This is a genomic window from Ekhidna sp. (assembly GCF_965227465.1).
GTDB lineage: Bacteria > Bacteroidota > Bacteroidia > Cytophagales > Cyclobacteriaceae > Ekhidna.
The window spans coordinates 403513-461183 of record NZ_OZ245746.1 but is presented as its reverse complement, the minus strand read 5'-3'; the positions used below and the strand labels follow the sequence as shown (position 1 = coordinate 461183).

Sequence of the window (57671 nt, the reverse complement as noted above, 5' to 3'; positions counted from 1 at the left end):
GCCTCAGTCATGTTACCTTCATATAAATACACTCTGGCAAGAAGTAATCTCGCTGCATCAGCATTAGCAAAAATTGCTTCGCTAGATCCAGGAGTTGCTGTAGGCAGCATTGGAATTGCTTCCATTAGGTCTGCCTTAATTTGCGTGTATACCTCTGTATTTGTAGCTCTTGGAACATCTTCAATGTCAGAAAGACCAAACGTAGGGTTTGTCTTTAAGATCACTGAAAGATTGAATCCATTCACTTCCTGACCAGGCTCATAACCATACACTCTCGCAAGGTCATGGTAGAATAAAGCCCGAAGGAAAAGTGCCTGAGCATAAAGTGCATCTTTCTCTTCAGTAGTTCCTTCTACGGTTTCGTCATAGACCGAACCAATGATTACGTTACACTCATTAATCGCGTTGTATCTACCGAACCAGATACCGATACCAGAGTTTACTGCATTCACATACTCTAATTCGTATCTTCCGGTCAATTGCACCAGGTTCATGTTGTCAGCTAAAATTTCTGGTCCTATCATCATTGTTTGACCATAGTAACCAAAGTCATTTACAGACTCATAAGCAGCTGTCAAGAAAGCGTTATAACCATCAACACTTCCTAGAACTTGCTCTTGTGGAAGGGCTCTAGGGTTGACTGTTTCAAGATCCGTACAATTCGTTAGTAAGGACCCTGCTAATAGGATATATATTATTCTTTTCATAAAATTCTATTTTATAGTCCAATACTTAAACCAGCTGAAAACTGTCGTCCAAGTGGATAAGCACCAAATGAAGACGCTCCTGTAGTGTTGTTATTCGTAACAACTTCAGGATCAATTCCGTCAAAGTTTGACCAAGTTGCAAGGTTCACACCTTGTACAAACACATTCACACTTTTCATCCCAATATTATTCAATAGGGATTGAGGTAAGTTATACGAAAGTGTTATCGTCTTCAGTCTTATGTATGATGCATCAGACATGTATTGCGTAGTACCAATAAATCCGAATTGCTGATCAATACCTTCGATGGTACCATTGTTGGTAAGCATAGGGATATTAGTCATATCGCCCGGCTGTTGCCATCTGTTAAGGATATCAGTTCTTCTGTTATCGTTACCACCTGTACCTAGTAAGTTGTAAAGGTCACCGTTGAACGCTTCAGAACCTAACTGGAACTGGAAGAATACGTCTAATGTCAGACCTTTGTAGGAGAACGTGTTTGTCCATCCACCAAAGCTTGAAGGTATCGCAGAACCTCTCACAGAACCGTCAGCAAATCCAGGGTTATACGTAAGTGTTCCATCAGCTCCTCTTACCATTGCACGACCATTTGCCGGGTTAACACCCGCATAGTCTAACAGGTAGAAGAAATCTACTGGCTGACCAACTATAAGAGTTGGAATGTTACCACCGATAGTATCTCCATCAACCAATTCAGTTACTTCGTTTTCTAACCAAGACATGTTGAACCTGGTATCCCAACGGAAACCATCAGAATCCATTATTATACCACCTAGTTCCAAGTCGATTCCCTGATTTCTCACAGAACCTACGTTAGAAGTTACGCTGTTATTATTGATACCGCCATATCCAGTAAATGGCACGTTGAATAGTAGATCATTGTTGTTTGTTCTCCAAACATCCACGTTACCGTAAATTCTATTGCTTAATACAGAGAAGTCGATTCCCACGTTGAAAGACTCTTCTTCCTCCCATGTGATCAAGTCGTTTCCGATTTGAGTAATGGTTAAAGGGGAAGCGCCAGCGTACTGACCTGAAGAAGCACCAAACTGCGTTTGAGATTGATAATCACCGATTTCAGCGTTACCTAAGATACCGTAACTCGCTCTAAGCTTCAAGTCATCTATGATGCTAACAGAAGAAAGGAATGACTCTTCAGAAACTCTCCATCCTAATGATCCCGCATAGAAAGTACCATACTTCGTATTTGTTCCGAATCTTGAGTGACCGTCTCTTCTAACTGTCGCACTCGCAAGGTATTTATCATCGTAAGAGTAATCTGCCTTACCGAAGATACCCAGTCTCTTATACTCCACATCAAAACCGCCTACTCTAAATGGCTGACCATCAGCAGGAACTCTGAAAAATGCATCCGGGAAAGTGTTAGCAGTCAAATCAGAAGCTTCTCTTCTTTCTCTTTTATACTCATATCCAACAAGCGCCTTAATGGTATGAACATCGTTAAATGTCTTGTTGAAGTTCATGTTTACGTTTCCGTTCCAGTTGATCGATCTTCTGTTTCTGTGGAATACAGAACCACCAGAAGCTGCAAATACCGGAATTGTTTGAGGTCTCTCGTTGATGTCTTTGTTCATGGACATGTCAACACCAATCAAACCTGAAATAGATAACTCAGGAATAATCTGGTAAGTAGCAGATGCACTAGAAACAGTTTGAAGTGTTCTACCTAATCTAACTTCTTCATTAACCCCCTGGAAAATGTTATATCCAAAAAGGTGACTAAGACCGTTTGTAGGATATGGATTGTACTCACCTTCGTCATCGACTGCTAGTGAAGTAGGGATGGAAGCAAATGTTGCTACGAAAGGACCATTTACGAAGTTACCATTCGCTATTGTTCCAAACTGCTTAATATGAGCTACACTCAGTTTCGCATTTACTGTTAATTTATCAGTAGGTCTGTGAGTTAAGTTCAAACGTCCAGTATATCTCTCGAAATCAGATTTGATGATTTGAGCTTCCTGGTAGTTGTAAGATCCACCAAAGAAGAAGCTTGTTTTATCATCTCCTCCATTCATAGAGAAATCTACTGTTCTGAATCGTGCATCCTGGAACATTAAATCAACCCAATCTTGATTTTCGATTGTAGATGGATCATCCGGGTTTCCGAAAAGCTCATAAGCTCCACCAGCTCTTGCTGGATCTAAACCACTGTTGATTTCCTGCTCTGCTCTAATTGTTGCATACTGATTACCGTTAAGTACATCGTACAGATTAATAGGCTGTACAATACCTTCCTGAACGGAAATGTTGATGTTGGAAGTACCTCCAGAACCACCAGACTTGGTAGTTACAACAATTACACCATTTGCAGCTTGCGCTCCGTAGATTGCAGCAGCAGATGCGTCCTTAAGAATATCAATTGATTCGATATCATTCGGGTTAATTGATGCAAGTGGGTTTGAGTTTGCTTGAGTAGATCCTCCAGCAGACGCAACTTGTACCCCATCAATAATGATCAATGGATCATTTCCTGAGTTAATTGAACCAATACCTCTAATTCTAATATTTAGATTTCCTCCAGGCTGACCAGAAGCTGCCGCAATTTGCGTACCCGCTGCTCGACCCTGAATAGCTCTATCAAAAGATTGCATTGGAAGGTTTTCAATTTCCTCAGCCTTAACTGATGCAATTGAACCCGTAACCTCTCTTTTAAGCTGGTTTTGGTATCCTGTTACAACAACCTCTTGAAGCTCAGTAGCTCCACCTAGTGTAACATCGATTGTTGTTCTAGCCCCTACCTGAATTTCTTGTGTTTCAAAACCAACATAAGAAAAAATCAAAGTAGCGCCATCATCTACTGAAAGACGGTAATTTCCATCTAAATCAGTAGTAACACCAGTTGTTGTGCCTTTAATCACAACATTCACTCCTGGTAGAGATTCACCTGTATCATCGGTGACCTTACCAGAAACCGTCCTTTGCGCCATTGCACTGAATGCAACAACAGTTAAGAACGCAAAACTTAGTAGTAAAATCCTCTTCATACTAACTAGTTAATCGTTAAACATTAATTATTTGAAACCCGCAAGATATGCCATTTTAAGAATATTTAACAAAATAAAATCCTTTGCTAATGTTAATAGAAAGCAGTTTTTTCTTTCAAATACTGAAAAATGATCAAAAAATTGGCATTAATGATTTTAACCAAATTTTTCACTTCATCTTAAAGTAATGGTTTAACAAAATTTTGAATAATAAAATGTTAAAATTTGTCTTTTACGCAACACTTTTAGCGCTTCCCACGTAGGACACGGAATTCTATCCTGCGGTTGGATTTACGGCCTTCTGGGGTATCATTGGGCTCTATTGGTTGGAAATCTGAGTATCCTTTAAAGCTTAATCTTTCCTTTTTTATACCTCTATTGACTAATTGGATGTAGACTTGCCTGGCCCTATTTTCAGATAGTTCCTCGTTAAATGCGGCAGCTCCCGTATTATCAGTATGACCTGCTATCTCAACGCTGATGGCAGGATTTTCCTTTAGCAGCTGAAAAGCATTTTGCAGCTCTGAATCAGATTTTTGACTTAATTCAAATGAATTTGTTTCAAAATATATATTCTTCAATACCAAAACTTGCCCAAATTCAACTCTTTGGAGACTAATATTAATGGTGTCTGGCTCCACAGCAACATTGGATTCCGTGGAAAAATGAAAGTCAGAGTAGATATATCCTCTTTTTTTTACATAGCCAGCTAAATCTAATCCTACAGGTAAAACCATGAAGTAATTTCCTTTTAAGGAATCAGATTTGTTTTCATATATAATTTCATTTGTTTCCAAGTTAACGACCTGAATGTCTGCAGAAAGTGGTTGACTTGTCTTTTCATCGGTAATTGTACCTATTATATAAGATGCCGACTTGACCTTAAGTCTCTCCTTAAGTTTGATTGTTACGATTTTACTATCTAGTATTTCATAATTCTTTTGTTCTTCCTTAGCAAAGTAGGCCTGTGAGCCATCGCCTGTTATTACGATTGAAACTTCGTCCTTAAATGTATTAATGGGATAGCCCAGGTTTTTGGGTGATGACCAGACGGTATCTAATTTTTCTGAATAATATAAATCATAGCCTCCCATGCCCGGGAATCCATTTGCAGAAAAATACAGTGAGCTTCCATTCGGGTGAATAAAAGGAGTTGTCTCATCTTGGCGGGTATTGATTGGTTGTCCCAGATTTTCTGGCTTGGTCCAGCTACCTCCTTCATTTTTTGTCACCCAAATATCCCGACCTCCAAAACCTCCTCTTCTATTGGATGAAAAGTAAAGTGTTTTACCATCTGCTGATAAAGATGGCTGTGACTCCCAATACATGGTATTGACAGGCTTTCCAAGATTTTTGGGATATGACCACAAATCACCGACTCTCTTTGAAATGTATAAATCACAACTTCCAAGTGAATTTCTTCCATCACAAGAGGTAAATATCATCGTTTTACCATCAGCAGAGACCGCACACGCCCCTTCATTTAAAGGAGAGTTTATTCTATTGGATACTGATTTAGCTGGCGTCCACTCTCCATCTCTAAAGTCACTAACAACGATATCTTCGTCACCATTTACACGATCTCTTTTCGTGTAGAAGATCGATGCATTATCAATTGTTAGTGATGGTAAGTATTGTAACTTGAAACGATTTACATTAAGCGGTAATTCTTCGACTTTTATTAAGTCTGAAGAGGTTGCTAATTGATTTTCTGCGAATCTTAAGCTTTTTTGGAGTAAGCCAATTTCGTAGCTGCTTGCCCGCTCAGGCACTTTCTTGATAAACAGGTCGAGGTATTTTTGTGATTGAAGGTATTCTCCTCTATCAAAAGACAGAAAAGCCATTCGCTCCAAAACAGAAGCAATTGGATCCGGAGCAGATTCTATATACGAGCGGAACTTTGAATAAACAGAGTCTTCAAGTCCTATCGCCTTATATAAGCTGCCCATACGGATATATGCCTCAAAAAAGGTGGGATCTTCGAGAGCTGCTTCTTCCAAATAATCTATAGCTGTGTAAAAATCTCGTTCCTTGTATTTTTTATCAGCTTTTTCGTAAAGCTTCTGTGCTTTTCTGCTTTCGGTAGAAAGAGATTGTGAGAATACAAAAGGAGCAATAGATAATAAGGTAAGTGTAAACGCAATCCTCATTAAGGGACGTCCATGTATTTGTGTGTCTGGAGTGAAATCTTCCATTTTGGGTTTTGCTTCACAAAATCAACGATCAAAGGTGTCATTTCTTTTTCTTTTGACCACTCCGGCTGAAGAAATAGTTGAGCTTCAGGATTCATTTTCTCTGCATGTCCTTCTGCCCATTTAAAATCACTCTTATTGTAGCCAATTACCTTCAGTTCCTGAGATTCGCTGTAGAATTCATTCAAAGGCTCTTTAAACTTCTTTGGCGAAAAGCAAATCCAATCCCATTTGCCGGACAGAGGGTACGCACCTGAAGTTTCAATGTTGGTTTGCAGGCCCAATGCCTTCAACGAAGTTGTTAATTCAGCAAGGTCATACATTAGCGGTTCCCCTCCAGTTACAACCACAAGGTTTGCACCTGAATCTTTCGCTTCTTGTGCAATCTCTTTGACATTGACCCATTCAAATTGAGAAGCATCCCAGGATTCTTTAACGTCGCACCAAACACACCCAACATCACAGCCTCCAAGTCTAATAAAGTAAGCTGGAGTGCCTGAGAAGGAGCCTTCTCCCTGTATAGTGTAGAAAGACTCCATCACCGGTAAAAATTCCGGATCAGTAATTGAGCTCATAAGCTTTCAGTGTATTTAAAAGCAATGAAGCGATTGTCATCGGGCCAACTCCGCCTGGAACTGGAGTGATGAAACTTGAAATCGGTGCAACTTCATCATAAACCACATCCCCTGATAATCTAAACCCGGACTTCTTGGTGCTATCCTCCACGCGGGTAGTTCCCACGTCTACTACAACTGCTCCCTCTTTCACCATGTCTTTGGTAATTAATCCAGGCTTACCTACAGCGACAATTAAAATATCCGCCTCTTTTGTATGGCTTTTAAGGTCTTTAGTGAGCTTGTGACATACGGTAACTGTTGCTCCCCCATCCTGTAACATCATTAAGCTAAGTGGAGCTCCTGCAATCCGCGAAGCACCGACGATTACACAATGTTTTCCTTCAGTTGGAATGTTGTACCTATTAATCAGCTCCATGACTCCAAAAGGTGTAGCTGGTAATAAAAGTTGATGATGTGACATAATACTACCGAAATTTTGGTTAGTAAATCCATCAACATCTTTTCGAGGGGCAATTCTTTCGGTTATATGCTCAACGGAAATGTGATCCGGCAGAGGGATTTGCACAATAAAGCCATCAATATCATCATCTTCATTGAGTTGCTGAATGTGCTTAATTAGTTTTTCTTCAGAAATTGTAGTTGCAAAATGCATCAGCGTAAAATCAAATCCTACTGCCTTGCATGCATTGATCTTTCCGTTTACATATGTATGGCTGGCTCCATCATCACCAACGATTATTATCGCCAGATGCGGAACCCTTTTTCCATCAGCTTTTAATTGATCTACCTTTTGAGTGATCTCATTTTTTATGTCCTTGGAGGTTTTTCTTCCGTCGATGATTACTGGAGATGACATTTTAATCAAGTTTAAGTACGGCCATGAATGCTTCCTGAGGAATTTCTACATTTCCAACTTGTCGCATTCGCTTTTTACCTTTTTTCTGTTTTTCAAGCAATTTTCTTTTTCTGGAAATATCTCCACCATAGCATTTTGCTAAAACGTTTTTACGCATGGCTTTTACAGATTCTCTAGCAATAATTTTTGTCCCGATTGCTGCTTGAACTGCAATCTCAAACATTTGCCTTGGAATTAGCTCTTTAAGCTTTTCACAAAGTCTTTTACCCCACTCATATGCCTTGTCCCTGTGGACAATTGCAGAAAGGGCATCTACTTTATCCCCATTTAGCATGATATCCAATTTTACCATGTCGGATTTCCGGTAACCTATCAATTCATAATCCAGCGAAGCATACCCTCTGGAAATCGTTTTTAGTTTGTCAAAAAAGTCGAAAACAATCTCTGCCAAAGGAATTTCGAAAGTCAACTCTACTCGATTGGACGTCAAGTAAACCTGATTCTTAATCTCACCCCTCTTATCCATGCATAGCGCAATAATAGGCCCTATGAATTCTGCTTTTGATATGATTTGTGCACGAATGAACGGTTCTTCAATGTGGCTGATAACATTCGATTCAGGTAACTCAGAAGGCGCACTTACTTTTAGGATATTTCCATCATTTTCAATCGCGTGGAATCGAACGGAGGGGACGGTGGTAATTACCGTCATATCAAACTCCCGCTCCAGTCTTTCCTGGACAATTTCCATGTGAAGCATCCCTAGGAAACCACACCTAAATCCAAACCCGAGCGCGGCAGAGGTTTCGGGTTCCCAAATCAACGAAGCGTCATTTAACTGTAGCTTTTCCATCGAAGCTCTAAGCTCTTCAAACTCGCTTGTTTCTACCGGATAAATTCCAGCAAAAACCATCGGTTTAACATCCTCAAATCCCTTTACCTGTCTTTGCGTTGGTTTGTCGACATGGGTGATTGTATCTCCTACCTTAACCTCTTTTGCTACTTTGATTCCTGAAATAAGGTAGCCAACATTACCGGCTGAAATAGATTTCTTCGGCTCATGCTCTAACCTCAGAACTCCAATTTCATCTGCTTCATAGGTCTTGCCAGTATTGACAAACTTCACCTTATCTCCTTTATTCAATGTACCGTTAAATACACGAAAAAATACTTCGATCCCTCGATATGGATTGAACACTGAATCAAAAATCATCGCCTGCAGTGGCTCTTCCGGATCTCCCTCGGGAGCAGGAACGATATTGACAATCGCTTCCAGAATATCCGTAATTCCTATTCCTTCTTTTGCACTTGCGTGAATAATGGATTCTTTCTCGCATCCAATTAAATCGATAATCTGATCTGATACTTCATCCGGCATTGCGCCCGGAAGATCAATTTTATTCAACACGGGAATAATCTCAAGATCATGTTCGAGTGCCAGATACAAGTTTGATATGGTTTGGGCCTCAATGCCTTGCGCCGCGTCTACAACTAACAATGCGCCTTCACATGCTGCGATCGACCTGGAAACTTCATATGAAAAATCGACGTGTCCCGGAGTATCGATTAGGTTGAGAACATACTTCTGACCATTGAGCTCATAGTCCATCTGGATCGCATGGCTTTTGATAGTGATTCCACGCTCTCTTTCCAGATCCATGTTATCCAACAGCTGAGCCTGCATGTCGCGATCACTTACCGTCTGCGTAAACTCTAATAAGCGATCAGCCAAGGTACTTTTACCATGATCGATGTGAGCAATGATGCAGAAATTTCTAATATTTTTCATATGTATCAGTCCGCGGATTGCGACTTCCTTCTCCTCAATCCTTTGAAAATTAGGCGCAAAGGTAACATCCCCCTATTCGGCTACAAAGGGCGGATATATAAATTGATTAAAAAAGAATTACTCTTTGTTTTTAGTGTCAACAAAAATGGTAACAGGGCCATCATTTATAAGCGACACCTTCATGTCCGCTCCAAATTCGCCTGTTTTCACTTCTGTGGTAAGGACTGATTGGATTTCCTTTATAAAAGCTTCGTATAGTGGGATTGCTATTTCAGGCTTTGCTGCTTTGATATATGAGGGGCGATTTCCTTTTTTGGTGCTTGCATGCAAAGTGAATTGACTTACAATCAATACTTCTCCATCTACATCTAATAAGCTTTTGTTCATGACACCATTATCGTCCGGGAAGATTCGCATATTGACGATCTTTCGACTCAACCACTCAATGTCTGATTCATCATCCGCCTCTTCAATGCCAAGCAGGATGAGAATTCCTGTCTGAATCTCAGATTTTAGATGGGAATCTATAGTGACAGAAGCTGAAGAAACACGCTGAATTAAGGCTCTCATGCGTAGGCAATATCAATCATTTGCCCTGGCTTAAATCTTTGAAACCCAGGTTCGTCTTTATGCGCTACTTCGATCATGGCTTTTGCTACCTCAACGTCTCGGATAGCTCCCACTTTCTTTTTGGACCCAATGGTGAAAAATGAAGCAATCGCGCTAATTACTTTGGCAACCTCCTCGAAAAATCGATATTCCTTACGATCTCCTAATAAAAGTGATGGTTGAAATATTTTCAAAGCCTTTAAGTTCATTTCTTGCAACTTATCTTCCAGCTGACCTTTAGCGCTATTGTAGAAGAGTGGAGATGAACTATTTGCGCCTACAGCGGATACAACTAATAACTGCTCAAAGCCTGTCTGAGATTGAGCTATTCTGGCAAATTCCTGCGGATACTCTACATCTACTTTAAGGAAGACTTCTTTTGACCCTGCCTTGCTTCTGGTTGTTCCTAAAGCGCAGTAAAAGTCATTACCATTCATTTTTGAAGCAATTTTTTTGAGATCTTTAAAATCTTCAACAATAACTTCTATTAACTTGGGATCCTTAATCTCATGTGGTCGACGAGTAACAACGACAATTGAATCATATTTTTCGTCCTTGACCATAAGTCTGATTAGCTGCTTCCCCACAAGTCCCGTAGCTCCAATTACAATCGCCTTTTTAGCCATACTTCCTTCATTCAATTGATAACGTAGTACAATTAAATTAGTCAGCTTGTTCCCACTGTTCTTCCTCCCATCGATGAAACTTCTTAATATCTCGATTAAGCTTTTTCACTATAAGAAAAACAACAGACGCATCATCAGTAAATCCTACGGCAGGAATGAAATCAGGAATTAGATCTGTAGGCGTGATAAAATACACCAGGGCAAACACAATTAAAATGATTGTAGAAATAGGGAATGCTCGATATTCGCGTGAAAGGTGTGCTTGAAACATTCTCATTAATATCTCAAGTTTGGATTTAAACTCTTGAAGCTCATTCGAATTTTTTGCGAGGCTTTTAAGCTTATTGCCGGCATTTGACAAAGTGGCCTTCATTGCATCCCTGTCTGTTGCTGTTTTTTTAGCCTTCTCCCATATTTTCTTGGTTTTTTCCATGCTTTAAAAAACGTCCTGAATCTCTTCTTTAATATATTTTATGGCTTGTTTAGGTGTATCCATTTCCTCTCCAGCAGTATTTTCTAAAATTGCTCTAGCCAAATCAAACCCTTTCGCCTTATCCGCTAACGTATTGGTTGATGAATTGATTACAGAAATTGTCTGTTCAACTGCTGTGGTTACATAGGTCCACGCACTGTCAGACATGTATACTTGCTGTGAAAGGTTATGATTAAATTCATTTCTTATCTCATGAATGAGTATTTGTTGAAATTCTTCAGCGGTATAGTCCGAACTGCTTAGGCGAGAGATTAGATTTGATGGAGTAATCCGTTCGAGCAATAACACAATACGCTCATATGCTTGCAGACGAATGGGAACTACAATCTCCTGATTTTTTTGTCTTACACTAAATGCGATTTCGTCAAGCTGTTTTTGTAGAAAAGAACGCACCAGTAAATATGCTAAGTAAAGTACGAGACCGGCTGGAATTGTAATTTTTAATAGGTCGTAAACCATTTCCATGTATTGGATTGTTTAGTGTTAGATAAACTTCAAAAATAATACTTTTACAAGGAGGTCACAGGCCTTTTTGATAAATGAATATATACGGTCATGATGCCCCCAGTGGAAATAACGGACAGAGCACTCGAAGAGGTAAAAAATATCTTAAAAAATAAAGGCATTCCTGAGGGGTATGGTCTTCGGATTGCTACAAAAGGCATGGGATGTGGGGTTGGATTTAAGCTGGGGTTTGATAAGAAAAAAGAATCTGATGACGAATATTTCATTGATGGGGTTCAGATCCTTGTAAGGAAAAGTGAGATGATGTTTCTAGTGGGTAAAAAGATTGAGTTTTATGATGAAGCAGATGCTAGGGGGTTTGTGTTTAGTTAGCCCTCTAACTCCACAGTTGCCTTCTTACACAACCCTTTGATAGGTGGGTTGTACTTACTAACCCTAACCTGTACGTGATTGATTTGAGAAAAATTTTCCTTTAACGATTTGATCATCTTTCCTGCTAAATGCTCCAGCAAATTAGCATCTATACTCATCACATCCTGAACGATCTCATAGACTTTCTCATAATTTACTGTTCCCTCCAGCTTGTCATCGAGAGCAGCTTCTGAAAAATCTAAATCAAGCGTTACGTCCACGCTATACTTGTTTCCGATGACACGCTCTTCTTCGTAGTATCCGTGACGTGCATAGAATTCCATTCCTTCCAGCGAGACCTTACCCATAATTAATCGGTATCGAGCTCGTCAAAGAAAGAAACTGTTTTAGATATGCGCGGGCCTTTTTTCTCCTCCTCTTCCTTTTTCCCAGCAGGCTCTTCTTTCTTGATGGATTCAGTTTTAGGCTCTTCCTTTACCGCATCAGGTTTCTTTATATCTAATTCTTCATGAGAATCTCCAAGAGGCTTCTCTTCTATCTTTGTCTGTGTCGGTTCCTCTTCTTTTTCAGGTTCTGGTTGGCGAGTGGTTTTTTGAATGATTCGTTCCTTTAGCTCCTCTGTTTTGGGAGGCTCTGAAGGGGATGAAACTTCATCTGTTTCTGTATTGAGTTCACGAGTTGATGCATCCTGCTTATGCATTTCAACCGGAGGGGTTTCTAATTTTTTTGCTTCTACCTGAACTTCCGTCTTTTCAGATTTTATACGCTCCTCACTTTCTCTCGCAAGTTTTTTGACACGCTTTACATAATCATCAAATTTGAATTCTTTGCTCTCTCCTGTGTTTCGCTCAACCTTTTCTATCAGTGTAACAGAGAGGTTCTTAAGCTCCTGAAGGGCATTTTGTCTGTGATTCTCAATGTCTCTGTGGTTTTGCTCAATGCTTTTAACCGCATCCTGAAGTTCCTCAATAATCTGGCGAGCTTCCATCTCTGCCTGCTCTATCATTGCGCGAGCTTTGTTTTTTGATTCGCTTAGGAGACCCTCCGCATTCATCTTGGTCTCCTTCATATGAAGTTCAGCAGCCTTATTCGCCTGTTCTATCACATTAGCCCCTGTATCTTCAGCTGTTTTAAGGGTTTTGTATAGGGAGCTTTCTACTTCACGAAGCTTCTCTACTTCTTTTTCTGCCTGTTTTAGCTTTAGTGTAAGCTCTTTATTCTCTTCAAGCATCCGCTCCCACTCATTTGAGAGTGATTGAAGGAAAGCATTGACTTCATCCTTATCGTAACCTCTAAGTTTCTTTTCAAAATCTTTCTGACGAATTTCCAGCGGTGTTATCTTCATTCTGCAAATTTAATTTCCCAAACAGAGATCGTACGATCATCGCTACAAGTTACTAACAAGTCACGATAATTCATCCATAGAAGCTTGTTAACGCTATTTCCATGGCCAGCGTGTCTATGTTTGTCTAATACTTTCAAAAGTTTAAAGTTGTGTGCATCCCACAGCTTAATCGATTTATCCATACTGGCTGTTACGAAGTACCTTCCACTAGCGTTGAATATGACGTCATTTATTGTATAGAGATGTGCTGCTATTGACTCTCTTAATACATAATCACTCTGGGTGTCCCAAACTTTTAAATGAGCATCTCTTCCAGCTGAAATTAAGTATTTTCCTGAAGGGTGGTACTTGGTTGCAAAAACTGAATTCTTGTGACCATTTAACTCATGCAGAACAGAACCATTTGATTTTTGGATTATTCTAATGAGATTATCACTACATCCAAGAGCGACTATTTCTTTGCTTTCATCAATACTGCGAATCCGGTCATCAGCATATTTCGTTTTTTTAATCAAAGATAAATCCAGTGATAGCTCTACGACCTCACCATTGGAAAGTCCGACCCATATTTTATCATCAACCAGCTCAATGGCGAATACTTGATGGTCTCCTAGGCTGATGGAGCTCACCTCCTTCTTGGTCCGGAGATCTATTTTATGAATCCCCTGATTGTTTTGACCCACATATAAACATCTATTGACTCGATCTACACACAAGGCGTAAACAGAGTTTTGTATCTTAACAACAACCTCGCCTTCATCAGGTGATTTCAAATCCCAGAGCACAATCATCCCATCACCTCCTGCAGAAATAAATCGATGATCATCCAGTGCAGCTAATGTGTAGATGCTGTCATTGTGACCTAGAAATGTATGAAGTTTTTTTACCTCGATCTTGCCCATTTGGTATGCAAAAGTATTACAATTGCTAATGCCTTTGCTACTAAATAAGCAGATTGATGAGCATTCAGCTTACGCCATTTGGAATATTCAAGAGACCTTTTTGGAACTTCCCTATTTGTCCCCCGAGCCTTTTCCCGCAGATTTAAATCCTGTAAGGCAAGCAGAGTGGATTGTCGGGCGGATGTTGGTAAAGACTTTATGCGAAAAATTCGAAATCCCTTATCAAGGGATTAAAAAACAAGACAAAGGGAAGCCATACTTAAATGGTAGTGATGCTAATATTTCTATTTCGCATTCCTTTCCAATAGCAGCAGCGATGATTCATCTCAAAAAACCTTGTGGGATAGATATGGAACGCCCTCGTGATAAGCACGAATACGTAAAAATGAAATATTTGCATGCGTCAGAAATGCAATTCAAGAATGATCTTGAAAAGCTGTGTACGATCTGGTGTGCTAAAGAAGTGATCTACAAAATTTTTGGAAGAAAATTTCTAAGCCTTAAGGACGAAATCAAAGTCTCATTTGAATCTAAAGAAATAATTAAAGGTGAAATTCTAAAAAAGGGGCATGAAGACACCCATTATATCCATCATGAGTGGGTAAAGGAGTATCTTCTTGCCTATGGCACCTAATTATTCATCTTTTAATGTTTTTACCGGGTTTACCCTTGCTGCCTGGTATGATTTAAAACTCACAGTGATTGCTCCAATTACGAAAGTAGATAATCCGGCCATCAGGAAGAGAAAGGGGTCAAGATTCGTCCTGAATTCAAACCCTTCCAACCATGAATTACCAAAGTAGTATCCAAACGGAATAGCCACTAAAAATGCGAAAACCATCAGTAATGAGTAATCTTTTGAAAGCAGTAAAACCAATTGCCTGACGCTGGCACCATGCACCTTCCGAACGCCAATTTCCTTAGACCTTTGTTCAGCCGTAAATGCGGACAAGCCAAACAGTCCGAGACAGGAAATTAATATGGAAATGCCCGCAAAAATTTTCACTAATGAGCTCACTGTCATTTCACTTTGATAACTTTCAGCATACACCTGATCAACAAATTCGTAATTAAATTCCTCATCGGGATCCAATTCCTGGTTTACCTGAGCAATTGATTCTAAAGCCTTATTAGCTTCACCCTGAATTCTCACCAGGGCAATGTTGGTTCTGGAGGGAGCTATGCAAGAAATAACAAGAGGTGCTATTGATTCATGAAGATTTCTCATGTGAAAGTTCTTAACAACCCCAACTACTTTTCCGTCGATCCCCCAGAACGATAAATCCTTATTGATAGGATCATCAAATCCCATGAGTTCAGCAAGCACCTCATTTATAAGAAAATTGGTAGAGTCGGTCAATTGCTCATTAAAATCTCTTCCATTTTTGATCTCCATTCCCATAGTTTTAATGAAATGCTCGTCGGTTAGCATAATATTTATTTCATAACCTTCTTCACTCATCCCCTCCCATCGCACTGAACTGGTGGACCTGCCATAGGAAATCGGGTTTCCAGATGATGCGGTTATTGCTTTCACCTCCGGTATTTTTTGAATTTCTGTCCGGTAGGTGTCCAGTCTTTCTCCAAAATCATCGCCCATCCATATAGCAACCAGATTGTCTTTATCCAATCCCAGGTTTTTATTTAGGACAAATTCTAGTTGGGAGTAAATAATGGCTGTTCCTACAATTAACAGAGTGGAGATTGAAAATTGAAAAACAACCAACCCCTTTCTGAAATATGCAGCACCAGAGGATTGCTTAACAGAGCCTTTGAGCGATCGGATGATATTAAATGTTGGTAATAATACAGCTGGATATAGCCCTGATAGAAATCCAACCCCCAATGTGATGCCTACTAAGAAATACCACGTAGAAGGTTGAGTGAAATCAACTCCCAGTTGCCTGTCAACCAGCTGGTTGAATAAAGGCAGTAACAACAAAACCAATACAATTGACAACATCATTGCTACGAACGAGAGCGAAATAGATTCGATGAAAAACTGTTTGCTGATCGAAGATTTATAAGCACCCATCACCTTGCGTAAGCCAATCTCTTTTGACCTTCTTCCCGATCTTGCAGTAGCAAGGTTCATGAAATTTATGCAGGCAATGAGTAGAATGAAAATAGCCACTATTGTCATGATCTTCACATAGTCTATTCGACCACCATCGACAACCCCATTTTCAAAATTCGAATAGAGGTAATAGTCCTGAAATTTATGGGTAATTAGATACTCTTCTCCCGAGTTACTCTGACCAGCCGCATGAGTTATGATTTCATCATACATTCGTTCCGCTACCGCAGGCAGATCCGTATCGTCACGAAGTGTAAAGTAAATCCTGAAGCTTCCGTTCCCCCAATCGTCTACCCATTCATTCCTATTGAAAAAGTATTGGGCAGGTAAAAGCCAGTCAAACTGGAGACTGGAGTTAGTCCCAACATCTTCAAATACACCAGTAACAATCGCTTCCCTTCCATCATCGATAATTATTGCCGACCCAATTGCATTTTCTTTCCAATTTGATCCAAACTGTTTCTCGGCTATTGCTCGTGAGATTACGATTGATCCTAAATCATTCAGTGCCGTTTTAACGTCTCCTTCCAGAAATTCAAAGGAGAATAAGGTCAGAAAATTAGGTGTTGCAAAGTATCCTTCTTCTTCTGCGCGCTCATCGTCTTTAATGAACTCCATATCAATTAGCCAACTAAGCTGTGCCACCTCTTCCACTTCCGGATATTCTTGTTTCATAAGATCAGCAGCAGGTTTTGGAATGGACCATGTAGTATTAACCATTCCTCCTGATTGCTTCATATTTCTGAATACCTGATAGATTCGATCTCCATTTTTATGGAATTTATCTACCTGAATTTCATCGTTGATCCATAAAAGAATAAGCATACTCGAAACAAGTCCAACGATTAATCCAAGTAAGTTTAGCATAGTAAATCCCTTATACCGTAAGGCATTTCTTAGTGCGATTTTCAAATAATTTTTAATCATGGCAGTATTAATTAGTCCGTTTTTGAGTTCGAAATTTTTGATGATTCCAGGCCTGAAAAGCAGCATTACATCCAAAAAATATTTGAGTCTTGCTTTTGCAGGGCTCTTTTTATGTCTTTCAGCGAATAGCTCTGACAAATCACCTTCTACATCTTCGATAAGAGTATCATTACAAAACCATCGCAATAGTCTGGTTGGGAACTTGGGTGGCGGTATCGAGTTCAAATCACTCATCCAAATTTGAAGTCAAAGGCCACTGATGGAATCGAGTCCCAAAGCTGCTTTCTGGTTTCCATTACTTGTTCTAAAACTTTTTTACCTAGTGGAGTTACTTTAAAGTATCGCTTTCTTTTCCCACCTCGAACTGCGGTAGCCTCACCAAAATGAGAATCGAGATAGCCTTTTTTTTCAAGTCTATTTAAGGCGGTTCTCATCGCCCCAACACTAACTTTTCGCTTAAGTCGGCTTTCAATTTCTTGCTTTATGGATATCCCATATGCGTTTTCATACAGCACAGCTACCGTCAGCATCACCACTTCTTCAAATTCCCCTATCGAATACTTATTCATAGATTTTGTATTTAAATCCTAAAAGTAATCAAAATATTTAAGTCTTAATTGTAGTCTTAATACTCCACTAAGAAATAAAGGTTACGTTAATGTTAATTTTCATTATAGTTTCTTGGATTCCAGGCGATCCTTTATTTTATCGCTTCTGAGTTCCCGAAGCGCATCTGCGGCGATCCAACTGGCTGCTTTCGTACCTTGACTTTTAATTCGCTCAGCAACTTTAATGGCTTCCTTGTTGAGCTCAAGGTTTCGTTTACCAAGTTGTCTTAAAGCCCAATTGACAGCCTTTTTTACGAAATTTCGATCATCCCAAGCTTCGCGTTCTATAATGGGAAAAAAGCTAGATAATTTTTCGTTTAATGCTTTTTTATCTCTTATGGTTAAGCCAACCATTGTGGCAAATGCCATCCGTTTTTCAAATTCCGGTTCGCGTGTACTCCACTCGTTCACTTTACGGTAGGCAAAATCTGTAAGTGGCACCAACTTCATTCCTATGCCATCAACCAAATCCCACGAATAGCATTCTGAAGTCCATTTTTCAGCAATTTCTTCAGTGAAAAGTTTTCCTTCAGTAAGTAGCATTGCCAGATGCTTACACTCGTGAATCGGCTGATCCCACAATTGGTTTGCAAGTATCTGATCTTTTCCCAGCTCCTTTGCGTAGGGTTTTAGAATGGCGTTTTTAATACCCAAAGCTTTTGGAGCCCCTTTTATGCCAAAGTGTTCCATTTTGGAAACGTACTCCGGATCTGCCATTTCATTGAGATCTTTTAGTATCAGATCTAAGCTTTTCATAAACTGAAGTATTGATCATCCATTTTCTGGAGAATCAGCTTAATCTCATCTGCTTTGTGATAGTCTCCGAGCTTCTCAAATGAGACAATCAGGTTTCTAAGCGCACGTAAAATGATATCCAGATTCGAACAGGGATCATAAAAGATATCTTGTTTTTCCAGCTGTAGGCTTTCCAGGTAATTGTCAATGTCATCACGGGTGAAAATAAGCCCTCGATTAAAAACATTGATGTAGAACGATTCTTCACCAACCAGATAAGTAAGGATAAAGAGATTTGGAAGATTAACCCCATGGATAGGCAAATCCATTTTTTGAGCAAGAAGTAGATAAACAGCACATAAGGAGATTGGATTTCCCTTTTTTGTTTCCAAAACTGCATTGATCATTGAATTGGCAGGAGAATGGAAATTTTTTGTATTTGCTCTAAACTTGAACTTGTTGAAGAATACTTCATTAAAGACTCTTACCCGATCATAAGGTGCCATATCATCTTCCATGTGACGCCATAATTCGTGGTATAATTGCTCTATTTCTTCATTTAGCTCTTCTATTTCAATATCTGGATATAGATAGGTTGCAACAATCCAAAGTCCTTCAAGTAGGTTTTCAGCACCGGAATCTTTCCAGTCCAGAAACCTTTCTTTTAATAATTCAAATTGTAGCTCGTGAACAAGATCTTCGATCTTTGCCTGTATAATTGGATTAAATGTACTTTCCCACTCTTGTTCAAGTAATGGGATCACACTTGTACCAATAGACATAATTTTTTCCTCAACATGGGTGACGACCTCATGATCTTCATCATCCAATAGGACAACTAAGGCTTTTATTTCAGATTCTTTGAGCAAGGAATAAATTTATCAAGTTTGAATGACTCCAACATTCATTCGCTCTTCAACAGGGGCATGATTTGCCATTTTAATTCCTGTTGAAATGACATTTCGAGTCTCTTTTGGGTCAATGATTCCATCTACCCAAAGCCTGGAGGCAGCATAGTATGGACTCAACTTTTCCTTATACGAATCCTCTATTTTCTTTAGTTGTGCCTCTTTTTCCTCCTCGGTAAGCTCTTTGCCTTTTGCTTTTGCGGACGCAATTTCGATTTGTAATAGCGTTTTTGCTGCCGAGCCCCCACTCATGACTGCAATCTCCGCTGTTGGCCAGGCATAAATAAGTCGCGGATCATATGCTTTCCCACACATTGCATAATTTCCTGCCCCATATGAGCTACCCATCACAATGCTAAACTTTGGTACCACTGAATTAGAAACGGCATTCACCATTTTTGCTCCATCTTTGATAATTCCCCCATGTTCAGAGCGTGAACCGACCATGAATCCATTCACATCATGAAGAAATACCAGTGGAATTTTTCGTTGATTGCAGTTCATGATGAATCGGGCGGCTTTATCAGCTGAATCAGAATAAATCACCCCTCCCATCTGCATTTCACCTTTTTTGGTCTTTACTACCTTCCGTTGATTAGCCACAATACCCACACTCCAGCCATCTATTCTTCCATATCCGCAAACAATTGACTTTCCATAGAGCTCTTTATACTGATCAAAATCTGAATCGTCCACAAGGCATTTAATTACCTCTACCATGTCATACTGAATGCCTCTGTTAGCAGGGAATTCTCCATAGATATCTTCAATTTTCTTTTTGGGAAGCTTACTTTTAGATCTATTGAAACCTGCATTTTGAGGATCACCAACTTTATCAAATATTTTCTTAATCGCGTCCAGTGCTTCTTTATCGTCAGCAAACTTGTTATCCGTCACACCTGATATTTCACAGTGTGTAGTAGCTCCACCTAATGTTTCGTTATCAATATCCTCTCCTACTGCAGATTTAACCAAATAGCTACCCGCAAGAAATACAGAACCAGTACCATCTACAATCAACGCCTCATCAGCCATGATAGGTAAATAAGCCCCGCCGGCCACACAACTCCCCATAATAGCAGCGATTTGAATAATGCCTTTAGAGGACATTATTGCATTGTTTCTGAACTGACGGCCAAAATGCTCTTTGTCTGGGAAAATTTCATCTTGCATCGGAAGAAAAACCCCTGCGCTATCTACCAAATAAATAATTGGAAGATTATTTTCTAAAGAAATCTCTTGTGCTCTCAAGTTTTTCTTGGCAGTCATAGGAAACCATGCCCCCGCTTTAACAGTAGCATCATTCGCTACCACCATACACTGTTTACCTGAAACCTTCCCTATACCGGTAACTACACCGGCTGAGGGACATCCACCAACTTCTTGATACATGCCATCAGCAGCAAAAGCACCTATCTCCAAAAAGTCGCTCGGATCATCTAACAAGTAATCAATTCTTTCTCTTGCAGTGAGTTTTCCTTTCTTATGATGTGATGCGATTTTTTTCTCACCTCCTCCTAAATGAATTTTTTTGAGGCGTTCCTTTAGTTTAAATACCAATTGCTTATTGGTATCTTCATTTTTGTTGAATTGAATATCCATGTAAGCTTAATCGCCTTGTTGTGGCTTTCCTTTTAGTTTTTTGGTCTTTCTTCCCAACGGACTCATGAAGTCTTTTGGATAGTTATTGAAATGAATAATTAACTCATCCATATCGACAAGAAGCTTGTTTAAATTGTTGTAGACAGAATCATTATTAAGCATCTTCCCAAGAGTACCTTCATCTGACTGAACAGCGAGTAATAGATTATTTACGTGATCTAGTGATTCATTTACTTTCGCGAGTGTCTCTGAAAGAGGGACAGCATTCAACGAGTCCAATAAATATTTAGAGCTCTCTAAAACTCCTTCGAGCTGATCGGAGCGCTCTTTAAATGAAATGAGAAGTTCGTTCGCATTTCGTACGGGAGATTCTATATCCAGTCTGTTGACTTTGTTTGTCAACGTGCCAATTGAGTACTTTAGCGTATCTACTGTTCCAGAAATATCTGTCTCGTTTAATTCATCAAGCAGATCATTCAGCTTTGTAATTGTGGTATTCAAGTTGTCAGCAACTGGTTCGAATTGAGACAACATCCCCTCATCCATATCAGAAGCCAGAGTATCTCCTGGTTCTAATGGAATCTCAGATTCGCCGACATTGAGAACGATCGCTTTTCCTCCAAAAAGTCCGTCATTAGCTAGTGTGGCAGAAGCGTCATCTCCGATCACTAGACCTTCATCTATATCTATGGACACAACGATGTATCCTTTTTCCTGAACAAGCTCAAATCCACTAACTCTACCTACCGGAAGTCCATTGAAATAAACCGGATTTGAAACATTCAGTCCGGAAACATTGGCATATGTGGCAAAGTATCTATTCGAGGGTGAAAAAAGATCTGATCCTCTTAGAAAATTGAACCCATAATAGAGTAGTGCACCTGCAATAATCGTTATTAAACCAATCTTAAATTCTTTTGACACAGTTCTTAATTTTTAGTTCTGAGCATCAAATGCTTCCTTATATTCTTTTATCGCTCTGTATATACCTGAGGCAATATAAGACTGCACTTCCGTGTTGTTCAATTCTTTTTCTTCTACCGGGTTGGAAAGGTAGCCAATTTCCACCAACACACTTGGCATTGCGGTGCTCCACATCACATACAAGCTAGATTGTTTTACGCCATAACTTCTTCTTCCTGCCCGATTTTTCAATTGATCGTCAATTAAACTGGCAAGTAATAAACTATTGTCCTGATAAGCAGATTGTGTCAGGTTAAAAAGGATGTAGGATTCCTCTGATTGTGGATCAAAGTCATAATTTTTTTCGTAATCTTCTTCTAAAAGAATTACAGAGTTTTCTCTTTGGGCAACTTCTAATGCTCGATCCGTATTCTGCACTCCCATTACATACACCTCAGAACCTCTTATAGATTTCTTTCTAGTAAGAGGTGTGGTTTTTGGTAAGGAGTTTGCATGAACAGAAACAAATAAATCTGCATCATGATTATTTGCAATTTCCGATCGCTTTTTAAGGTCAATAAACGTGTCGTCTTTTCTGGTGTAAATGATTTCTACATCTGGAATGTTTTTCTTGACATACTCACCCACTTTAAGTGCGACCTGAAGAGCGACATCTTTTTCTTTAGTGTAAGCTCCCAGCGTTCCAGGATCCTTCCCTCCATGGCCAGGGTCAATGACAATTTTAGTAACAGCAAAACTTTTCTTACCAACCGGATTAAATGAAGCTAAAACTAAAAATAAGGTCAAGCCTATGGGTAGTACCAGGTTTCTCACTTCTTAATATTGTCTAAAATGAAATACTTTTACGCAAAAGATACAAAATCAGGCAAAAACAGCAGTTTTCAAATGCAAATGTTATCAAAAAACCTGCCAACTATGCCATCATATAAACATCTCAAAGATAATTTGGTCATTGTTCATTTTCAAAAAAGCGCGAAGGATTGAGGGGTTTAATTATAATTTTCTTTTTGCTCTTATTTTTTCAGGGGAATTCTCAAGAAACTGATTCGCTTGAGCGTGTTTCGAATGAGGTTGAAGTTGGAGATACAATAATTGTTGATACTACTACCGTAAAGCCTACAAATGCATCTCGCAAAAGCGATATAGAAACAACAATCAATTACAATGCAAAAGATTCCCTTTTCTTCAATATAAATAGTAGAGAGCTTTTCCTATACGGCGAAACGCATATTGATTATGGAGAAATTGCGCTAGACGCAGAGCGAATGGATATTGATTGGAATAAGCGAACGCTTAAAGCTAAATACACAACAGACTCGACAGGCAGAAAAATTGGTAAACCCGTTTTTACGGATGGTCCAGATGCTTATGTAACTGATAATATTGTCTATAATTTTAAGACAGAACGTGCATTAATTAAGGGTGTGGTCACTGAACAACAAGGTGGCTTCATGCACGGCGAAGATGTCAAGAAGAATTCAGAAGACGAGTTATTCATTCGAGGAGCTGAGTACACCACCTGTAATCTTGAAGATCCTCATTTCTCTATACGGTCTACCAAATTAAAAGTAATACCGAACAACAAAGTAGTTTCAGGACCTTTCAATATGCGATTCAGGGATGTGCCCACTCCACTATTTTTTCCGTTTGGTATGTTTCCTCAACCAAAAGAAAAGTCTTCAGGAATAATCGTACCCTCCTATGGTGAAGAGCGTAGAAGGGGGTTCTTCTTAAGAAATGGGGGTTATTATTTTGCCATCAGTGACTATGTAGACCTAAGACTAACTGGAGACATTTATTCAAAAGGAGGGAATGGAATTACTGCTAATTCCAATTATTACAAACGATATTCTTTCCGAGGCACATTTAATTTTTCTTACAATAAGTCCGTTTCCGATGATGTTGAAAATCCATTGGAGACCAACGACTATTGGGTTCGATGGAATCACACCCCAGAGTCTAAGGGGAATTCATCAATTTCAGCTTCCGTCTCCGCTGGTACTTCCTCTTATAACAATAACAACAACCTAGTTAATCAGGATTTTACTCGAAGTATTAACTCACAATTCGCATCCAATATTAGTTACCGGAAGATATTTGCTGGAACTCCATTTAATATGTCATCTAATCTGAGGCATTCACAAAACATTCAGACAGGTATTGTTAACTTAACATTACCTGACATTACAGTAAATATGAACAGGATTTACCCATTTAAAGATGTAGTAAGTTCTAGCAAATCACCACTCGCAAAATTTAGCTTTAGTCACAATTTTGCAGCAAAAAATGAGTTAACCAACGATCAGGTTAGAGATCCATTTAGCTTCGACGTTCTCAACAGGAGTGCGAAATCTGACTCTGTCATTGCCTTTAATGAAAACAACTTAAACGAAATTTTCAGACGTTCACAACTTGGGGGGAAGCATACAATTCCTATATCCACATCTATGAATGTATTAAAGTACTTCACTTTAAACCCAACATTCAATTATCAAGAGTTATGGTACATCAAAGAATTAAGATATGAATATATCGCAGAAGAAAATGGTGTGCGTGTAGATACAGTTGATGGATTTAGCAGAGCAGGGAGTTGGTCAACGGGAGCTTCACTAAATACACGGCTTTATGGAACAGCATTCTTCAATGGGGGTAAAATCCAAGCTATTCGCCACGTCATGACACCAAGCGTATCATTTAGTTACAGTCCCGATTTTTCAGATACTAAATATGGCGTATATAGTGATGTTCAAATTGATTCACTAGGAAACACACAAAGGGTTAGTAAATATCAAGGATTTGCTTTTGGGTCACCCCCAGGAGGAGAAAGTAAAACAATAGGACTCTCTTTATCCAACAATATCGAGATGAAAGTTGCCAGCAAGAAGGATACAGTAACAGGTTTTAAGAAAGTGAAGCTTTTTGAAAACCTTGGGCTAAGCTCTGGATATAATTTAGCGGCCGACTCATTTAAACTTAGCAACATAAATATTAATGCGAGAACAAGTCTTTTTGATGGAAAGGTGTCACTAAACTTTACCGGGTCCATCGACCCTTATGAATATTTACTCATATCTGAAACTACTAATTCAAGTGGTGCCAAAGTAGTGAATCAAAGACGACTAAATCGATTTACCTGGAATAACGGTAATGGAATTGGTAAATTAAGTAGCATGACTACAGCTGTGAGCTTTAATTTATCCCCTAAGGGAAGTAAAAGAAATACCTCAGCACTTCCAAGCGATCCACTTAATGGTGACCAAGGTATAATTCCTCCTGAGGATCAAGTCGGATTTGATGGCTATAGCGATTTTGAAAGGCAGCAAGTTCAACATATCCAGAACAACCCTGAACAATATGTTGACTTTAATGTCCCATGGACCTTGAGAATGCAATACTCGATCAATCGAAATAAGAGAGGATTTCAGGAAGCATCAATCAGGCAGAGTTTCCAGTTCAGCGGAACATTGGGGCTTACAGATAAAACACAGATTACCTTTAATTCAGGATATGACTTTGAAGCGAAGGATTTTACGACCACTCGTGTTGGAGTAACCAGAGACCTTCATTGCTGGACGATGAATTTTGATTGGGTTCCATTTGGAAGGTACCAATCGTACTTTTTATCCATTCGAGTTAAGTCGTCTGTACTGCAAGATTTGAAGCTAGAAAAGCGTCGAAGCTTTTTTGATTTTTTTAATTAGTTGCCTCTTCTAAAAATTGTAAAATAGCCCTAATAACTCCTGAATCCCCTAAATCCCTTACGGTTTAGGGGATTCTTTTTTACAATTAAAAAGACTTTTTCAGAGCTACCCTTACAGGTTTAAATCATTTTTTAACAAACAAATCATGCTTATGAAAAAGTTTTTCTTTTCATTGATTGTGTGCCTCTTGGCAATGACGCAAGTCTATGCTCAGAGGACGGTATCCGGTAAAGTCACCGACGACCTTGGTGAGGGTTTACCCGGAGTGAATGTGGTGATTAAAGGCACCACTACAGGGACTACAACTGATATAGACGGAAATTATCGCCTTCAGGTTAATGATGGTGATATGTTGGTGTTCTCTTTTGTAGGTTTCGAAGCTCAGGAGATCAACGCCGGAACTCGTTCAGTCATTGATGTGACGATGGGTGGTGCAACAGAGCTCCAGGAAGTAATAGTGGTAGGTTATGGTGAGTCCACAACCAAAAAACTTACGGGATCAATTGATAAAGTTGATGCTAAAAAATTCGAACAAGTACCGCTACCAAGTTTCGATAATATTCTGCAGGGCAATGTTGCCGGGCTTAACGTTCAGGGAACCAGTGGAATGCCAGGAGGTGCAACCAACGTTAGGTTAAGGGGAATCGGGTCAATTAATGCCGGAAGTGCTCCATTATACGTTCTTGATGGTGTACCTATTAATGTAGGAGATTTATCAAGAGATCAGCAAACAGCTAATGCACTTGCATCGCTCAATCCAAATGATATTGAGAATGTAACAGTACTAAAAGATGCGTCAGCTGCGGCTATTTATGGATCCAGGGCAGCAAATGGTGTTATTATCATTACTACCAAGAAAGGAAAGCCAGGAACCACCAAGTTTACTTTGAGGGTTCAGCAAGGTTTCTCTGAAAGAAGAGATGATCCATTTGATGTAATGAACTCTGCGCAGTTTACAGAGTATATGCGTGAGGCGGTAATTAATACCGGTGGAAATCCTGATGATGCAAGTAGTGCATCTACGTATTTCCCGATTGTTCCAGATACTGTAGACACTCCATGGCTTGATCTTGCCTTCCAGGATGGTTCATTGAAAAGCTATGAATTATCAGCTAGTGGTGGGGATGAAAAAACAAGATTCTTCATTTCTGGATCATTTTTAGATCAGGAGGGTATTGCTGTACAAACGAAATTGGAAAGATTCTCATCTCGTTTTAACATCGATCACTCGGCTACAGAGAAACTTACTTTTGGAGTTAATCTAACTATTTCGAATGCAAAGCAAAATGGTAGATATGGTGGAGGCACCTCTTTTGGTGACCCAATTTATGGAGGAATGTACCTATCTCCTCTTTATCCAATCTTCGCTAGTCAGGAGCAAATTGATAATGGTGATGATAGAGGAACAGGTTTTAACTTCAATACACCAGGTTTTTCCAATCATAACATCGTAGCTACACAAGCTTTATCCAACAACGTTGCAAATTCATTCAGAACAACCGGAAAGGTATTTTTGAATTATGATATCCTGGACGGTCTCACATTTACTCAAAGTGTAGGTATGGATATGGTAAGAATTACAGAAGATAGCTGGACCTCTCAAAATCACCCTGATGGAGTAAATGATGGAGGGTTTGTTACTGCTGTATCGACGCTAAATAGAGACTATGTAATCACTAGCACACTGAATTATAATACATCTTTCAACGATGTACATAATGTATCAATACTTGCCGGTAATGAGTTTCAAAATGCAAACCGAGAGTCAATTGATGTCACAGCTAATAACTTTCCTTCTGATAAGTTAAGAACTATCAATTCAGGGGCAGCAAATTTTGGCTATGGTGCCTTTGGTACTGAATGGGCCATATGGGGAGTTTTCTCAAGAGTTAATTACAACTTTGATGAGCGCTTTTTTGTAGATGTAAGTGTAAGAAGAGATGGATCATCCAGGTTTGGTGCTAATAACAGATTTGCTACATTTTATTCGGTAGGTGCAGGTTGGAATATTGCTGATGAAGATTTCTTCAATGTAAGCTTTGTTGATCAGTTAAAAATTCGAGGTAGTTATGGTACCTCTGGTAACCAGTCCATTGGAAACTTCGACTCAAGAGGTTTATACCAGTTTGGCTCGTATAATGGTCAGTCTGCTAGTTTCCCTTCACAGTTGGATAACCCGGATTTAACCTGGGAACAAAGCCAGCAATTGGATATTGGAATCGATTACTCGTTATTCCAGGGAAGACTATCAGGTTCAATTGACTATTACAATAAGGAAACTACCGACATGCTTCTTGACGTACCAATATCAAGAACGACAGGTTTTACCACTATAGATCAGAATCTTGGCACCATGGTGAATAAAGGTTTTGAATTCACTGTAAGCTCTGTTAACGCTCGAGTGGGTGATTTCTCCTGGGCAACTGACTTTAATTTATCAATTAATGATAATGAAGTTACAAGCCTCCCAGATGGAGCCGACGTTATCAGTGGCAATAATATCCAACGTGTGGGTGAGAGTGTTAACTCTTGGTACTTACCAGTCTATGCAGGTGTAAACCCAGCTAATGGAGCTCCATTATGGTATGATGAAGACGGAAACGTTGTAACTGCCTATGGACAAGCTGATCGTCAGATCGTTGGCAATCCGGTAGCTAACATCCTTTCAGGAATGACAAATACATTCCAGTACAAAGGGGTCTCTGTTTCAGCTTTCTTCTTCCTTAGCCATGGAAATGAAATCTATCGAAGTGTTTCAAGATTTATCAATAGTGATGGATCTAGATTCGGTAGAAATCAAAGTACTGAGCAGCTAAGAAGATGGCAACAACCAGGTGATGTTACCGATGTTCCAATTATCAAGCAAGGAAATACTGATGGTGGTAACAATGCTTCAACCAGACAAGTACATGACGGTTCATTCTTAAGATTGAGAAATGTAACAGTAGCGTATAACCTTCCATCGACTATGGCTTCCAAGCTTAAGCTTACCAGTGTTAGAATCTATGCTCAGGGTCAAAATGTGAAAACATGGACTAAGTACCCTGGATTAGATCCGGAAGTGGGTGTTGGTGGTGTCGATTTTGGACTGTATCCACAGCCTAGATCATACACAGTAGGTATTGATATTGGATTTTAATTAAAACTCAAAAAGTATGAAATCATATAATAAACTATATAAAATCAGCCTTGCCTTGCTTGTAGCATTAGGTATAAGCTGTTCAGATCAACTTGAGATTGAGCCTCAACAATCTGTCTCGACAGATGCCGCGTTTGAAACAATCAACGATTTTGAAAACGCAGTAATTGGCCTTTACTCAGGATTACAAAGTGGGAGCTATTATGGAAGAAACTTCCCTGCTTTAATGGATGCATCTTCCGACAATGGTAACATTCCTGACGGAGCAGGTGCCAGACTAACTATTTATTACACATTGGAATTAAACCCAACTAATACGACAGTTAGTAATTGGACTCAGGCCTATAATGTAGTAGGAAGAGCAAATCAGGTAATCAATCGAATTGATGAAATTCCTGGTGATCAAGGACGTAAAGATCAATTGAAGGCAGAAGCACTATTTGTTAGAGCACTTTGCCATTTTGATTTGATGAGAATTTACGCTCAGGATTACAACTTTGTTGCTGGCTCTACGCATCCCGGTATTCCATACATCATGACAAATGAGATTGGTACACCTGCGAGAGATGATGCAGCTACTGTTTTCTCAAATATCATGGCGGATTTAAATAGTGCTCAGTCTCTTATGGTAAATGCAACAGACGCAAATGCCGATAGAGCAAGCACAATGGCTGTGGTAGGATTGAGAGCTCGAGTAAACTTATACATGGGTGACTATACTGCAGCGTTGAGTGATGCTAATACCGTAATCAATAACGGTGGATATACTTTGATGAACTACACCGTAAATGGTGGGCTTGTTGAAGAGTGGGCTACCGCAACTCCTAGTTCTGAAGCTATCTTAAATATTTATGCAAATAATACCAACGATAGCAACTATCCAGGATTAGAAGGTTTAGCATCTATCTATAATAGAGTAGAAGGTTACGGAGATTTGGGTCCAAGTCAGGACATTTTGAATCAATACGACGCTGCTGACTTCCGAAATGCATGGTACACCAATGTAGGCGGTGTTGACTTTGTACATAAATACCCTGGTAATGATGGTAATCAGCGCTTCTTCAACTATCCTATACTTAGACTGAGCGAGATGATTCTAATCCAGGCAGAATGCTTAGCCAGAGATGGTCAAACTACTGCTGCTCAAAATTCAATAAACCTCATTACTGCCAGAGCGAATGCTCCGGCAATTAATAGCACAGGTAATGCCTTATTGGATGACATTTTGGAAGAAAGAAGAAGAGAGCTCGCATTTGAAGGTCATAGATATGGAGACATCAAGCGACTTCAAATTGATATTGACCGAGGTTCCGGATGTACGCTTACAAACGGTAATTGTGTTATTCCTTATGGGGATAAATTATTTGCATGGCCAATTCCTCAAGAGGAAATTGATGCCAATCCAAATATGACGCAGGATAACCTTTGGGCAGCATTCTTGGGTAGTTAATTAATCAATTTAAAGAGAATAAAATGATGAAAATTATAAAAAAGTTATATGTACTGTTGCTAGTGGCCATTTTTGCCCTTGCAAGTTGTACTGAAACGGAAACTCAAGCTGTTCTTACAGATAGTTTTATTGCATTCAGTAGTTCCTCAGGTACTATTCTTGAGAATAGCTCTGACTCATTGGTTGTTGAGGTGCTTTTAGCAGCTCCATTGCAATCATCTGATGTAACAGTGGATTATACGCTGGAAGTAGTAGCTGGAAGTGCTAGTGATTACACAATCTCAGATAATTCCGGAAGTTTAACTATTCCAGCTGGAGAGTCCAGTGCAAGTCTTGAAATAAGACCTGTTGATAATGTTTTCTCTGATGGTGATAAGGAGTTAGTATTCACTATCACAAATGTCAGCGGTGATTTCACGATTGGTCTTCCAGGTCCGGATAAGAACAATTCTGCAATTACAGTGACCATTGGTGATGATGATTGTCCGATAGATCTTACTGCCTATGTTGGTGAGTGGGTATATATCGATGCAGTGGGAACTGCGAATAGTTGTTGTCCGGGAGGCTCACTAAACGGATTTGGATTTCCAAATTCAGGAGGTAATGCTACTTTGACTGCTGATCCATCTGATCCGTCAGGTACTACAGCCATACTATCTGGAGGTCCTTTTGGCAGTGACTACACCATCAAGTTCCTGACATGTCCGCAAGAGGTAATCGCTCTTGGCACTACAGCTTCATTTGTAGGTGTTGGTGCGTGGAATATGCCTCAAGGACAAACTAATGGTGTCTATACAGAAACCACTATTTCCGTAGTTGGAGGCTTAGGAGGTAATGGTGATTTTGAAATGATGTTTGAGAAAAACTAAACCATATTAAAATTCAAAAAAAGGCATTGTATTCCAATGCCTTTTTTTATGAAATATCAACTATGAAAACAATTCAAAAAATACCCTTATTTATTCTGATATTCATTCCCATCCTTGCAAATACACAAGGGCTTACAAGTCTTACAGGTGCGGGAACACGGCACGATATAGAAACATGGCTGAAAAAAAATCAATTAAGATCATACAATGAAAACTCATCTGTATTAGGTGAAAAATACCTATTTGAAGATTGGAGAGAAGGTAATGTTATTACTGCTGAGGGGCTTACACTAAGGGGAATTAGTATCAAATACGATCTATTAGAAGCTTATTTGATATTAAGGGTTAATGATACACACGCCTTGCTTGACGCAAAAGGTATTGAAGAATTTGAAATAATAAATGGTCAAAATACTCTGAGTTTCAGAAGTGTTGAGTTTGGAGGAAAGAAGCATTTTGTTCAAGACCTCTTTAATGGCAAAACCATCGCGCTTTTAAAAAAACATTCAGTAAGACTTGAAAGAAAAGATCCCGGAAATCAAGCATATGGAAGTGGGGTAGCCTATGACGAATATGTTTCTAAGAAAGAATACTTTGTTATGAAGGATAAAGCGCAGATCATACCCATTAAACCATCTAAAAGAGTATTGGTAAAGTTGTTTAAAGACCAGGAAGAAAAAATTAAAGCATACATAAAGAAAAATAGCCTTGACCTAAAAGAGGATAATGATTTAGGTGAATTATTCGAATACTATGAAAACATTAATTAAAAACTATTTACTAACTCTTATTATTCTTTTGTCAGCTTTCTTATTGAAAGCTCAAAATGAAGAAAAAGAGTGCGGGACTATTTTAACTGGAAAAGACGAGATACTCATAAGGTCGAACCTAATTCCACTTAACAGGCTGAGAATATCAAATGAAAACCAAAAACTTGCGATCAAGGCGCACATCATTCGAAGGTCTGATGGCACTGGAGGTCTAACCGAAGGACAACTTATAACCGCTCTTGCAAAAGTGAATGATTTTTATGCTAACGCGGGACTGGAGTTTTTCCTTTTTGGAGAAATAGATTACGTGGATGATGACATTTTTTTTGATTACGAGGCTGATCAAGAAGACGCATTAGCAAGCAAAAGAGATCTAGCCAACGCGATAAATATTTACTTTGCAAATAGTGTCACATCTGGCTCAAGTGCCCTATGTGGGTATGCATATTTCCCAGGTAATCCCGATCGGATTTTGATGGATAATGGTTGTACAACAAATGGAACTACGCTCTCACATGAGATAGGTCATTACCTTACATTATATCATACACATGGAAAAACTAATAATGGCACAACTGACGAGTTGGTAGACGGTAGTAATTGCTCTACCGCTGGCGATGATGTGTGCGACACCCCTGCTGATCCCAATCTGACCGGGAATGTAAATGATCAATGCCAATATACCAGCAATGAACGAGACGCTAATGGGGACTTATTTCAGCCAAACACTGAAAACATCATGTCTTATGCCCCACAGAATTGCAGAAGAATATTCACTAGTGGTCAATATGAAAGAGCACTTTCGGGATATCTTAGTTTCAGAAGTTACTTAATACAAAAGCCTTTTATTTCTGACTTTGAGGTACCACAAAGTATTGTTTGTATAGGAGATGAAGTACCGTTCACCAATCTCTCAGAAGGAGATTATGAAAGTGTGGAATGGGAGTTTTCTGGTGGAGACCCCACTTCTGCTGACTCAGATAATCCTGTTACCTCTTACTCAGCTGCCGGATTCTATGATGTTACGCTTACTACTTATGGTGAAGACGGCAGCACTGATACAAAAACCATTCAAAATGCGATAAAAGTTGAAAGTCCGAATCCTGAGATAACCGCTCTTAATGAAGGTTTTGAAACCAGCTTAATTTCTGATTACAATATTCATACTCCGGGAGATTCAAAAAGCTTTTCCATTGAGCAAACGGGTTTCGAAAGTTCACAATCTCTATCGATGGGTTTTTATAATTATCAAAGTGCCAGAACAACTGACTATCTCATTTTTACTCCATTGGAAAACCCTGGACAAATGGATTACATATTAAGTTTTGATTATGCGTTTACCTATTTCTCGGATGGAGTTTCAGAGCGAATCGATGAGATTAGAATTCTCTCTAAAGGATGTGGTGACTGGACTGAAGTCTGGAGGGCAAATGGAAAAGAGAATGCTACCGCAGATTCAAAGAGTTCATCATTTTCACCTGATAATGAAGAGTGGACATGTGTGGAGGAATATCTCCCATTCGATCCTGACACTGACTTTGTGCAGATAGTCATTGAGGCTAGAAATAATAATGGTAATAATTTCTTTATCGACAATATCAAGGTCGAATATGCCGATGATATTGTTATTAGAAATCTGCAGATAACAAACGAAAAATGTGCGGGAGATAGAAGCGGTGAAATTGTCATTGACGCAAGTTTTAATGGAAATGAGATACTGTATAGTCTGGACGGTCAAGACTATCAGTCTTCCGGAACATTCTCAGAGCTAAGTGCTGGGGAGTATACCTTGTTTATCAAAAGCGGAGAACGAGTCATTAATGAAGTGGTGAAAGTTACAACTCTTAGCCAGTTACCAGCTAGTCCTGTAATCATCTTCTCAAATGATGAATTAAGGTTACTGTCCAGTGCTTTCGAAATTGAATGGTACTATGAAGGCGAGCTGATAGATGCAAGTGGGACAACACAAATACCTTTCTCGGGAAATGGGGATTATTATGTAATTGTCAGAAATGAGGCTGGGTGTGAAAACATTTCGGATGTGTTTACAATACTTGGGGCTGAAATTCCTGAGGATAGGTTAATTATTTATCCAAATCCAGTGAAAGACGTCTTAAATATTGAAAACGGCAATCATGGATTACTAAAAATTACCGATTTATCGGGGAAGGTTTTGAAATCATTGGAAATCACTAAAACAGCATCTACAGTAAACTTGTCTGATTTATCAGAAGGCCTATATGTAGTAACATTAGAAACTGCTGAAAAGAGTATTAGAAACATCATTTCAATTAGAAAATAAATCAAGTGTCGTATAGGGAACAGTCCAGCGATATAAGCTATAAATTTAAAATGAAAATCAGGCAATAATTAAGTAAATTAATGATGTAACTCATTGATTATGAGATTATTGAAATTAATATTTTTATTATTATCTATCCTTGCCTGTTCCAGTGATGATCAGGAAATAATTGACCATGATCATGAGCCAGAAATTCCTTTAGGGGACAATTGCAATCTTGTATCAGGTTGGTTAATTGATCCCTCATTGATTATTGGGGGAGGAGTTGGAAAAGATGGGATACCATCACTCGATGATCCAACATTTATTTCAAGGGATGAAGTCGATTTTTTGAAAGACAATGAATTGGTCATCGGTATCAATACCGGTGATCAAACTTTGTTATTTCCTCATCGCATCATAGACAGACACGAAATTGTAAATGGTCAGGCTGATAACTTTAACTATACAATGACCTTTTGTCCGCTCACAGGTAGTGCGATAGGATTTTGTCGTGGTAGTGATGGTTCATTTGGAGTGAGTGGGCTATTACATAACTCAAACCTGATCTATTTTGATCGGAAGAACGACAGTCATTGGTCTCAGATGTTACTCACCTCAATTAGAGGTCCCTCTGTTTGTAAAACCATCAATGTCCTTAATCTCATTGAGATGACCTGGAAGGAATGGAAGCAGCAATCTATTGATTTTAAAGTCTTATCCATAAATACCGGCTTTGATAAAGACTACTCTCAATCTTTCAGTGAACTGATTGAACTCAATGACACTCCCCTATGGCCATACTCGCCCCAGGATACTCGTTTAGAAAATTTTGAGCGCGTTTACGTGCTTTTTATTGATTCCAGGCCTAAAGCGTATCCTCTAAACGCAGAGAACTCGCTTTCCATCATAAAAGATACAATCCTTGGCACCAGAGTGATCTTGATCACCTATAATGAAGCTGGGCTTATTACAGCTTTTTACGATGAAGGTGGAGAATATTCAATAGAAAGTCAAAGTGAAGGAATCATTATCAGAAAACAAAACAAGAGCTGGGACATCTTTGGAAAGTCCTTTAATGATGAACATGAGGATTTAACAAAACCAAATGGGTATACGGCATATTGGTTTTCAGTGGGTGCTATGTTTCCTGGGATTGAATTGTACAATCAAGATGGAAAGGATTAGTCTTACCCTATTCACTCTCTTGTTTTTATTTACCGAATGTCTGGCTCAAAATTGTTGTTCAGGTGGAGTTCCTTTATCCTCTAACATCGGCATTGTCCCCACATCCAAAAGCAATTTTCAAGCAGCACTTGTTGGCGATATTAATTACCTAAAGAGAGTCATGCGTGGGAGTCAAAGGGTGGATGATCGCATTAGAGAAAGAAGAACAACCTCTCTCCTTTTTATAAGCAGTTATTCTATCTACGAAAGAATATCGGTGGATTTGACGTTATCCTGGGTCCAACAATTTCGCAAAATAAACGGCTTTTCAGGTCAAATTAACACGGAGCAATCTTCGGGAATAGGAGATATTGCCATTCTTGCTAAATATCGATTTTTAAAAACAGAAAAGACTGGATTTGATGGATTTGGAGGGTTAGGCGCAAAATTAGCAACAGGAAAAACAAATCAATTGAACAAGGATGGTATCCGACTAAGTCTTGATATGCAACCTGGTTCAGGTGCATTTGACAAGCTATTCTGGTTGTACTTTCAGCAAGCTTTACCAGAGAACAGAATTAAATTTTTAACATCTTCTCTATTTCAACTTACCGGAACTTTTAAAGAATATAACTTAACCCAGAAATATAAAGTTGGCAATAGTTTAGTAAGTCGTTTCGGAATAATAAAAAATTTGACAGTCGCCAATCAGCTCATTGATTTTTCACTCGAATTTTTATTTAGAAAAAACTGGATAGATATAGTAGAAAATCAAAAGCTTCCCAACACCGGCGGACAATGGATATTCATCAAACCCGGACTAATTTGGAGCTTTAATGAGAGCCTTTCCATCAATTTAGCTACTGAAATGCCGATTTATTCAGAAGTTGTTGGAGAACAGCTCTCATCTTCAAGTAGAGTCATACTTCAAGTCAATTTTAGCAGTCCTAGGAAACAATTCGACTAACGATATGAGCAAAAAAACTTTTTAGGGCTGGTATCTAAGAAATACTTAAAATCCTTTATTAAATGAGATTGATCATAGTATCCGCATCGATAAGTAAGTTCTGTTAGACTTTGATCCATATCGTTCAGGTATGACTTAATAAAGCAGTTGATTTTCTCAATCTTGCAATACTCCTTCGGAGTTAAACCCACCTCTTTGTTAAAATGCTGTTCCAGCTTCGATTTACTAATGTTTAAAGAGGAGTATATCTCTTTTATAGATATTGTACCACATGAGTCTTTTATGTACTCCATAGACTCTAGAATGGTCAAGTTATGGTCATAAAGATCATAAGAAAGATTACTTAGCTCCTCGATAATACTGCTAGCTTCATACTTATCCCTAGATACAGATAAGTCCATAAGAGAATTCAATTGAACTGATGAGATATTGATTTGAAAAACACCATTCGCTATCTCAGCAAAATTGGAAGCAATCTTTTTCGCATAAATTGGATTGATTTTTATAATTAAAAGCTTAGTCCTTTCATTCAAAGAGATATTAGCTCCACGTCCTCGAGGCATCAAGAAATATCCGTTTCCGCTTCGAATGGAAAGAGATCTTACGCATCCAAGGCATTGGAAATCAACATTTCCTCCTAATGGTATAAAAATCTCTGCTTTGTTGTCTGGAACCAGTATTTGATTTCGGCTATCATCTTCCGAGTCAAAGAGAAGTATCTGTTCTGCAATAGCTAGTTCCTGTAGTAGTCCTGTGTTTTGAGTGTACATTCTGGTGATATTTGTTTTCAACCAAAACGTATTAAGCAGGTACACTACTTATTGATTTTCAGGTACATATGTTAACAATCGTGATTCTTTATATAAAGGATCACGATTTTTTACACTTACTAAAAAAATGGATAGGGTTTATATTGTTAAGACTGTTTTACTGCACGAAATTGTGTCGGAGACATTCCTGTATCACTTTTAAACGCATTGTAAAAAGAAACTTTGTTAGAAAAACCACTTTCGTCAGCAATAGCTTCAATGGTGTAATGATCAAAGTTTCCTCCAGTAAGTAGCTCCTTAGAATGCTCTATTCGAAACGAATTAATGAACTTGTTGAAGTTTCCGCTCCCAAACTTGTTAATGGCTCTTGATACCAGGCGTTCATTGAAGGAGAGTTCATTTGATAAATCTGATAGTTTGAGATTCTTATTCAAGTAGTATTTCTCATTTGTTATAAGCTCAATAGTCTTATTGAAAATCTCTTTCAATTCCTCTTCATCAAGATCTTCCTTACCATTACCATTTGTGGCTTTGGGCCGGTATTTGGTATACCAAATGAGCGCTATCCCAAGTATGGTAAAGCCTATTGCTATCATTATCCAGTTCACATTGAGTTTATTGTATTAAAACAAGTGATAAAGCTAACAACCCCCATTGGGGAGAAAAATCTTCTTTTTTACAGTTTATCGGTTTCAGCCTTTTTTACAATTATCAAATAGGGTCCTAATCTATTCTTGTATTCCTCTTCATACTTAACAGAGGGGTTTCGGGTTTTTATCCGACCCCTCTTTTTTTTTAGTCCTACCAACAGCTTTTTGAACTATTCCAAGATTACGATTAAATAATTTGGAGTTATTTCAACATACAGAACAAGGAATACTTTTTTTACGTTAAAAAATGTAGATTTGATTCAACAATCAGCTTATATGTCAACCATGGAAAAGAAGAAAAGAGACAATTGGCTCAATTTCAAGAATATCATCCACTATGCGTTTGATGATATGTGGACAAGCATGTGGCGTTTTCTTTTAAAGAGACAAAACAGATTTCATCGGCATCATGCTCATCATGAGAATGATTAAAGATGACCAAACAATAAATTAGAGAAGCTGGCTTTTGCCAGCTTTTTTTGTTTTAAATAATTTCACCCTCACGCAACCATTAGCTAACTAGCTGCATCTACCCCATGAAGGTCAAAACCATGCTGCGAATTAATAAATCACTAACCGAGGAAGAATTGCTGGAAGGCTGCCGTAAAGGTAAATCTTCAGCGCAGCGTAGTTTATATGATCGACTTGCTCCTAAAATGCTAGGAGTATGCCTCAGATACATTAGAGATAGGGAAGAAGCAGAACATGTAATGATCGGAGGCATTGTTAAAGTTTTTGAAAAACTGGATCAATTTAAAAGTGAAGGAAGCTTTGAAGGTTGGGTGAGGCGAATAATAGTGAACGATTGTTTGATGTATATCCGGAAAAATCGGAATATGTCGCTACAAACCGAAATAGAAAACGTTTCTAACAGCCCCAATCTAAGTGTCATGGAAGATGCACTGGATCAGGCAGACCTTTTAAAAATGATTGGAGAATTACCTGTTGGATACAGGACAGTTTTTAACCTCTACGCAATAGAGGGATACAGCCATGCTGAGATAGCGAAGCAGTTAGATATCAGTGAAAACACTTCAAAATCTCAGTTGAGTAGAGCCAGAAAGTGGTTACAAGCCAGACTGGCAGAATTAGAACAAGAATTAGAAAATAATATTACCAATGGATCAACAAAACATTGATCGGCTATTCAGAGAAAAACTAGACCATTTGGAGGTCACTCCTACTGCTAATGCATGGTCTCAGGTTGAGAAACAGATTCGACAGAAAAAAACACCAGTAATTTATTGGGTGGCGGCATCAGTATCTCTTTTACTTATTTCCTGGATTGTATGGCCATCATTTCAAAATCAAGCCTTTACTCCAATAGCCGGTGAAGTTAGCCATCCGGTATATCAAGGTGCTCCAGAATTTGTGGTGCCTGTTCTAGAACAGAACAATAAAAAAGAGGAAAAGGCTAAACCTGTACAAGTTCAGAGGGATGTAATCCCTCCAACTCAATTTGCTAAAAATAAAGCAAGTAAGGAGCAGGAAATAATGGAAGAACTACCTCTAGTTGAGGTTGACTCCAAAACTACGGTAGCAGAAGCGGAGATAGAAAAGCCTTTGATAATTGATGAAGTGATAGAACAATTGAATAAACCGGAATTCCGAGCTGTCAAGATTACGTATATCGCATCAGCTGGAAATAATTCTTCCACTCAGGTACAAAAATCAGATTCTACCGGAGCATTGAAAAAGTTTATCGCATTTGCAGAAAAGATTGATCCGGGAGATGTTTTAGCCGACATCAAAACCGCGAAGGACAACCTGTTAAATGGTGGATTTAAAAATAAAAAGGACAAAAACTCATTATAAATCAAAGGACATGGAAACTATATATAACATACAAGCTAAAATGAAATCGATATTTACTCTACTCATGGTAGCGCTGATATTGCCAGCTACTGCATATACGACAGATCCTAAGGATCCAAAACAAGATACTGTCATCATAGAACTTAACAATAACAGTAAGATTGTGATTGTGACTAAAAGTCGTGAAGATCTTGCTACTCTGGAAAACTATGATATAAACCAGATGATCAAAGATTTAAACAATCAATTATCTGACAGTGTGGAGTATATGGAGATTAAAGATGGGAAAGCATACGTAAATGATGACGATGAAGTAGAAATGAAGGATTGGAAAATAAATGATGATGAAGTCAGAATTAAATTAGGTGGTGTCGAGGTAGATGTTGATCCGAATGAAGTGGATGATTGGGATGAAGATGATTGGGAAGATCGCAAAAAAGTAACCTACGAAGCAGAGAGAGCAGACAGAACCACCCATCATTTCAATATCGACATTGGCTTGAATAACTGGCTAGAGGATGGCAAATTCCCTGATGCTAATAACTCCCCATACTCCGTTAAACCGTTTGGCTCATGGTATGTAGGTTTGAATAGTACCAATCGGACATGGGTTGGCGGCCCTATTTTCCTTGAGTGGGGGCTAGGAATAAACTGGTATAATTGGAAATTGGAAGATACCGACTATGTTATCCAAGAAGGATCTGAAAGGATTGAATTCAACCAGGTACCGAATGCGATTAGTGGACAAAAAAGTAAGCTCACAGCTTCATACATCAATGCCACGGTTGTTCCAATGTTTGACTTCTCAAGAGGCAGAAGAAAGATTACAAGTATTGAATCCGGTGGAGTTCGAATCAAAAAATACTCAAGAAAGGGCTTTAGGTTCGGTTTAGGTGGATATGCAGGATATAGAATTGGCAGCCATACAAAATATAAGTTCAAGGAAAATGGTAGCAATGAAAAAGATAAAGAAAGAGATAACTTCTTTTTGGAGAATTTTCGGTACGGTTTACGAGCTCAAGTGGGATGGAAAGGTGTAGAGCTATTTGCCACTTACGATTTGAACGAGGTGTTCTCTCCAAATAGAGGTCCGCTTAATAGTGATGGAAATAGCGCGAATTTAAATGCTGTCAGCTTTGGAATCACCTTATAAACAATTAAGAATCAGCTGAAAAGCACTGCCGCGATGGCAGTGCTTTTTTTATGCAGTATCATGAAGCTTTTGTCTATCAGCTTTAGATAAGCCCATATCTCTGACAATCTTATCTTCCGAAGGCCTTAAGAATGAGTATTGAATTAAGACGCCAAAATAGGCCAGTACAAATAAGAAAGATGGCTGAATCCACATTGCTAAAACAGAAATCATCCCAGCACCAGCCAAAATAAAGTACTTATACAAGTTTTTCTTTTTAAACTCTTTGAGCTTCTCATCTACTGTCATTCTATCATCCAGGGCATAACTCACTCTTTCTCCTTTCCATACATACCACGAAGCATAACCTATCACCCATATCAATTGAGCAATCAAGATGAAAAACGGGCTTGAATAGCTTACAATAGTCTTTTCAAATCCAGTGTCCCACTCCAGGAAGAAAAGACAGAATGGCACAAGGTTGAGAGCTATGGTCCCATGATAAAGCTGATAAATCTGATGATGATAGTTCTTCCAATTGAGGGTTTTTGTAGCCATGTTACAAAAGAATAAAATTATTCTTTCACAACCATTTTTAAATTATCATCGTATATTACAATGATATCATTTTAATATCATTCAATATTTTCCAGATGAAAGCACTTCTTACAATTACATTGATAGCAATTTGCAGTCTTACTTTAGCTCAGGATTTTACTGAGAAGCGGGTGGAACTTGGAGAATTGAAAGGGACACTAAGTACGCCCAACAAAAAAACTAAAACTGCCATTCTCTTAATCGCAGGATCAGGTCCTACGGACAGAAATGGAAATAGTGCAATGGGTTTCACTAATAACTCCTTGAAAATGGTTTCTGAGAATTTAGCTACAGCTGGATATGCAGTATTGCGATATGATAAAAGAGGTATAGCAGCAAGTAAGAAGGCTGTGGATGATCCTGCAAGCATTAGGTTTGATCAATTTGTCGATGATGCAAGAAGCTGGCTCAATTTTCTGAAAAACGAAGGCTACAAAAAGTTAATAATAGCCGGACATAGTCAGGGTTCCCTCGTTGGGATGCTGGCAGCTCAAAACAATGAAAATGTCAAGGCATTCATCTCAATATCAGGCCTTTCTGAAAATGCAGGAGACGCAATTGTACGTCAATTAGGTGCTCAGTCAGAAGAGCTAGCCATGGATGCAAGAATAAATATTGATTCAATGAAATCTGGGTATAGTGTGAACAAATACAGCCCCTATTTGATCTCTCTGTTTGGACCTGCAATCCAACCGTTCTTAAAATCTTACATGGCTTATACTCCGAATGATGAAATTAAAAAGCTTTCTATCCCGATTCTACTAGTTAATGGGTCAACAGATATACAAGTTGGTATAGATCAAGCGCAAAGTCTAAAAGAATCATATCCCGATGCTGAATTAATAATCCTTGAAGGTATGAATCATATCCTAAAAGATGCACCACTTGACCCTGGTGCCAATATGGCTACTTATAACAACCCAGATCTACCCCTAAGTGATGGGTTGATGTCTGGTATAATCTCATTCATTCAAAAACTTTAAAATAGATCCGATATGCAAACTCAAGAAAAAACTCATAAACCCGCTTCAGGATATCTGGCACTATTCATCAACTTCGCTCTGATAGGTGGATGTATTGCCATGACAACCATGACAAAACAACCTATTTGGCTTCTTATTTTGGTTCCATGGTTACTGATGATACCTGGGCTCTTCTATGTCAACCCCAATGGCTCCAGAGTATTGGTCCTATTCGGAAAATACATAGGCACTGTGAGAGAAAATGGTTTCTATTGGGTCAACCCTTTTTACGCGAAAAAAAGAATTAGCCTGAGGGCTAGGAATTTTGATAGCGAACGCATCAAAGTAAATGATAGCATTGGTAATCCGATCATGATATCAGTGATTTTGGTTTGGAGAGTAAAAGACACTTTTGCCGCTGCGTTTGAAGTTGATGATTACGAAAATTTTGTGCGTGTGCAAACAGATGCTGCAGTAAGAAAACTGGCAGGTACTTATCCATACGATAATTTCGATGATGAACTGGCTGACGTGACTTTACGCTCTGGCATAAAGCAAGTGAATGAGGACCTTGAGCAAGAACTTGAAGAACGACTGGCGATTGCTGGAATAGAAATTCTTGAAGCCAGAATTGGCTACTTGGCGTACGCGCAAGAAATTGCCAGCGCCATGCTAAGAAGACAACAAGCTACAGCAATCGTGGCAGCCCGTCACAAAATTGTGGAAGGTGCAGTAAGTATGGTGGAAATGGCATTAGATCAATTAAAAGAAAAAGAAGTGATTGACTTGGATGAGGAAAGAAGGGCAGCAATGGTTAGCAATTTAATGGTTGTATTATGTGCTGATAAGGATGTCGCGCCTGTAGTTAATTCTGGGACACTAAACCACTAGCAATAATGAGTAATCACAAATTTTTAAAGCAAAAAGCGTTTGAAAAAGTGGAACGATTTGAAAAGCGATTGCAAGAAACAGTTAGTCAAGGCTGGCGTGTAAATAGCTTCGCATCAGATCATGGATCAATTATCGTAATGTTAGAGAGATAGTTATGAAAGGAAAAATCATATTTAAGGAAGAGCAAAGTTTTGTTGGAACTTGGATGTGGTATCTGGTAATAGGCATAGCGTTTTTTTCTGTCGGGGGTACCATCGTAGGTTTATACTTCACACAAGATAAAGAGGGGATTATTGGGTTGATCATTGCAGCTTTAGTGACTGGAGCAGTCATAGCTTTACTCTTTACTTCAAAACTTTATATATCTATTGATCAAAATAATCTTTACTACCGATACCCTCCATTTGTGAGTACTGAGAAAATCATATCTAAGGATGACGTAAAAGAAATATATGTTCGAAAATATAAGCCTATCCGGGAGTACGGTGGCTGGGGATACAGGCTTAGATTAAGGTCTGGAAGAGCACTAAATGTTTCAGGTAATATGGGGCTTCAGCTAGTAACCAAGAATAACAAAAGGATTCTATTAGGAACCCAAAAACCAGAAGCGTTGAAGCATGCAGTGAGGCGATTGAAAGAAAACTGGGGACTAGATGGCTAAGAAAAAACCATTTGCGCTTCGATTAAATGAGGACACGATGAAAGCATTGGAGAAGTGGGCTGCTGATGAATTTCGCTCCACTAATGGGCAAATAGAATGGATCATACATAAAGCACTCAAAGAGAACGGTAGACTGAAAGACAAATAGGCCGATCTAAGATCGGCCTATTTGTTATAATTAGTTTTGGTATTACTGCCCTACAAAAAACATAGCATTCACCATCAACAGCTTTCCATTTTGCCAGAAAGATCGAAATAATGGATTGTCCACAATATGGACAATCTGCCCCCTTCCTTTATTCTCCACTCCAAAAACCAACGATTCTGCCATATCCTCTTTTGCGTATTGCCCGGCAAATCCGCTAAGCAAATCCTCTTTCTTCATGACGATTCCTACATTATTACCATCTAGATAAGCTACTCGACTTGACCCGGTTTTAAGGGTATAATAAGTTTCATCATACCCAAATGCCAATGGGTTGGTATTATCCATTTTAACCTTATAAATGGCTCCTGGAGCAAACCCTTTAATAAACTCGCGCTCTTGTTCCTCATATGGCACGAGTCTCGCCGTTTCCTCTCTCTCTTTACCCTCTTTTTCGGCTTCCTTCTTTGCTTCATCATCCACGTAGGCAGATAAAGAAGAGTAATCTGAATCTTTCAGTTTGTTGAGGGCTCCTTCAACTGCAATCAACTTACCTCCTGCCGATACCCATTCCATGATTTTCTTCATCTCACGCTCCCCAAAGCTTCCATACCAACCACTTTGCATAATGAGGACATCATATTTAGCTAAATCAACACGACTGAAATAGTCTGTCCCGAGAATTGAGACAGGATATTCTAGTTCCTGCTCCATGAAGTGCCAGGTCGCACCAAAAGCCAAAGACGAAGTACCTTCATGACCTAACAAAGCAATCTTCGGCTTCTTAAGATACCGAACCTCCGATGAACCAATATCTGGTCCTCCATCCATAAATCCAGTTTGAATAATTGAAAGTCTTCTTTGATATTGGTTCGCTATTTTGATAATCCGGTCTTCGAAATTTGAAATGGCCTTATTATCTCGTTTTGCAATAATCAAACTACCCCTTCCAAAAGATTCACCCTTATAATTCATAGGCTTTTCTGTAAATCGGATTTTCACACCTTCTTTTAGTAATCCTGCTAGCAATCGGGCATCATCCATGCTATTCCACTTACTAATATAAGCGTAAACTTTATCCGGAGCATCAGCAGGGTTAAATGTTACTTGTTCTACTTTATTAACAGTGATATTTTGAGTTGAAGCATAGGCTTGAATTCCATAGGCATAGGGAACACCCCATGCCGTAATATCATAGGTCACCGAATCAACTAATTTAGTTTTAGGCTCAAACAGGATATGGGCCAGCGTTGCTTTTGGTTGGTTGGTGCTGATGACTAAATCATTCTCAGAGATTGAAAAATCAGAACTATTACCTGTCTTATAATCGTACCCTTTTAATCTTCCGCTGGACGAGCCATATTCAATTCCCTGGTTATCAAGCCAACTCTTTAGCGAATTGAATTTATCTGCATTTCCATCGTATTTCAATACAAATGTTTTGTATTTCAATCTGGAATTGTCTCCAAAAAATTGACCAAATTCATCAAGTAAGCGTTCAGCGTTATTGACAGCAATTTCAATCGTGGAAATCCCTGTTGTATAATGATGCTGTATTCGATCTGATAGCGTCAATGTATCTCCCTCCTGTTTGATAATACCCAATCCTGCTCTGCCATGTCCTGCCTGCTCATAGGTCATCCCAATAGCCCCATTATAGGTTGGGTAGGTGTCACCATAGCTGGGATAGAGTAAATCAAAAAACTGTTTTGTGAAATAGAACCAGTTATTTTCATCAAAATATTTGGCATGATTTCTACCTATTTCTTCCTGAAAATCTCTTTGAAAACCCGTTATCAATTCATGATAAGGTTGCGCTGCTGGTGCAAAATAGTAAGGTGAATTGATGCCTTGCTCGTGAAAGTCAACATGGATTTGTGGCAACCAGCTATTATAAATCTTAATCCGGCTCTGGGATTCAATTTGCGTCTGCCAAGCCCAATCTCGATTTAAATCAAATAGATAATGATTGGCCCTACCCCCAGGCCAAACCTCATTATGCTCTATGGCATTGGGATCTGGATTATAAGGTTGGCCACCATATTGCCAAAAGAAATTCACGTATCTATCTCTCCCATCAGGGTTAATGCATGGATCAATCGCGATTACCACTTTATCAAGCCAAGGTTCTTTATCAGACCCACCTCTTGCTAATTCATAGATTGTGGCCATAGACGCCTCGGTTGAGGAAGACTCATTTCCATGTACATTGTAGCTTAACCATACTATTGGAATATTGGTATTTGGGGTTCCCTCTTCTATCCCAGCCCTTTTTAGATTGTCCAACCTTATCTGCTCAAGGTTTTTTAGATTCTCCGCTGAAGAAACAAAAGATATTAAAAGCGGACGATCTTCATATGTCTTTCCATATTGTTGAAGGGTTACCTTTTCTGAGTTCTCGGATAAATAGGTAAAATAATCTACTACCTGATGGTGTCTGGAAAATTTTTCGCCTAGTTCATGGCCTAAAAATTCTTTAGGACTTTGGACCTGGGCAAAAATTACCAACGGGAGATAAGATAGTATGCTAAATAGTGTCTTCATCTGCTCTAATTTTTGTCACCAAAATAAACGATAACCAAGTTCAAATAACCAAAAAAGTGTTGGACGGTGATTTCATTACACCTCTATAGAGGTTATATTTGAATAGCCGGCTAATTTAAATATGAACTTCAACCAACCAGCAGTTGCTCTACTCGCACTGACACTAAGTTTTAATTTATCCGCTCAGGTTTCTGTCATTGACAGTCTTAAGCATGAAATAGCTGTGTCTGAATCCGACACAGCTAAAATCACACTATATATTGAATTAGCGTATGAATCAGTAGACTCAGCTCAAATTGAAGCTGCGAGAATCGCTTATCAATTGGGGAGACAGGTAGAAGATGCCTATTATAAAGGAAGGTCTGAGGTGATATTTGGCCTATTCTACACCTACATAGACCTGGACTCAGGAATGGTATTAATGTCTGATGGAATCAAGACATACCTGAATAATAATCTAACCAAGAAAGGAGCATCAGCGCTATGGGTAAAAGGGTTGATTTACGAATCCAATAATAATTTGGATTCTGCAATTGCCGCTCAAACTAAATCTTTTCAAGTAGCAGATCAAAATGACCATTTTGAAATAAAGGCTGATGCGGCTTCTACATTAGCCTCTATTTTGAATGTGAGAGGTGAGAATGTAAGTGCATTGCGATATGGTTTAGAATCACTAGATGCTTATAAAGAAGCCAACATGAAAGAAGAGGTTGGCCAGACTCATAATCTCATAGGTATTATTTACGATCAAAAAGGACTATACTCAGAAGCTTTAGATCACTACCTACAGGCCAGAGAAATTGCGATCGAAGTAGATGACGTGGAAGAAGAAATTCTGATCAATAACAACATGGGTGTGATTTATGATAATATGGGTGATAGCGAAAAATCACTTCAATATTATAGTGATGCCCTTGAAAAAGCTCGAATTCATGATTTAGAAGATAGTGAGGCCACCCTTTTAAATAATCTTTCATACATTCATTTAAAAAAGGGCGACACGACCAAAGGAATTGAATACCTAAGAAAATCCTTGAGTATAGATATGTCAGACTATTACCCTTGCTTCGAAAGCTATCCACTTGAAGGTATTGGTACTGTATATGTTAATCTTAACAGATTAGATTCAGCTGAATATTTTTTGAACCGTGCTCTGGCTACCGCAGAAAAGTGCGAAGATGTAGTTGTTTTGACGTCTGTTTACAAAAGTCTAGGTATTTTATATACTAAGCGAAATCAAAGAACTAAAGGATTATCAGCCCTCAAGAAATCTCTTGAAATCAGTCAAAACTCCAAATTCATAGTTGAAACAAAGGCATCACTATTTGAACTGTACAGGTATTACAAATCAACTGGTAATAGTACAGAGGCTATGCAATATTTGGAAAGATATCAAGTCTTAGCTGACTCAATTTATGAGGCTAAGAATGTCGAGAAAGCAACTCAATTGGCTTCTGAATATGAGTTCCGTAAGCAGGTAGCCTTATTGGATCAGGATCGGCTGGAAACAGAGAAGCGTTATACGGAAGAAATCGAAGCTAAGTCTAAGGAAAATAGACTAGTACTTCTAGCTTTAGTTTTATTCTTCCTTTTAGCCTTAACTCTTGCTCGATCCTATTTCTACATTCAAAAACAGAATAAAAAGCTTAAGTGGTTGAATGACGAAAAGAATAAGTTAATGGGAATAGTTGCTCATGATTTACGAAATCCATTAAACATGATTATTGGCTTAATGCCCCTGTTTCAGGGTATATCTGCGCAAAAGAAAGATAAGAACCTTGAAAAATACTTGGAGCTACTAGAGATTTCCTCAGAGAGAATGCGAAATATGATAGATCGGGTGCTTGACATAAGTGCAATTGAGAATATGAAGGTTAATCTTAAAAAGGAAAAAACTGAACTATCAAAACTAACTCATGAATCCATTCACAATTTTGACATTATAGCTTCTCAGAAAGAAATAAAAATCACAGATAATATTGACAAATCGGAAGAGAGATTTTCAAATGTTGACTCAAATTACCTCGTACAGGTAATAGATAATTTATTATCAAACGCAATTAAGTTCTCTCAGAAAGGAAAGCAAATTGAAGTTTCACTTACAACCCAAAAAGATAAGCATGTTATCAGTGTCACGGACGAGGGGCCAGGGATTAGTGAAGAGGATCAAAAGATTTTGTTTGAATCATTCAAAACTTTGAGTTCAAAACCGACTGCTCAAGAGCGTTCGACCGGTTTAGGCTTATCCATAGCCTATAAATTCATCCACGCGATGGATGGTGATATAAAGTGTCACAGCAAGGTGGGTGAAGGCACGACTTTTGAGTTAATTTTTGATAAGGTTTAACCCATCTCAACTCTAACTCTGTCGGTCAGAGGTTTTCCGATACAAGTAAGCACATAACCTTCATCAAGCTCATCTTGAGATAAGCCTTCGGCTTCATCTATACTCACCTGACCTTCAACGCATTTACCACGGCAGGCAGTGCACAATCCACTTTGACAGGAATATGGCATATCCAAATCATTAGCAAGTGCGGTATCTAGTATTGAAGCATTTTTCTTTACTGTTACAGAATATTCCTCACCATCTAGTAAAATCGTGACCTCACTTTCAGAATCGCCCCCCTTATCGATGATTGTGTCTGGTGAAGTCTTTCCCGCTTCAAAACTCTCCATTCTGATATTACCAGCTTTTACGCCAACTAAATCAAGACCTTTTGAAACCACATCCATCATGGGTTGAGGCCCACAGATATAATATTCAGTTTGATCACTTACACCTATATCTTTAGTAATCTCACCAATCATTTCCGGAGTTGGTCTTCCAACATAATCCGCTTCTCCCTCTTCCAAAATATGAATGACTCTAAACCTTCCTTCATATTTCTTTTCCAGATCAGATATCAATTCCTTGAAAATAACAAACTCTTCCCTCCTGTTTCCATACACCAAAGTTGTTTTACTTTTTGGCTCTTTTATGAGTATAGACCTGATTATAGACATAAGTGGTGTGATCCCACTACCTCCTCCAAGAAAAACAGCATTTCGATTATTGCTCTCATTGTATTCAGTAGTGAACATACCCATTGGTTCCATGATTTCCATCTGGTCACCGGCCCTGGCGTTATCGTTCAAATCATTGGACATGGCTCCACCTGCTACTCTTTTGACAGTTACTGCAGGATTTGCATCCTCGAAAGGTGTTGTGCATAGTGAATAAGCCCTTCTTATCTTTTTACCATTTACCTCTTTAATGATGGTAATAAATTGACCTGGCTCATAATCAAAAGATTCAGGCTTTTCAAAAACTAAATTAACCGCGTCCTTAGCCACATTTACGACCTCCTTTATGGTCAAAGTCTGGTACCTGTCGTCTTTCCTGTTTTTCTTTTTCTTGAATAATGAAAATGCCATATCGTCAATTTTAAGGGCGCAAAGATAGGTCTAGAAGGTAGGTCAAGCAAGTAAACTACCCTTCTTCAATTTAGCTTCGGCAAGTAAACATGATGAGGTACTTTTGTGTTCGTTTTCATAACCACAATATTGAATGAATTTTAATCCATTAGAAGGAATATCTCCTATTGACGGTAGATATAGGTCCAAAGTTTCTCTTCTTGCTGACTACTTTTCAGAAAAAGCGTTAATAAAATATCGTATCAAAGTAGAGGTCCTTTATTTTATCGCACTACATGAAAGTGGTATCCCTCAGCTGGCTGGATATAATTCTGACAACAATGATGAATTGAAGAAAATTTACGAGACCTTTTCTTTAGAAGACGCACAGAGCATAAAAGAGATTGAGCGGACTACCAATCATGATGTGAAAGCAGTGGAGTACTTTCTAAAAGAAAAGTTTAATGAATTAAATCTATCTGACTTTAAGGAATTCATTCATTTCGGCCTCACTTCTCAGGATATTAACAATACTTCAATCCCACTTTCCTTTAAAGATGCAATGGAGGAGGTTTTTTATCCAAAACTGGATGCTTTAATTGCAGACCTTGAGTCAAAAGCAGAACAATGGAGTGCAATACCCATGCTTGCAAAAACACATGGTCAACCTGCTTCACCTACTCGATTAGGAAAAGAAATTATGGTTTTTGTGGTACGATTAAAGGAGCAACTCAAACTCCTGAAACAAATACCATATGCAGCAAAATTTGGTGGGGCAACCGGAAATTTTAATGCTCATAATGTGGCATATCCTAACTACGACTGGCATGACTTTGGAAATCAATTTGTTAAAGAAAAACTTGGGCTAAAAAGGAGTCATCCTACCACTCAAATTGAGCACTACGATCACATCGCAGCTATTTTTGATGGCTTAAAAAGAATTAACACCATCCTTATCGATTTTAGTAGAGATGTATGGCAATACATCTCTATGAATTACTTCACCCAAACCATAGCAAAGAATGAGGTTGGTTCCTCTGCAATGCCGCACAAAGTAAATCCGATTGATTTTGAGAACGCTGAGGGAAACTTAGGTATTGCGAATGCGCTCTTCGAACACCTGAGTATTAAACTTCCAATTTCCCGACTTCAAAGAGATTTGACAGATTCTACCGTTCTTAGAAATATTGGAATGCCTGTTGCGCACACACTTATTTCACTTCTATCCTTGGAAAAAGGGTTATCCAAAATAAAGGCAAATGAGCCAGCTATAGCGGCTGATTTAGAAGAAAACTGGGCAGTCGTAGCAGAAGCTATTCAAACTATTTTAAGGAGAGAGGGCTATCCTAAGCCTTATGAGGCTTTGAAGGCCTTAACCAGAACAAATGAGGCGATAATTGAATCCTCAATTCGCGCTTTTATATCTGATTTAAATGTTTCAGACGGGATCAAGGATGAGTTAAATGCAATCACCCCCTTTAACTATACTGGTAAGTAATTTTAAGACACTCCGGCAAGAAGATATAACACGGCCATTCTAACCGCAACTCCATTCTCTACCTGTTGTAGTATGATCGAGTGTTCGGAATCCGCCACATCACTGGTTATTTCAACACCCCTATTAATTGGGCCTGGATGCATGATAGTGATTTCTTTGTTAAGAGAATCTAGGATTTGCTTGTTCACCCCAAAGTACTGAGCGTATTCTCTTAGTGATGGAAAGTATTTCATTTGCTGACGCTCCAGCTGAATTCGCAGGATATTAGCTATGTCACACCACGCTAAAGCTTTTTGAATAGACGTTTCAACTTTAACTCCAAGCTCACCAATGTGTTTGGGCAATAAAGTGGCTGGCCCACAAACCATCACTTCTGCACCTAATGTTTGCAGGGCAAAAATATTTGATAAAGCGACCCTTGAGTGTAGGATGTCTCCTACTATTACAACTTTCTTTCCTTCGACCTCTCCACACTTTTCCCTGATTGAAAACGTATCTAATAAGGCTTGTGTAGGATGTTCATGAGTACCATCACCCGCATTAATAATATTTGCATCAATATGATTAGCCAGGAAATGAGGAGCTCCGGGACTGGAGTGTCTCATGACAACTATATCCACTTTCATAGCTAAAATATTATTAACTGTATCTAAAAGGGTCTCTCCCTTTTTGACAGAACTGCCTGATGCAGAAAAATTGATTACATCTGCACTCAATCTTTTCTCGGCAAGTTCGAAAGAGAGCTTTGTGCGAGTGGAGTTTTCAAAGAAGACATTTGCAACTGTAACATCTCTCAATGAAGGGACCTTTTTTATAGGTCTGTTTATTACTTCTTTAAAATTACTGGCGGTTTGAAAAATGAGTTCTATATCCTCTCGATCAAGGTTCTTAATTCCCAGGAGATGTTTGGTTTTTAGTTGACTCATTCTTCTTTAGTGATTAACCAAATGTGATCTTCTTTTTGCTTTTCATCTAACTCTACAAGCACCTTTTGCGATTGGATTGTATTGACTTTCCTACCCACATAGGTGGCCTCTACCGGAATATCTCTACTATAGAGCCGGTCAATTAATACCAATAATTCTACTTTTTCGGGACGACCGAATGTATTCATTGCGTCGAGTGCTGCTCGAACTGTTCTTCCAGTAAAAAGCACATCATCAACCAAAATCACATTCTTATTTTCAATTAAAAATGGAATTTTAGTTTGACTAGGAGTTATTGGCTCGTCTCTTCTCCGGAAGTCATCCCTATGAAAGGTGGTGTCCAGATATCCAAGATGGATGTCTTTTTTTACTAGTTTTTCAAGCTCAGCTTTAATTCTTTCAGCCAGGTAAATACCTCTTGGCTGCATACCAATAATTACTGACTGTGAAAAATCTTCGTGAACTTCAATAAGCTGTTGACACAATCGGCTGATCGTGACCTTAAGTAGTGGACTATCGAAAAGCAGGCGCTTTTGCATGAGTAATTATTCTAGCAAAAGTAATGAGATAAGAATTAATTCGGCTGCCTATTTAAATCATATTGAATTTTATTGATGTAGAAGACTTTACGCTGAGTCTTGCCTGTAATTCCTTCAGGGTTTTTAATAGACTGTTCGCCAAAGGCAAAGAGTGTTTCATCGTACCATTTCTTAAGCCCTTCTACACTTGGATCTTTAGATTTTAATTCATCACTCTCAAATGAGAGTTTAACCGGATTAAAAGTCCTTCCCTCCACAATGTCATTACCCTCTACAATCTTTGAACGAATTTCATTTTCTTCCAAATACATAAGTATTACTTTCCCTCCTGAGGCACTAACAACCACATTTTCTTCTAATGAAAAAGTCTGAATATCCTCAATTTTAAAAGTTTGATCCCAAATTATATTACAGTTGGGATCAAATCCAAGAACCACTGCATGTGTGTATTTATATCCCAAAAAATAAGGATTTGTTCGTCCTGCCCCAGGGTTATAGCCAAAGCCACCATAGGCTCCAAAACTGCTTCCCGCTGTTGAATAGTTATATCGCGGATAATATGCTTCAGCAATCATTATGTACTCTCCATCTCGCTGTAGAATTTTATGTACTAATAATCGATAGTTAAATTTTTTAATCTTTCCCTTTTCTCTCTTGCGTTCTATTCTATTCATGATTCGTTCCTCGCGTTTGGGTTTCAGATGTCCGAAGAAATTATTCAAATCCGCAAAAGGAAAGTACTTATTAAACTGTTGCTGTCCATTGATAAATTTACTCAAATAGAACCCTTGGCTGTATTGTAATGATTTTCTTGAATGTGTCCCGGCTAAATACTGAAGACCTCCGGCAAATGTGGTGCTTGCGGCATCTAGCAAACTCCTTTTCTCGCCTGGGTTTACGAGGTTATCTTGAATAATATCTCCTCTATCAGTAAAAGTCCTCACACGCACCGTATATTTTTTGTTCCGCATTTTCTCACTCATGATAACAGTGAAAAGCTTAGAATCTTCATCTACAACCAAGTCCAGAATTTCATTTTTATTATCATAGAAGCCGGGAACTACTCGTGGTATGCGATCATTGATGTTATAAGTAATGACAACCGGACGAAAATTTGCATAACCAGCAATAAGAAGGGTCTCTCCAACAGATTCAAAATGAGTAATATCAACAGGGAAAACAGTGGTGATTTCATATGCTACAAAATCTGTTGATACTGAGGTAAATTGATATACGACTAAATCTTCGCTTCTAAATTGATTCTTGCTGTAAAGAAGGTAAAACCTTCCTTCAAAATATTCATATCCCAAAAGCGCACCACCTGAAGGAATAATTAATGTTTGAGACCACTTTATCTGTAAAGCAGTATCAATCATATGCAATTTCCATTCGTATCCACCTCCACCCCTTGAAGCTTCCAAGGTTTCTTCTACTAACAAAATTCCCTTTTTGTCCCCAGGAACCACATAAAATTCAGAACCATCTCTTTTCTTCTCAAATTCAATTCTATTTGGCTGCAGGATTACAGCGCTGGTATCACGGTCTTTTTTTCTTTGAGAGAAACTAAAAAAAGGTATTAACAAGAGTACGATTAAAAATTTCTTCATGGATATCTAAAACAATTATCTAGGCAAATTCCCTATTGCTCACTCATTTCTAAAATAATGCCAAATTCATCTTCTTTAACAGATTGAACAGAGAGTCGTGAATATTTTACTAACTGCATGTCATTTAATCTCGGCTCTGCTTTTACTTCTGCAAGAGTGATTGGTCTTTTCAATTTTCTAACTGGCTCAACATCCATTACATACCAGCGATGATCATCTGTTGTCGGATCTTTATAGTACTCTTTAACAACCTTAGCTATCCCAACAATCGATTTTTCATTTACGCTATGATAAAACAGACATAAGTCACCAACTTTCATGGCCTTAATATTGTTTCTTGCTTTAAAGTTCCTTACTCCATCCCAATGATCGCTACCTAATTTGACGAGATCATCCCAGGAGTAGGTGCTGGGTTCGCTTTTGATTAACCAGTAGTTCATAGCTGACTTTTAAATAAATCTAACCAAAAGCATATTTAGAAGTGTTTAGTTAAAAAGAAATGTTTTTAGATCTTCACCTCAAAATCAATTGCACTCCATGAATATCTTAATTATTAAATCCGGATCGTTAGGAGATTTGCTTCTAATCACTCCTATAATTAGACGGCTCAAAACTGAAATGGATGCTAATGTATTTCTTGCGATCGATGAAAACTATCATGATCTATTTTCAGAGAATCCTTACATAGATCAATTTTTCTCCTACAATGAGAAGCTTACTAATCTCAGAAAAATATTAAAAAAATATGAATTCAGCCATGTGATAGATCTACAAAATAGCTGGAGGTCATTCAGGATTCGTAAAATGGCTGGTGGAAATGATTTGATTTTTAAAAAACAGTTCCTTAAAGAATGGATCTATCTAAAACTTAAAATCAACCTTCTTTCTAAGTCACATATTGTTGATCAATATTTTCAGCTAGTAAATTCAATTGACATCAAGCCTGACCACCTGGGAATTGATTTCTATATTCCTGAAAAAGATGAGGTTGAAAATAATTGGTTGCCAGAGTCTCATCAGGCTGGATACGCGGCATTGGCTATAAACGCGGGACACTTCACTCAAAAGTTACCCACCAATCGATTAATTGAGTTATGTGACAGAATTAACAAGCCGATTGTTCTAGTTGGAAATAAAGAGGACCTTCCTATAGCAAATGAAGTAGAGTCATTCTTCAAACATGGCACGGAGGAACAAGAACAAGTTATTGAGGGATTAAATAAAAAGACGATTATTTTCAATGCATGTAGCAAGTTTAATTTCAATCAGGCAGCTTCAATTATAAAAAATGCAAGGTGGGTATTTGCCTATGATAATGACATGATGCATGTGGCTTCTGCATTTAATAAGTCCCTCTACACTATATGGGGCAACACAACTCCACATTTTGGTAAATACCCTTACCAATCTAAGTTTACTGTCTTTGAGAATAATAAATTATCCTGTAGGCCCTGTACGCTTAAAGGATTTGCCAATTGTCCGAAAGGACATTTTAAATGTATGAATGAAGTAACTTTCGATTTCTACTTACCTGATTGATGAAAACACTTTACTTAATTCGCCATGCTAAATCATCATGGGCATTTGACCTGAGTGATCATGATCGGCCGCTCGGTAAACGAGGAAGAAGAGATGTCATAAAAATGGGGCAACATTTAGTCTCAAATCAGGCGAAACCAGAGACTTATATTTCAAGCACAGCCAGCAGAGCTTTTTACACCGCATTACATTTTTGTGATCAATTGGGTGTAGATGAAGGTCATATCAAACTTGAAAAAAGCTTGTATCATGCAGGTGCTAATGAAATTTTGGCCATAGCCAAATCAAGTCTTAACTGTGAACGATTAGCACTTTTCGGACATAATCCCGGATTCACAAATGCAGCAAATGCTTTTGCCAATCTCAATTTTGACAACATCCCTACATGTGGTGTCGTAGGGATTAATTTCGATGTGAAGTATTGGAAAGATATTGCATTTGGAGAAGGACAGCTTGCTTTCTTTTACTTCCCGAAGGAGATCTAGTATCTTTAGTTAAGATAAGATTAAGGTTTCAAACTCCCTTAATGTCTTTAACGCAATGGATACAGTAAAAATTACCGGAATAACCTTAGCAGTAACTGAAATGGAAAAAATGGTGAAATTCTATGAGAATGTTTTCCAAATTCACTTTGAACAAGTTAGAATGTTTGACGCAATTCTATATAGGTCAAATTTGAGTGGGTTAGAGTTATTGCTCTGCCCGGCATCTATCGCTCAAAACACTGCTAAACAAAACAGACATCAACTTAATCTGGAAGTTGATAATTTGGAACTTGCCCTATCCAAGATTGAAAAATTTCATGGCACCAAAATGGGTGATTCCAATCAAAAACATGGACAGATTGAGGTTGGAATAAAAGACCCGGACGGCAACTCCATGGTTCTTATACAAAAGCTGTAATAAATTATAGAATATACCTACTCAAATCTTTGTCTTTTACTAACCCTTCCAACTTCTCCTGGACTGTTTTCTTATCAATTACGATCTGGGCATTTGGACCAATTGTATCCGGAATGTCAAATAGAATCTCATTTAGTAGCTTACTCATTACTGTATGCAATCTTCTTGCTCCAATATTTTCAACCTCTTCATTTATATGAAATGCCATCTCAGCAATTTCTTCCAAGGCATCATCCTGAAATGTGAGTTTTACTTCTTCTGAAGCTACTAATGCCTCATATTGTTTAGTCAATGCATTTTTTGGCTCGGTTAGAATTCTTAAAAAATCAGCCTTTGTGAGATTATCCAATTCTACACGAATCGGGAATCGACCTTGAAGCTCCGGAATCAGGTCTGAAGGCTTGCTAAAATGAAACGCCCCGGCAGCAACAAAAAGGATGTGGTCCGTATTAATAATACCATACTTGGTATTTACTGCACTTCCTTCTACAATAGGTAATAAGTCGCGTTGCACCCCTTCTCTACTCACATCAGGACCTTTACCAGAATCCCCTCCTTTGGCAATTTTATCTACCTCATCTATAAATATGATTCCGGTATTTTCCGCTTTGAAAATAGCCTCCTCTTTCACCTCATCCATATCGATCATTTTGGCGGCTTCTTCTTCCAAAAGAATCTTCCTGGCTTCTGAGATGGTCACCTTTCGTTTCTTTTTCTTCTTTGGCATCATATTGCCAATCATCTCTTGGATATTGATCATGGAGGCTTCATCCATACCTCCACCAACCATACCTACACCACCTGATGGATTAGATGTGACATCAATTTCTATTTTCCGATCATCCAGTTCTCCATTTCTGATTTTTTCCCGAAACCTAGCACGGGTTTGTTCGTTCAGCTCCACCTCGTTTTCTGGCTCGTCGCTACCAATTTTCGTGGCATAAGAATTTGGACTACCCTTTAAAGGTGGTATCAAAGCATCAAGAATCAATCCTTCTACAACTTCAG

Annotated in this window: 54 protein-coding genes (2 of these 54 only partly in view); 24 read left to right on the top strand and 30 right to left on the bottom strand. The window is 38.6% G+C overall.

Annotation, left to right across the window (positions count from 1 at the left end; all coding sequences use genetic code 11):
• From ACO05G_RS02085 to ACO05G_RS02040, 10 genes are all read right to left on the bottom strand, one after another.
• A protein-coding gene (locus ACO05G_RS02085) for a RagB/SusD family nutrient uptake outer membrane protein (RefSeq protein WP_348282733.1) crosses the window boundary here: on the bottom strand, positions 1 to 707 show its 5' portion. 688 nt of this gene lie to the left of the window's left edge; 707 of the gene's 1395 nt are visible here — the first part of the coding sequence; the start codon lies at positions 705 to 707; its stop codon lies off the left edge, out of view.
• An 11-nt stretch (positions 708 to 718) separates the two neighbouring features.
• Positions 719 to 3736: a TonB-dependent receptor gene (locus tag ACO05G_RS02080; RefSeq protein WP_348282732.1), complete on the bottom strand. Its 3018-nt coding sequence runs from the start codon at positions 3734 to 3736 to the stop codon at positions 719 to 721.
• A gap of 245 nt (positions 3737 to 3981) precedes the next feature.
• Entirely contained in the window at positions 3982 to 5931 is a 1950-nt protein-coding gene (locus ACO05G_RS02075) for an OmpA family protein (protein WP_421764470.1), read from the bottom strand.
• Entirely contained in the window at positions 5886 to 6503 is a 618-nt protein-coding gene (locus ACO05G_RS02070) for a 7-carboxy-7-deazaguanine synthase QueE (protein ID WP_421764469.1), read from the bottom strand. The genes ACO05G_RS02075 and ACO05G_RS02070 overlap by 46 nt, the downstream gene beginning before the upstream one ends.
• Entirely contained in the window at positions 6487 to 7362 is an 876-nt protein-coding gene (locus ACO05G_RS02065) for a bifunctional 5,10-methylenetetrahydrofolate dehydrogenase/5,10-methenyltetrahydrofolate cyclohydrolase (protein WP_421764468.1), read from the bottom strand. Before ACO05G_RS02065 ends, ACO05G_RS02070 begins: the two co-directional genes overlap by 17 nt.
• A 1-nt stretch (position 7363) precedes the next feature.
• A complete protein-coding gene (gene lepA, locus ACO05G_RS02060; protein ID WP_348282728.1) occupies positions 7364 to 9151 on the bottom strand; it encodes a translation elongation factor 4 in 1788 nt (595 codons plus the stop codon).
• Between the two features lie 117 nt (positions 9152 to 9268).
• Entirely contained in the window at positions 9269 to 9721 is a 453-nt protein-coding gene (gene dtd / locus ACO05G_RS02055; protein ID WP_421764467.1) for a D-aminoacyl-tRNA deacylase, read from the bottom strand.
• Positions 9718 to 10386 (bottom strand): NAD(P)H-binding protein, encoded by a 669-nt coding sequence (locus ACO05G_RS02050; protein ID WP_421764466.1) that lies wholly within the window; start codon positions 10384 to 10386, stop codon positions 9718 to 9720. The genes dtd and ACO05G_RS02050 overlap by 4 nt, the downstream gene beginning before the upstream one ends.
• Positions 10387 to 10423: 37 nt before the next feature.
• A complete protein-coding gene (locus tag ACO05G_RS02045; protein WP_421764465.1) occupies positions 10424 to 10819 on the bottom strand; it encodes a YkvA family protein in 396 nt (131 codons plus the stop codon).
• A 3-nt stretch (positions 10820 to 10822) separates the two neighbouring features.
• Positions 10823 to 11344 carry a hypothetical protein gene (locus ACO05G_RS02040; protein ID WP_421764464.1) on the bottom strand — a complete coding sequence of 174 codons (522 nt, stop codon included), beginning with the start codon at positions 11342 to 11344 and terminating at the stop codon, positions 10823 to 10825.
• A 90-nt stretch (positions 11345 to 11434) separates the two neighbouring features.
• On the opposite strand from ACO05G_RS02040, the gene ACO05G_RS02035 reads away from it, so the two are divergent.
• Positions 11435 to 11716, top strand: coding sequence for a HesB/IscA family protein (locus ACO05G_RS02035; protein ID WP_421764463.1), 282 nt, complete (start codon positions 11435 to 11437; stop codon positions 11714 to 11716).
• On the opposite strand, the gene folB is transcribed toward ACO05G_RS02035, so the two are convergent.
• Genes folB through ACO05G_RS02020 form a run of 3 tightly spaced genes read right to left on the bottom strand, consistent with a single transcriptional unit; the run spans position 11713 to position 13963 of the window.
• Complete coding sequence (gene folB, locus ACO05G_RS02030) at positions 11713 to 12063, bottom strand: dihydroneopterin aldolase (RefSeq protein ID WP_348282722.1); 351 nt, start codon at positions 12061 to 12063, stop codon at positions 11713 to 11715. The genes ACO05G_RS02035 and folB overlap by 4 nt on opposite strands.
• 2 nt (positions 12064 to 12065) lie before the next feature.
• Complete coding sequence (locus tag ACO05G_RS02025) at positions 12066 to 13061, bottom strand: DivIVA domain-containing protein (RefSeq protein ID WP_421764462.1); 996 nt, start codon at positions 13059 to 13061, stop codon at positions 12066 to 12068.
• Complete coding sequence (locus ACO05G_RS02020; RefSeq protein WP_421764461.1) at positions 13058 to 13963, bottom strand: WD40 repeat domain-containing protein; 906 nt, start codon at positions 13961 to 13963, stop codon at positions 13058 to 13060. The genes ACO05G_RS02025 and ACO05G_RS02020 overlap by 4 nt, the downstream gene beginning before the upstream one ends.
• Before the next feature lie 28 nt (positions 13964 to 13991).
• On the opposite strand from ACO05G_RS02020, the gene ACO05G_RS02015 reads away from it, so the two are divergent.
• Positions 13992 to 14597, top strand: a complete 606-nt coding sequence (locus ACO05G_RS02015; protein WP_348282719.1) for a 4'-phosphopantetheinyl transferase family protein — start codon at positions 13992 to 13994, stop codon at positions 14595 to 14597.
• Here the strand turns inward: ACO05G_RS02015 and ACO05G_RS02010 are convergent, their stop codons facing one another.
• The 7 genes from ACO05G_RS02010 to ACO05G_RS01980 all read right to left on the bottom strand — a co-directional run bounded on the left by ACO05G_RS02010 (position 14598) and on the right by ACO05G_RS01980 (position 22557).
• On the bottom strand, positions 14598 to 17201 hold the full coding sequence (locus ACO05G_RS02010; protein ID WP_421764460.1) for an ABC transporter permease: 2604 nt from the start codon (positions 17199 to 17201) through the stop codon (positions 14598 to 14600).
• Positions 17198 to 17536 (bottom strand): PadR family transcriptional regulator, encoded by a 339-nt coding sequence (locus ACO05G_RS02005; protein ID WP_348282716.1) that lies wholly within the window; start codon positions 17534 to 17536, stop codon positions 17198 to 17200. Before ACO05G_RS02005 ends, ACO05G_RS02010 begins: the two co-directional genes overlap by 4 nt.
• A gap of 102 nt (positions 17537 to 17638) precedes the next feature.
• The gene (locus ACO05G_RS02000; RefSeq protein WP_421764459.1) at positions 17639 to 18331 is read right to left on the bottom strand and encodes a DNA alkylation repair protein; all 693 of its coding nucleotides are present in this window, start codon (positions 18329 to 18331) and stop codon (positions 17639 to 17641) included.
• Positions 18328 to 19179 carry a transglutaminase-like domain-containing protein gene (locus tag ACO05G_RS01995; protein ID WP_421764458.1) on the bottom strand — a complete coding sequence of 284 codons (852 nt, stop codon included), beginning with the start codon at positions 19177 to 19179 and terminating at the stop codon, positions 18328 to 18330. Before ACO05G_RS01995 ends, ACO05G_RS02000 begins: the two co-directional genes overlap by 4 nt.
• A 12-nt stretch (positions 19180 to 19191) precedes the next feature.
• Positions 19192 to 20820 carry an acyl-CoA carboxylase subunit beta gene (locus ACO05G_RS01990; protein WP_421764457.1) on the bottom strand — a complete coding sequence of 543 codons (1629 nt, stop codon included), beginning with the start codon at positions 20818 to 20820 and terminating at the stop codon, positions 19192 to 19194.
• 6 nt (positions 20821 to 20826) lie between these two features.
• Positions 20827 to 21744, bottom strand: a complete 918-nt coding sequence (locus tag ACO05G_RS01985; protein ID WP_348282712.1) for an MlaD family protein — start codon at positions 21742 to 21744, stop codon at positions 20827 to 20829.
• Between the two features lie 12 nt (positions 21745 to 21756).
• Complete coding sequence (locus tag ACO05G_RS01980) at positions 21757 to 22557, bottom strand: N-acetylmuramoyl-L-alanine amidase family protein (protein ID WP_421764456.1); 801 nt, start codon at positions 22555 to 22557, stop codon at positions 21757 to 21759.
• Between the two features lie 194 nt (positions 22558 to 22751).
• On the opposite strand from ACO05G_RS01980, the gene ACO05G_RS01975 reads away from it, so the two are divergent.
• From ACO05G_RS01975 to ACO05G_RS01940, 8 genes are all read left to right on the top strand, one after another.
• Entirely contained in the window at positions 22752 to 25445 is a 2694-nt protein-coding gene (locus ACO05G_RS01975) for a putative LPS assembly protein LptD (protein WP_421764455.1), read from the top strand.
• A 151-nt stretch (positions 25446 to 25596) separates the two neighbouring features.
• On the top strand, positions 25597 to 28584 hold the full coding sequence (locus tag ACO05G_RS01970; protein WP_421764454.1) for a SusC/RagA family TonB-linked outer membrane protein: 2988 nt from the start codon (positions 25597 to 25599) through the stop codon (positions 28582 to 28584).
• A 16-nt stretch (positions 28585 to 28600) separates the two neighbouring features.
• On the top strand, positions 28601 to 30034 hold the full coding sequence (locus tag ACO05G_RS01965; protein WP_421764453.1) for a RagB/SusD family nutrient uptake outer membrane protein: 1434 nt from the start codon (positions 28601 to 28603) through the stop codon (positions 30032 to 30034).
• Between the two features lie 23 nt (positions 30035 to 30057).
• The gene (locus tag ACO05G_RS01960) at positions 30058 to 30903 is read left to right on the top strand and encodes a hypothetical protein (RefSeq protein ID WP_348282707.1); all 846 of its coding nucleotides are present in this window, start codon (positions 30058 to 30060) and stop codon (positions 30901 to 30903) included.
• A 62-nt stretch (positions 30904 to 30965) separates the two neighbouring features.
• Positions 30966 to 31673: a hypothetical protein gene (locus tag ACO05G_RS01955; RefSeq protein WP_421764452.1), complete on the top strand. Its 708-nt coding sequence runs from the start codon at positions 30966 to 30968 to the stop codon at positions 31671 to 31673.
• The gene (locus ACO05G_RS01950; protein ID WP_421764451.1) at positions 31657 to 33975 is read left to right on the top strand and encodes a T9SS type A sorting domain-containing protein; all 2319 of its coding nucleotides are present in this window, start codon (positions 31657 to 31659) and stop codon (positions 33973 to 33975) included. The genes ACO05G_RS01955 and ACO05G_RS01950 overlap by 17 nt, the downstream gene beginning before the upstream one ends.
• Positions 33976 to 34074: 99 nt before the next feature.
• A complete protein-coding gene (locus tag ACO05G_RS01945) occupies positions 34075 to 35142 on the top strand; it encodes a DUF3179 domain-containing (seleno)protein (RefSeq protein ID WP_421764450.1) in 1068 nt (355 codons plus the stop codon).
• Positions 35129 to 36088, top strand: a complete 960-nt coding sequence (locus tag ACO05G_RS01940; RefSeq protein ID WP_421764449.1) for a hypothetical protein — start codon at positions 35129 to 35131, stop codon at positions 36086 to 36088. Before ACO05G_RS01945 ends, ACO05G_RS01940 begins: the two co-directional genes overlap by 14 nt.
• Here ACO05G_RS01940 and ACO05G_RS01935 read toward each other — a convergent pair.
• Positions 36085 to 36858, bottom strand: coding sequence for a helix-turn-helix domain-containing protein (locus ACO05G_RS01935; RefSeq protein ID WP_421764448.1), 774 nt, complete (start codon positions 36856 to 36858; stop codon positions 36085 to 36087). The two genes, ACO05G_RS01940 and ACO05G_RS01935, sit on opposite strands and share 4 nt — an antisense overlap.
• 146 nt (positions 36859 to 37004) lie before the next feature.
• Positions 37005 to 37466: a helix-turn-helix domain-containing protein gene (locus tag ACO05G_RS01930; RefSeq protein WP_421764447.1), complete on the bottom strand. Its 462-nt coding sequence runs from the start codon at positions 37464 to 37466 to the stop codon at positions 37005 to 37007.
• 327 nt (positions 37467 to 37793) lie between these two features.
• Here ACO05G_RS01930 and ACO05G_RS01925 point away from each other — a divergent pair, with 327 nt between their 5' ends.
• From ACO05G_RS01925 to ACO05G_RS01910, 4 genes are all read left to right on the top strand, one after another.
• Positions 37794 to 37940 carry a hypothetical protein gene (locus ACO05G_RS01925; RefSeq protein ID WP_348282702.1) on the top strand — a complete coding sequence of 49 codons (147 nt, stop codon included), beginning with the start codon at positions 37794 to 37796 and terminating at the stop codon, positions 37938 to 37940.
• 104 nt (positions 37941 to 38044) lie between these two features.
• Entirely contained in the window at positions 38045 to 38647 is a 603-nt protein-coding gene (locus ACO05G_RS01920) for an RNA polymerase sigma factor (protein ID WP_421764446.1), read from the top strand.
• On the top strand, positions 38628 to 39323 hold the full coding sequence (locus tag ACO05G_RS01915) for a hypothetical protein (RefSeq protein WP_421764445.1): 696 nt from the start codon (positions 38628 to 38630) through the stop codon (positions 39321 to 39323). Before ACO05G_RS01920 ends, ACO05G_RS01915 begins: the two co-directional genes overlap by 20 nt.
• A 10-nt stretch (positions 39324 to 39333) precedes the next feature.
• Positions 39334 to 40476, top strand: a complete 1143-nt coding sequence (locus ACO05G_RS01910; protein ID WP_421764444.1) for a hypothetical protein — start codon at positions 39334 to 39336, stop codon at positions 40474 to 40476.
• Positions 40477 to 40524: 48 nt separating this feature from the next.
• On the opposite strand, the gene ACO05G_RS01905 is transcribed toward ACO05G_RS01910, so the two are convergent.
• Positions 40525 to 41013: a hypothetical protein gene (locus ACO05G_RS01905; protein ID WP_421764443.1), complete on the bottom strand. Its 489-nt coding sequence runs from the start codon at positions 41011 to 41013 to the stop codon at positions 40525 to 40527.
• A gap of 95 nt (positions 41014 to 41108) precedes the next feature.
• On the opposite strand from ACO05G_RS01905, the gene ACO05G_RS01900 reads away from it, so the two are divergent.
• The 5 genes from ACO05G_RS01900 to ACO05G_RS01880 are packed head-to-tail and all read left to right on the top strand — an operon-like array spanning position 41109 to position 43714.
• Positions 41109 to 42035 carry an alpha/beta hydrolase gene (locus tag ACO05G_RS01900; protein ID WP_421764442.1) on the top strand — a complete coding sequence of 309 codons (927 nt, stop codon included), beginning with the start codon at positions 41109 to 41111 and terminating at the stop codon, positions 42033 to 42035.
• A gap of 12 nt (positions 42036 to 42047) precedes the next feature.
• Positions 42048 to 42905: an SPFH domain-containing protein gene (locus ACO05G_RS01895; protein ID WP_421764441.1), complete on the top strand. Its 858-nt coding sequence runs from the start codon at positions 42048 to 42050 to the stop codon at positions 42903 to 42905.
• A 5-nt stretch (positions 42906 to 42910) separates the two neighbouring features.
• Positions 42911 to 43057: a hypothetical protein gene (locus ACO05G_RS01890; protein WP_421764440.1), complete on the top strand. Its 147-nt coding sequence runs from the start codon at positions 42911 to 42913 to the stop codon at positions 43055 to 43057.
• A 2-nt stretch (positions 43058 to 43059) separates the two neighbouring features.
• Positions 43060 to 43566, top strand: coding sequence for a hypothetical protein (locus tag ACO05G_RS01885; RefSeq protein WP_421764439.1), 507 nt, complete (start codon positions 43060 to 43062; stop codon positions 43564 to 43566).
• Positions 43559 to 43714: an Arc family DNA binding domain-containing protein gene (locus ACO05G_RS01880; RefSeq protein ID WP_348282693.1), complete on the top strand. Its 156-nt coding sequence runs from the start codon at positions 43559 to 43561 to the stop codon at positions 43712 to 43714. The genes ACO05G_RS01885 and ACO05G_RS01880 overlap by 8 nt, the downstream gene beginning before the upstream one ends.
• A gap of 42 nt (positions 43715 to 43756) precedes the next feature.
• On the opposite strand, the gene ACO05G_RS01875 is transcribed toward ACO05G_RS01880, so the two are convergent.
• The gene (locus tag ACO05G_RS01875; protein WP_421764438.1) at positions 43757 to 46255 is read right to left on the bottom strand and encodes a M14 metallopeptidase family protein; all 2499 of its coding nucleotides are present in this window, start codon (positions 46253 to 46255) and stop codon (positions 43757 to 43759) included.
• Between the two features lie 121 nt (positions 46256 to 46376).
• On the opposite strand from ACO05G_RS01875, the gene ACO05G_RS01870 reads away from it, so the two are divergent.
• Positions 46377 to 48602: a tetratricopeptide repeat-containing sensor histidine kinase gene (locus ACO05G_RS01870; protein ID WP_421764437.1), complete on the top strand. Its 2226-nt coding sequence runs from the start codon at positions 46377 to 46379 to the stop codon at positions 48600 to 48602.
• On the opposite strand, the gene ACO05G_RS01865 is transcribed toward ACO05G_RS01870, so the two are convergent.
• Positions 48599 to 49672, bottom strand: a complete 1074-nt coding sequence (locus ACO05G_RS01865; RefSeq protein WP_421764436.1) for a 2Fe-2S iron-sulfur cluster-binding protein — start codon at positions 49670 to 49672, stop codon at positions 48599 to 48601. The two genes, ACO05G_RS01870 and ACO05G_RS01865, sit on opposite strands and share 4 nt — an antisense overlap.
• A gap of 133 nt (positions 49673 to 49805) precedes the next feature.
• Between ACO05G_RS01865 and purB the strand changes: the two genes are divergently transcribed.
• Complete coding sequence (purB, locus tag ACO05G_RS01860) at positions 49806 to 51149, top strand: adenylosuccinate lyase (RefSeq protein ID WP_421764435.1); 1344 nt, start codon at positions 49806 to 49808, stop codon at positions 51147 to 51149.
• Positions 51150 to 51151: 2 nt separating this feature from the next.
• On the opposite strand, the gene ACO05G_RS01855 is transcribed toward purB, so the two are convergent.
• From ACO05G_RS01855 to ACO05G_RS01840, 4 genes are read right to left on the bottom strand one after another with little or no spacing between them, the layout of a single operon-like run.
• A complete protein-coding gene (locus ACO05G_RS01855) occupies positions 51152 to 52075 on the bottom strand; it encodes an aspartate carbamoyltransferase catalytic subunit (protein WP_421764434.1) in 924 nt (307 codons plus the stop codon).
• The gene (pyrR, locus tag ACO05G_RS01850) at positions 52072 to 52614 is read right to left on the bottom strand and encodes a bifunctional pyr operon transcriptional regulator/uracil phosphoribosyltransferase PyrR (protein WP_348282687.1); all 543 of its coding nucleotides are present in this window, start codon (positions 52612 to 52614) and stop codon (positions 52072 to 52074) included. Before pyrR ends, ACO05G_RS01855 begins: the two co-directional genes overlap by 4 nt.
• Positions 52615 to 52649: 35 nt before the next feature.
• Positions 52650 to 54221, bottom strand: coding sequence for a hypothetical protein (locus ACO05G_RS01845; protein WP_421764433.1), 1572 nt, complete (start codon positions 54219 to 54221; stop codon positions 52650 to 52652).
• Positions 54222 to 54253: 32 nt separating this feature from the next.
• Entirely contained in the window at positions 54254 to 54661 is a 408-nt protein-coding gene (locus ACO05G_RS01840; protein ID WP_421764432.1) for an EVE domain-containing protein, read from the bottom strand.
• A gap of 97 nt (positions 54662 to 54758) precedes the next feature.
• Here ACO05G_RS01840 and ACO05G_RS01835 point away from each other — a divergent pair, with 97 nt between their 5' ends.
• From ACO05G_RS01835 to ACO05G_RS01825, 3 genes are read left to right on the top strand one after another with little or no spacing between them, the layout of a single operon-like run.
• Positions 54759 to 55760: a glycosyltransferase family 9 protein gene (locus ACO05G_RS01835; protein WP_421764431.1), complete on the top strand. Its 1002-nt coding sequence runs from the start codon at positions 54759 to 54761 to the stop codon at positions 55758 to 55760.
• On the top strand, positions 55760 to 56245 hold the full coding sequence (locus ACO05G_RS01830) for a SixA phosphatase family protein (protein ID WP_421764430.1): 486 nt from the start codon (positions 55760 to 55762) through the stop codon (positions 56243 to 56245). The genes ACO05G_RS01835 and ACO05G_RS01830 overlap by 1 nt, the downstream gene beginning before the upstream one ends.
• Positions 56246 to 56300: 55 nt before the next feature.
• Entirely contained in the window at positions 56301 to 56663 is a 363-nt protein-coding gene (locus tag ACO05G_RS01825; RefSeq protein ID WP_421764429.1) for a VOC family protein, read from the top strand.
• A 4-nt stretch (positions 56664 to 56667) separates the two neighbouring features.
• Here ACO05G_RS01825 and hslU read toward each other — a convergent pair whose 3' ends face one another.
• Positions 56668 to 57671, bottom strand: partial view of an ATP-dependent protease ATPase subunit HslU gene (gene hslU, locus ACO05G_RS01820; RefSeq protein WP_421764428.1) — the 3' portion only. It continues 382 nt past the right edge of the window; 1004 of the gene's 1386 nt are visible here — the last part of the coding sequence; its start codon lies off the right edge, out of view — the gene reads right to left on this strand; the stop codon is at positions 56668 to 56670.

Excerpts from the sequence above, each read along its gene's own strand:
- ACO05G_RS02080 (WP_348282732.1), bottom strand. The coding sequence starts at position 3,736 with ATGAAGAGGATTTTACTACTAAGTTTTGCGTTCTTAACTGTTGTTGCA.
- ACO05G_RS02075 (WP_421764470.1), bottom strand. The coding sequence starts at position 5,931 with ATGGAAGATTTCACTCCAGACACACAAATACATGGACGTCCCTTAATG.
- ACO05G_RS02070 (WP_421764469.1), bottom strand. The coding sequence starts at position 6,503 with ATGAGCTCAATTACTGATCCGGAATTTTTACCGGTGATGGAGTCTTTC.
- ACO05G_RS02065 (WP_421764468.1), bottom strand. The coding sequence starts at position 7,362 with ATGTCATCTCCAGTAATCATCGACGGAAGAAAAACCTCCAAGGACATA.
- lepA (WP_348282728.1), bottom strand. The coding sequence starts at position 9,151 with ATGAAAAATATTAGAAATTTCTGCATCATTGCTCACATCGATCATGGT.
- dtd (WP_421764467.1), bottom strand. The coding sequence starts at position 9,721 with ATGAGAGCCTTAATTCAGCGTGTTTCTTCAGCTTCTGTCACTATAGAT.
- ACO05G_RS02050 (WP_421764466.1), bottom strand. The coding sequence starts at position 10,386 with ATGGCTAAAAAGGCGATTGTAATTGGAGCTACGGGACTTGTGGGGAAG.
- ACO05G_RS02045 (WP_421764465.1), bottom strand. The coding sequence starts at position 10,819 with ATGGAAAAAACCAAGAAAATATGGGAGAAGGCTAAAAAAACAGCAACA.
- ACO05G_RS02040 (WP_421764464.1), bottom strand. The coding sequence starts at position 11,344 with ATGGAAATGGTTTACGACCTATTAAAAATTACAATTCCAGCCGGTCTC.
- ACO05G_RS02035 (WP_421764463.1), top strand. The coding sequence starts at position 11,435 with ATGATGCCCCCAGTGGAAATAACGGACAGAGCACTCGAAGAGGTAAAA.
- folB (WP_348282722.1), bottom strand. The coding sequence starts at position 12,063 with ATGGGTAAGGTCTCGCTGGAAGGAATGGAATTCTATGCACGTCACGGA.
- ACO05G_RS02025 (WP_421764462.1), bottom strand. The coding sequence starts at position 13,061 with ATGAAGATAACACCGCTGGAAATTCGTCAGAAAGATTTTGAAAAGAAA.
- ACO05G_RS02020 (WP_421764461.1), bottom strand. The coding sequence starts at position 13,963 with ATGGGCAAGATCGAGGTAAAAAAACTTCATACATTTCTAGGTCACAAT.
- ACO05G_RS02015 (WP_348282719.1), top strand. The coding sequence starts at position 13,992 with ATGCCTTTGCTACTAAATAAGCAGATTGATGAGCATTCAGCTTACGCC.
- ACO05G_RS02010 (WP_421764460.1), bottom strand. The coding sequence starts at position 17,201 with ATGAGTGATTTGAACTCGATACCGCCACCCAAGTTCCCAACCAGACTA.
- ACO05G_RS02005 (WP_348282716.1), bottom strand. The coding sequence starts at position 17,536 with ATGAATAAGTATTCGATAGGGGAATTTGAAGAAGTGGTGATGCTGACG.
- ACO05G_RS02000 (WP_421764459.1), bottom strand. The coding sequence starts at position 18,331 with ATGAAAAGCTTAGATCTGATACTAAAAGATCTCAATGAAATGGCAGAT.
- ACO05G_RS01990 (WP_421764457.1), bottom strand. The coding sequence starts at position 20,820 with ATGGATATTCAATTCAACAAAAATGAAGATACCAATAAGCAATTGGTA.
- ACO05G_RS01970 (WP_421764454.1), top strand. The coding sequence starts at position 25,597 with ATGAAAAAGTTTTTCTTTTCATTGATTGTGTGCCTCTTGGCAATGACG.
- ACO05G_RS01965 (WP_421764453.1), top strand. The coding sequence starts at position 28,601 with ATGAAATCATATAATAAACTATATAAAATCAGCCTTGCCTTGCTTGTA.
- ACO05G_RS01960 (WP_348282707.1), top strand. The coding sequence starts at position 30,058 with ATGATGAAAATTATAAAAAAGTTATATGTACTGTTGCTAGTGGCCATT.
- ACO05G_RS01955 (WP_421764452.1), top strand. The coding sequence starts at position 30,966 with ATGAAAACAATTCAAAAAATACCCTTATTTATTCTGATATTCATTCCC.
- ACO05G_RS01950 (WP_421764451.1), top strand. The coding sequence starts at position 31,657 with ATGAAAACATTAATTAAAAACTATTTACTAACTCTTATTATTCTTTTG.
- ACO05G_RS01945 (WP_421764450.1), top strand. The coding sequence starts at position 34,075 with ATGAGATTATTGAAATTAATATTTTTATTATTATCTATCCTTGCCTGT.
- ACO05G_RS01940 (WP_421764449.1), top strand. The coding sequence starts at position 35,129 with ATGGAAAGGATTAGTCTTACCCTATTCACTCTCTTGTTTTTATTTACC.
- ACO05G_RS01935 (WP_421764448.1), bottom strand. The coding sequence starts at position 36,858 with ATGTACACTCAAAACACAGGACTACTACAGGAACTAGCTATTGCAGAA.
- ACO05G_RS01925 (WP_348282702.1), top strand. The coding sequence starts at position 37,794 with ATGGAAAAGAAGAAAAGAGACAATTGGCTCAATTTCAAGAATATCATC.
- ACO05G_RS01920 (WP_421764446.1), top strand. The coding sequence starts at position 38,045 with ATGAAGGTCAAAACCATGCTGCGAATTAATAAATCACTAACCGAGGAA.
- ACO05G_RS01915 (WP_421764445.1), top strand. The coding sequence starts at position 38,628 with ATGGATCAACAAAACATTGATCGGCTATTCAGAGAAAAACTAGACCAT.
- ACO05G_RS01910 (WP_421764444.1), top strand. The coding sequence starts at position 39,334 with ATGGAAACTATATATAACATACAAGCTAAAATGAAATCGATATTTACT.
- ACO05G_RS01905 (WP_421764443.1), bottom strand. The coding sequence starts at position 41,013 with ATGGCTACAAAAACCCTCAATTGGAAGAACTATCATCATCAGATTTAT.
- ACO05G_RS01900 (WP_421764442.1), top strand. The coding sequence starts at position 41,109 with ATGAAAGCACTTCTTACAATTACATTGATAGCAATTTGCAGTCTTACT.
- ACO05G_RS01895 (WP_421764441.1), top strand. The coding sequence starts at position 42,048 with ATGCAAACTCAAGAAAAAACTCATAAACCCGCTTCAGGATATCTGGCA.
- ACO05G_RS01890 (WP_421764440.1), top strand. The coding sequence starts at position 42,911 with ATGAGTAATCACAAATTTTTAAAGCAAAAAGCGTTTGAAAAAGTGGAA.
- ACO05G_RS01885 (WP_421764439.1), top strand. The coding sequence starts at position 43,060 with ATGAAAGGAAAAATCATATTTAAGGAAGAGCAAAGTTTTGTTGGAACT.
- ACO05G_RS01880 (WP_348282693.1), top strand. The coding sequence starts at position 43,559 with ATGGCTAAGAAAAAACCATTTGCGCTTCGATTAAATGAGGACACGATG.
- ACO05G_RS01875 (WP_421764438.1), bottom strand. The coding sequence starts at position 46,255 with ATGAAGACACTATTTAGCATACTATCTTATCTCCCGTTGGTAATTTTT.
- ACO05G_RS01870 (WP_421764437.1), top strand. The coding sequence starts at position 46,377 with ATGAACTTCAACCAACCAGCAGTTGCTCTACTCGCACTGACACTAAGT.
- ACO05G_RS01865 (WP_421764436.1), bottom strand. The coding sequence starts at position 49,672 with ATGGCATTTTCATTATTCAAGAAAAAGAAAAACAGGAAAGACGACAGG.
- purB (WP_421764435.1), top strand. The coding sequence starts at position 49,806 with ATGAATTTTAATCCATTAGAAGGAATATCTCCTATTGACGGTAGATAT.
- ACO05G_RS01855 (WP_421764434.1), bottom strand. The coding sequence starts at position 52,075 with ATGAGTCAACTAAAAACCAAACATCTCCTGGGAATTAAGAACCTTGAT.
- pyrR (WP_348282687.1), bottom strand. The coding sequence starts at position 52,614 with ATGCAAAAGCGCCTGCTTTTCGATAGTCCACTACTTAAGGTCACGATC.
- ACO05G_RS01845 (WP_421764433.1), bottom strand. The coding sequence starts at position 54,221 with ATGAAGAAATTTTTAATCGTACTCTTGTTAATACCTTTTTTTAGTTTC.
- ACO05G_RS01840 (WP_421764432.1), bottom strand. The coding sequence starts at position 54,661 with ATGAACTACTGGTTAATCAAAAGCGAACCCAGCACCTACTCCTGGGAT.
- ACO05G_RS01835 (WP_421764431.1), top strand. The coding sequence starts at position 54,759 with ATGAATATCTTAATTATTAAATCCGGATCGTTAGGAGATTTGCTTCTA.
- ACO05G_RS01830 (WP_421764430.1), top strand. The coding sequence starts at position 55,760 with ATGAAAACACTTTACTTAATTCGCCATGCTAAATCATCATGGGCATTT.
- ACO05G_RS01825 (WP_421764429.1), top strand. The coding sequence starts at position 56,301 with ATGGATACAGTAAAAATTACCGGAATAACCTTAGCAGTAACTGAAATG.